We start from the raw sequence: 57,671 nt of genomic DNA, 5'->3' as shown, positions 1-57,671 counted from the left end.
AGCCGCATTGTTGATGAGGCAGTCGATGGGTCCGAATGTCTGGCGCACGGCACCGATCGCAGTCTTCAGTCCTGCGATATCCGTGACGTCGCAGGTCACGAAGAGGATCGCATCGCCGAGCTCAGCCCTGAGGCGCTCGCCCGCTACCGTATCGATGTCCAGAACACCGACGCGGGCGCCCTGACCTGCGAACGCGCGGACAATGGCTTCGCCGATGCCCCCAGCGCCGCCGGTAACGATCACCACCTTGCCGTTGAGATCTGGATAGACGGCCATACAAAGTCCTGACTGACGCAATCCACGGCGATTTCATTCGTGAAAGCGGTATCGTCAGCAAAATGCCGATGGCCGGACGCCGAGTCAACGACGATGGTCAGGATCAGGGTTGGGACACTGAAGCCATCTCGGCCGAAATCGCGCGTGCGGCCGAACGCAGGTGGGTCAGTGCTGTGTCGGCGTCGCAAACGGGCGGGGTGCGCTGGATGAAGGGGGTGATCAGGGTGGCGATGATTCCATCCGCCCCGATGATCGGAGCGACAAGGTCGGTCACACCTTTCACGAAATCGCTTTCACGCCGGACATATCCCTGGGCGCCCGCCGTCTCGGCGCGTGCGACGTAGTCCGCGACCCTTGCCTTTCCATGCAGAGCCAAAAGGCGTGTACGCAACCGGCTGCGGCCCTGCTCGGACGCGCAACCGTAGAACATCAGGCCGGAACTGGCGTCGATGATGTTGCGCCGATAGCCGAGCCGAACCGAGTATCCCAGATCGCCAGGCCCCTCGATCCGGGCCACCACCACAATCTGTTCGTCGGTCTGGACCACCAGATGGCAGGACTGGATCGTGACGGCCGAGAGGTCACGCATATAGGGCAGGGCGGCCTCGGTCAGTGACTTCACCGGCGCCTGGGCCATGCCCAGAACAAACAGCCGGTTCGACAGGCAGTAACCGGCTGGTGTCAGTTCGATGTAGCGGCGGAACTCCAGGACCTGGATCATCCTGAACAGCTCGCTCACCGACCGGTTCAGTTCGCTCGACATCTGCGACGGCGTCATGGCCCCGCCGTTCGCCGCCAGCAGTTCAAGGACGTCCAGTCCCTTTTCCAGGGCGGGCGCGCGGTACTTCCTGTCGTCTGCGGGGTCCTGGACCGTCATGCCTGCCTCCTGCGGGATCCGCGCCGTTTCAGTCCGTACCGACGAATCTGGGGAGTTTGTTACCATCTGTAAAATCAGACCTACATATGAAAATCAATAGACCGGCGGTTTCACATGATCTAGCTTGGCCGCAGAAGCCGGAACAGGCCATCGAGGAAACACGACCAGAGAGGCTCTCCCGCCATGTCCTTGTCCAGTATCGATCTCGCCATTCTGGCCGTGTACGGGATCGCCATCTTTGGTCTGGCGCAATGGGTGTCCCGAGACAGGGGCGGCGCCAGAACAACCTCCACTGACTATTTCCTGGCCTCCAGGAGCCTGCCGTGGTGGGCCATTGGCGCGTCGCTGATCGCAGCCAACATTTCCGCCGAACAGATCATCGGCATGTCAGGTTCCGGCTATGTCATCGGCCTTGGCATAGCGTCCTACGAATGGATGGCCGCGCTGACGCTGCTGATCGTGGGCAAGTACTTCCTGCCGATCTTCCTGCGAAACGACATCGCGACGATGCCGCAGTTTCTGCAGCAGCGATACGGCCCGACGATCCGCAACGTCATGGCGGTGTTCTGGCTGCTGCTCTACGTTTTCGTGAACGTGACCTCCATCCTGTGGCTTGGCTCCATCGCCGTGGCCACGGTGACGGGTCTCGACCAGAACTACGCCATCATCGCCATCGGTGCCTTTGCCTTGCTGTATCAGTTGCGGGGCGGGCTCAAGGCGGTCGCGCTGACCGATATCGTTCAGGTGACCCTTCTGGTGCTTGGGGGCCTGATCATCGGATTCATCGCCCTCGACAAGATCGGCGCCGGCTCCGGACCGATCGCGGGTTTCACCACCTTGATGGCCGAGTTCCCCGAGAAGTTCGACATGATCCTGTCGAAGGACAATCCCCACTACAAGGAACTGCCGGGCATCGCCGTCCTGCTCGGCGGGCTGTGGGTCATGAACATCAGCTACTGGGGCTTCAACCAGTACATCATCCAGCGGGCGCTTGCCGCCAGGTCGATCGGCGAGGCCCAGAGCGGCATCGCCTTTGCGGCCTACCTCAAACTGCTGATGCCGGTCATCATCGTCCTGCCGGGCCTGGCGGCCCTGGTGCTGGCTCCCGGTCTGGACAAGCCGGATCAGGCCTATCCGACGATGATGAATCTCTTGCCGGTCGGTCTGAAGGGACTGGTCTTCGCCGCGCTGATCGCCGCCATCATCGCCTCGCTGGCGTCCAAGGTGAACTCGATCTCGACCATCTTCACGCTGGATCTCTACGCCAAGGCCCGCAAGGGAATGAGCGAGCAGCATCTGGTCCTCGTCGGTCGCATCGCGGCCGTCGCCGCAATGGTGATCGGCATACTTGTGGCGCGGCCCTTGCTGGGCGGCTTTTCGCAGGCCTTCCAGTTCATCCAGGACTTCACCGGCTTCTTCACCCCCTCGATCGTGGTGATCTTCATTCTCGGCCTGTTCTGGAAGGGCGCCTCGGAGGCCGGAGCGCTGACGGCGGCCATCGGCGGAGTGGCCCTGTCCGGTATACTGTTCTGGCTCGACAAGGCCGGAGTGTTCACCCTGCCGTTTATGGACCGGGTCGGACTGGTGTTCGTGATCTCGTTGATCGCGGCTGTGATCGTTTCATTGCTGGTCCCGCCAAAGGCAGGGACAATGCAAATCCGTCTGGACGGCGTCAGCTACAAGACGACACTGGGCTTCAACATCGCGGGCGTGGGCGTCATCGCCTTTCTGATCGCGGTTTACGCCATCTGGTGGTGAGCCCGCACCGGGATCAGGTCAGCGGAGATGCCTTGCAGTGGGCGGCGATGAAGCCCTCATGCGTCGGCATCCGTTCAACCCCCTGGCGGATCGCAGCGCGAAGGTCGTGCAGCCGTTGTCGCGTGATCTCCAGCGGCAGCACCTCGGTGATCGGATCGGCGCGCTCGGGCCGGACGCCCTGGCCCATGAGGACGGCGACCCAGCTGGTTTCCTGAAACAGCTCGTCCTCGTAGCGGAAGACCCGGCCGCGCGTTCGGAACTGCTCCATTTTCCAGCGCAGGCTCTCGGGGATGTCCATCGCCGCCACATGCCGCCACAGGGGCGTGTCGTCGCGTTCGGTCGCGTGGTAGTGCAGGACCACGAAATCGCGCACCCGCTCGAACTCCGTCTGCATCAGCCGGTTGTAGTTGTCGATGTCCGGTTGGGCGAACGCGCTGTCCGGGAAGCTGAGCAGCAACTTGGTGATGCCCGACTGGATCAGATGAATGCTGGTGGATTCCAGCGGTTCAAGGAATCCGGCTGACAGGCCGATCGCGAGGCAGTTCCGGTTCCAGGCTTTCTTGCGCCGTCCGGTGGTGAAGCGGAGGAAGTTCGGGCTGGCCATCACCTCGCCATCCAGGCTGCCACGGACCCGGGCCTGGGCTTCGTCGTCGCTGATGTGTTCGCTGCAATAGACGTAGCCATTGCCGGTCCGGTGCTGCAGCGGGATGCGCCACTGCCATCCGGCCTCCAGTGCGGTCGACCGTGTATACGGCGTGGGATCGCTGACCCGGGCGCAGGGCATGGCCACGGCACGGTCACAGGGCAGCCAGTGAGTCCAGTCTTCGTAACCGGTCTTCAGCGCGCCCTCGATCAGCAGACCGCGGAAGCCCGAACAGTCGACGAAGAAGTCCGCCGCCAGCACACGCCCGTCGTCCAGAGAGACCGCGTCGATGAACCCGTCTTCGCGCAGGCGCACATCGGCGATGCGTCCCTCGTGCCGCACGACCCCTGCGGCCTCCGCCCTCCGCCGCAGGAAGCGTGCATAGAGAGAGGCGTCGAAATGGAAGGCGTGCGTCATATGCGAGAGGATTGAGCGAGGGTCGCGATCCGTTCGGGCGAAGCGACCCATCCGCGCCGCCACTGTGGTGACCGAATAATCGTCGAGGCTGGAATCGAGTCCCGCGTCGTGCAGGCGGAGCCAGTATTGATGGAAGGCGGCGGCGTCGATGCGCGTGCCGTACTGGCCGAACGGGTGAAAGTACTCGTGACCCTTCCTGAACCAGTCGCGGAACTGGATGCCCAGTTTGAACGTGGCCTGGGTCTCGCGGATGAACTCGTCTTCGTTGATGCCCAGCAGGGCATTGAACAGCAGGATCGGCGGGATCGTCGCCTCGCCCACGCCGACGGTGCCGATGGCTTCGGATTCGACCAGTTCGATCTTCACGGTTCCGCGCAGCACATGCGCCAGAGCCGCGGCGGTCATCCAGCCGGCGGTCCCGCCGCCGACGATCAGTATGCGCTGGATGGGGGCGGGCGTCATGCGGCGGGCTCCATTGATGCGGCGCTCCGGGCCGTCAGATAGTCACGATGGTCGGGCAGGGAGGCCACCGCCTTGCCGATCAGTTCCGCCAGCCTGCCGGCCTGGGCCTCGACCCGGGACAGCTCGAGGCGTTCGACCAGGGGTGACACCCGCTTCGGCCAGACGCCCAGGCCGGTCAGCACGGCGGCCCAGCTATCCTCGCGGAACGATTCGTCTTCCAGCAGCGCCACCTCGCCCCGCGCCCGGAACAGGTCCAGCTTGGCAGCGAGGGTGTCGGGCGGCGGCGTCTCACGGCAATGCCGCCACAACTCGCCCTCGGTCCGGCCCGCAAGATGATAGTGGGCGATGATGAAATCCCGAATGCGCTCGAACTCCTGCGCCGTGCGCCGATTGTACTCGGCGATCAGAACAGGATCGAAGTCGCGATCCGGGAACAGTTCCAGCAGGCGGCCGATCCCGGTCTGAATCAGGTTGATGCTAGTCGATTCCAGGGGTTCCAGAAAACCGGACGCCAGGCCCAGCGAGACGACATTGCCCATCCAGGCCGATCGCCGACGGCCGGTGACGAAGCGGAGGCGGTTGGGTTCGGCGGCCGGCGGCGCCTCGACGCCCTGAAGAAGCTCTTCGAGGGCGGTCTGGTCGTCGATGAAGGCGCTGGAATAGACATAGCCGTTGCCCACACGATGCTGCAGCGGAATGCGCCAGCGCCAGCCGGCCGTCATGGCCGTTGCGGTGGTGAATGGAACAGGCGGGGCTGCTGCAGCGCAGGGCAGGGCGATCGCACGGTCGCACGGCAGCCAGCGGGTCCAGTCTTCGTACCCCGCCTTCAAGGCTCCCTCGATGAGCAGGCCCCGAAAGCCCGAGCAGTCGATGAACAGGTCCGCATCCAGTCGACGGCCATCGTCCAGCCGGATCGCGTCGACCCGTCCATCTCCTGCTTCGACATCGACGATGCGCCCTTCGATCCGGACCACCCCTGCCGCTTCGGCCAGGCTCCGCAGCCGCTGCGCGAACAGGCCAGCGTCGAAATGGAATGCATATGAATAGGCCGAAAGGATTGAGCGAGGGTCCTGTACTGGCGGTGCGAACCGACCCTGGCGAGCCATCACGCCGGGTACGGACCAGGGTTCCAGGGTCTCGATCCGGCCTTCGTTCTTCAGGCGGAACAGATGCTGTCGATAGGGTTGGCCCCGTACGGCGGGTCCGTGATCGCCGAAGCCGTGAAAGTAGCGCGAGTTCGGCGCTGACCAGTTCTGAAAGGCGATGCCCAGCTTTATGGTCGCACCCGTCGCGGCCATGAAGTCCGACTCGTCCAGCCCGATGGTCTCGATGAATTTGCGGATGGGGGGGATGGTCGCCTCGCCCACGCCGACCGTGCCTATGGTTTCCGATTCCACAACGGTGATCTGCATCGGCTGATCGGACCCGGGCTCTGCAAAGGCCCTGGCGAGGGCGCTCGCGGCCATCCAGCCCGCTGTTCCCCCACCGACGATGACGACGCTGCGGACCATCCGCGAATGCTGGTTCATCGTTGGTTCCTCGAACGGATCTCGGCCAGCCTTGTGTAGCGGCGCCTGCGGCTCTCGGCAGTGACCATATAGCTACGGCCTCCGGTTTTGAATGATAGCGCTAACAAAATGCTTTTCAACGCATGAAATGTTGTGCATCCTTGAAATGCCGGACAGACCCACGAGGGTGTGGATGTGCGGATTGGGGAGGGCCGCGCTCAGATCGCTTAAGCGACGGGCGCAAGCAGGGAGGACAACGTTGTCCAAGTCCATCAGAATTCACCGTCTCGCTCTGTTGTGTAGCGTTTCCCTGGTCAGCCTGGCCGCCCTGACGCCTGTCGCGGCCCTGGCCCAGACCGCGCCTGCATCTGCGGACCCGGAGGCGACCGAGGTCGAAGAGGTCGTGGTCACGGGCATTCGCGCTCAGCTGCGGACCGCTCAGGCCATCAAGCAGGACTCCGAAGTCATCGTCGACTCGGTCACGGCCGTTGATATCGGCGCCCTGCCTGACCGCTCGGTGTCCGAGGCGCTCCAGCGTATTTCCGGCGTGACGCTTCAGCGCACCAATGCCGCCCGCGACCCCGCGCGCCTGGCCGCCGAGGGTGGCGGCGTGTTCGTTCGCGGCCTGTCCTGGGTCCGTTCTGAAACCAACGGTCGCGACATCTTCTCGGCGTCCAACGGCCGTGGCTTGAGCTTTGAAGACGTTTCGGCTGACCTGCTGGCCGGCGTGGACGTGTACAAGAACGTGGCCGCCAACATGATCGAGGGCGGGATCGCCGGCACGATCAACCTGCGCACCCGCGTTCCGTTCGACAACTCGGACCGTCTGCTGGCTGTCAACGCCGACTACAACTACGGCGACCTTTCCGAGCGCGGCTTCTGGTCAGGCAGCGCCATTGCCTCCGACCGTTGGGATACCGGCATCGGCGAGATCGGTCTGCTGGCCAACATCAGCGTCTCGAACGTCGGCAACCGCACGGATTCCATCTCGGTCGACCGCTACGACCCCGTCGTCCTCGATGCCGGCAACGCACCAACGGACCGATCGGCCTCCGTCGGCACCACGGTCTATGTTCCGAAATATCTCGGCTGGCGCACGATCGACTGGGAGCAGGAGCGTACCGCCGTCGCCCTGGCTGCTCAGTGGCGTCCCAACGATGATCTGTTGTTCACCCTGCAGGCCCTGGGCTCCCAGGCGGATGCCTACAATATCGAGCGCGCGCTCGGCACCGAGAGCGTCTCCTCGCCGAACAGCAGCTTCCGCTACAATGACGAGGACGTCTTCATCGGCGGCACCGTTCGGCAGGCGAACTACAACACCGACACGCGCGTCGGCGACGACACCAAGCGAACCGGCGAGGTCTCGCTGGGCTTCCGCTACGATCCGGACTCGGCCTGGTCCTTCAGCGGCGACCTGCAGTACGTGAAGTCCACGGCTGAAATCTATTCGATGACGGCCTTCACTCAATTGGCCAACCGTCCGGACCTCAGCATCACGATCGACGGCGACCTGCCGACCGTCACCTCGACCGGAGGCACCACCAGCCGGCAGTCCGCCTACTGGTGGGCGGCGGCGATGGACCATATCGAGGACAACGAAGCCGACGAGGTGGCTGCTCGCCTCGACGCCTCCTACGACTTCGAGGAAGGCAGCCTGTTCAAGTCGGTCTCCTTCGGCATTCGCGGGACCGAGAAGAACTACACCAATCGCCAGACGGGCTATAACTGGGGTCTGCTGTCCAACCAGTACTGGGGCAATGGCGGCGGCGCCACGGTCTTCCTCGATCAGACCGGCTTCCCGGGCGGCCGGCAGGATCCGCGTCTGCCGGGCGCGTCCGAACTCTACAGCTTCAACAATTTCTTCCGAGGCGACGCGCCGGTCCCTGGCGTGGCATGGTTCCCGACCGCCGATCTTGTCAGCAACGGCACGGCCTATGCCTATGACATCCTGCGCAACACCCAGTCCTCTGGCTGGGGCTGGTCGCCCCTTTCGGACGACTACGAGAGCTATCGTCTGGGTGGCGGCAACGGAGGTATCACCGAACTGACCGAGAAGACCGAGGCCGCCTTCGTCTATGCCCGGTTCGGCGCTGAAAACGCCCTGTTCGGCAAGACCTTCGACGGTAACCTGGGGCTGCGGGTCGTTGAGACCACGACGGAGACCAACACGGTCACCACCCTGCCTGTCATCGCCGGAGCCTGTCCGACGACCGCCAGCTGCACGGCCTTCAACCGGGCCGTCCAGTTCTCGAGAGGCGGGTCTCTCGACGGTCAGGACGTCAGCACCAGTTATACCAACTATCTGCCCAGCCTGAACCTGAGGGTCTTCCTGGACGACGACCTGCAGCTTCGTCTGGCCGCGTCGCAGGCCATGGTCCGGCCGGAGATGTATCAGCTCCAGCCCTTCACCAATCTGTCGATCAACTTCCAGCCGGATGGCTTCACGCTGAACCCGACCACGCCCTTTACCGGTGTCGGCGGAAATCCGACCCTGAAGCCGATCAAGTCCAACAACTTCGATCTCAGCCTCGAATGGTATTTCGCACCGACCGGCAGCGTGACCTTCGCGGCGTTCCACAAGGACATCAGCGACTACATCTTTACCGGCACCGAGACGGTCAGCATCACCAACGGCGGGGTCACATATCCCTTCGTGCTGACCCGCTACACCAATGGCGACGAAGGCACGGTCGACGGGTTCGAACTGGCGTACCAGCAGTTCTTCGACTTCCTGCCGGGCGTGTTCAGCGGCCTCGGTTTCCAGGGCAACTTTACCTACATCGACAGCAGCGGCGGCCGGAACACCAGCCAGAACATCCTGGATCCTCTCCAGAATTCGGCCTCGGCCGACCCGTTGCCGCTCGAGGGCATGTCGCGCACCAGCTACAATGCCGCCCTGCTCTACGAGCGCTTCGGCGTCTCTGCGCGGTTGGCTTACAACTGGCGTGAGGAGTATCTCCTGACCACTTCGGCCGCGAACGTAAACGCCCCGGTCTGGGCCAGCGACTACGGCCAGCTGGACGGTTCGATCTTCTACAACATCACTGATGATCTGAAGATCGGCATCCAGTCCACCAACATCCTGAATGAACGGACGGTGCTGAAGGTCGGCAACGAGACCCGCAAGCCGCCCTACAACTGGGTGGATACCGACCGTCGCGTCGCTGTGGTGTTGCGCGCCGCCTTCTGATCAAGCGTAACCGGGGACGATCCGAAAGGGTCGTCCCCCTTCTTTTGCCTGGCGTTGGAGGAAGACGATGGGCGTATCGCGCATCGGCAGATGGATTGCGTCCGCAACGGCGGGGTTGATCCTGTTGGCGGCCGGTCCCGGTGTCGCCGCCGCCCAGGCCCCAATTCCGCGTCTTGTCGAACAGGATGGTCGTCAGGCCCTGTTTGTTGATGGCGCTCCGTTCCTGATCCTTGGCGGTCAGGTCAACAACTCGTCCAACTATCCAGCACCGCTCGCGGAGGCCTGGCCGGCCCTTCGTCATATCGGCGCCAACACAGTCCAGATCCCGATCGCCTGGGAACAGGTCGAGCCGGAGGAGGGCCGCTTTGATTTTTCCTTCGTCGATCACGCTATCCAGCAGGCGCGCGAGAACGACATGCGCGTCGTCTTCCTGTGGTTCGCCACCTGGAAGAACACCGCGCCGAAATACGCCCCCGCCTGGGTCAAGCTGAACCCGGAACGGTTCCCGCTGTTGATCCGCTCCGACGGCAGTGAAAGCTATGCCCTGTCGCCCTATGGCGGAGAGACACTGGCGGCTGACGCCCGTGCCTTCGCCGCCCTGATGCGCCACATCCGGCAGGTGGATGAGCGCCAGCGGACCGTGATCATGGTCCAGCCCGAAAACGAGGTCGGCACCTATGGCTCGGTGCGTGACTATTCGCCCGCAGCACAGGCCGCCTTTGACGGCCCTGTGCCCCAACCTTTGCTGGATCGGGTCGGCAAGTCGGCCGGATCCTGGGCCCAGGTCTTCGGAGCGGAGGCCGACGAGTTCTTCCACGCCTGGTCGATCGCCTCCTACGTCAACACGGTCGCAGAGGCCGGCAAGCGTGAATATCCGCTGCCGATGTATGTGAACGCGGCCCTGCCGGACCCGATCAACCGGCCTGATCCGACCAGTTACGCCTCGGGCGGCCCGGTCTGGCCGGTGTTTGATGCCTGGCTGGCGGCCGCACCGGCGATCGATTTCCTCAGCCCCGACATCTACAACCGCGACAGCGTGACCTACGAGGGGCACCTGAACCGTTACGCCCGGCCCGACAACGCCCTGTTCGTGGCAGAGACGGGCAATGATCGCATGTATGCCCGCTATCTGTTCAGCGTGCTGGGACGCGGGGGCATCGGCTTTTCACCGTTCGGCATCGACTATACCGGCTATGCCAACTATCCGCTGGGCGCCGCCAAGGTCGATGAGGCGGCCCTGACGCCGTTCCGGGACCTGTATCGGCTGGTCGCGCCCTGGCAGCGGATCTGGGCCCGCGCCGCCTTCGAGGGCCGGGTACGGGGGGTGAGCGAGCCGGACGACCGGACATCCCAGACGATCGATTTCGCCGACTGGACCGTCACCGTCGGCTATCGCCGCTGGCAGTTCGGCCAGCCTGACTGGACCTGGCTGGGGCCTATCGCCGAGGTCCCCGGCCGGGAGACCCCGACCGGCGGGGCCATCGTCGCCGAGATCGCGCCCGGCGAATTCATCGTCACAGGTCACCATGCCCGCGTGGAATTCGCCGCCAAGCCCGCGACGGACGGCCGCCGCCGAATGGTCGTCCGGTACGAGGAAGGGCATTTCGACGCTCGGGGCCAGTGGGTCTTCGAGCGCATCTGGAACGGCGACCAGACCGACTACGGCCTCAACTTCACCGACCGAACGCAGTTGCTGCGCGTCGTCACCGCCACCTACTGATCCCGAATCCGCGAGCAGCCCCTATGACCTCCACCCTGGCCCGCCGTCTTTTCCTCGCCGTCATGGCGGTTGCGCCGCTCGGCGCCTGTGTCGGGCTGATGGACACTGCCTCCGCCGCCGCGGTTCAGGCCGCCGCCTTCGAGCGGATTCCGGCCGGGATCGTGGTCACCCCGACCGAGGGGGCCGCCCGCCGCGTCCGGGTGGAGGTCTATGGTCCCGAAACCATCCGCGTCACGGCCACCGAGGATGCCGATCTGGACCTGCCGGCCAGCCTGATGGTCACCGCCACGCCCTCAACGGACACCCGGTTTGACGTCCGCCAGCAGGGTGACCGGATCATCCTCAGCACCGCCGAGGCGACCGCCGAGGTCTCGACCGTCACCGGCACCGTGCGCTTTCTTGACGAGAACGGCGCGGAGGTTCTGGCCGAACGTCCGGGCAGCCGTGAACTGCGCCCCGTCACGGTTGAGGATCAGACAGGCGATCATCGCTTCCTCGCCACGCGCCAGGTTTGGGAAAGCCCCGCAGATGAGTCGTTCTACGGCCTGGGTCAGCACCAGCAGGGCGTGATGGACTACAAGGGTCAGGACGTGACCCTGGCCCAGCACAACATGGACGTCGGCATTCCGTTCGTGGTGTCCAGCCGCAACTACGGTCTACTGTGGGAAACCAATGCCATCACCCGCTTCGGCGACCCGCGCCCCTACGGCATGCTGGGTGAGCGGCTGATGCTTCGCGATGCGACTGGCCGGTTTGGTGGTCTCACGGCGAGCTACTACCAGGGCGACGAGCTCAAGGTTCAGCGCCAGGAATCCGAGGTCAACTACGAGTTCATCCGCGAATGGTCGCGCTGGCCCGAGGGCTTCAAGGCCCAGCCCGGCCAGCCGATCCAGACCGGAGACATGGGCAGGCCAGGCCAGGCCGGCGTCCGTGTCGTCTGGGAAGGCACGATCGAGGCCTCGACCGCCGGCGAGCACAAATTCCGTCTCTATTCCTCCGGCTACACCAAGGTCTGGATCAACGGCGTGCTGCGTGAAGATAACTGGCGCCAGAACTGGAACCCTTTCGATCACGACTTCCAGGTTGATCTGCCGGAGGGGCAGCAGATCTCGATAAGAATCGAATGGACGCCGGAGGACGGCTATATCGCCCTGCGCCATATGGACCCGCTGCCGCCCGCTGATCAGGGCGCCCTCAGCCTGGCGTCAGAGGCGGGGAATGCGATCGACTATTTCTATATCGGCGGCGACAACCTGGATGAGGTCATCTCCGGCTACCGCGGCCTGACGGGCAAGTCGGTGATGTTGCCACGCTGGGCCTATGGCTTCTGGCAGAGCCGCCAGCGCTACAGCACCCAGGACGAGGTCGTCGGGGTGGTGCGTCGCTATCGCGAGCTGGGCCTGCCGATTGATAACGTGGTCCAGGACTGGTTCTACTGGCCCGAGAACGCCTGGGGCTCGCACGACTTCGATCCGGCGCGCTATCCCGATCCGGCCCGAATGGTGGCCGACGTCCACGGCATGAACGCCAACATCATCATCTCGGTCTGGCCGAAATTCTATCCGACGACCGACCACTACAAGGAACTGGACGCCATCGGCGGCATGTATACCCGCAACGTCGAGGCGGGGGCCCGCGACTGGGTCGGGCCTGGCTATGCCAACAGCTTCTATGACCCTTATCTGCCGGCGGCCCGCGACCTGTACTGGCAGCAGATCTCCGACAGCTTCCGGGGCATGGATTTCGACGGCTGGTGGCTGGATTCGGTCGAACCGGACATGCACTCCAACCTCGATATCCCCGAGCGAACCCTGCGGATGGGGCCGACAGCGGTCGGGCCGGGAGCCTATGTATTCAACTCCTATCCGCTGGTGAACGCCGAGAACGTCTATCGCCGCTTCCGCGAGGAGAAAGACGACGAGCGGACCTACATCCTGACCCGTTCGGCCTGGGGCGGGTTGCAACGGACCGGTTCGACCCTGTGGTCGGGCGACGTCGTGGCGCGGTGGGACAATCTGCGCGACCAGATTTCAGCGGGCGTCAACACGGGCCTGTCCGGAATTGCGAACTGGACCCACGACATCGGCGGCTTTTCGGTCGAGGCGCGCTATTCCAATCCGGCGGGGATGAAGCCCGAGGACCAGGCCGAATGGGATGAGCTGAACCTGCGCTGGTTCCAGTTCGGCGCCTGGTCGCCGGTGTTCCGTTCGCACGGCGAGTTCCCGCTGCGCGAGGTCTACAACCTGGCCCGGCCGGGTACGCCCCTGTTCGACGCCTATGCCGGGCAGATGCGCACCCGCTACCGGCTGATGCCTTACATCTACAGCCTGGCCGGGGACGTCTATCAGCACGACGCCACCATCATGCGCGGCCTGATGATGGACTTCCCGAACGATCTGAAAGCGCGCGACATCAACGACCAGTATCTGTTCGGCAAGGCCCTGCTGGTGGCGCCGGTCACCGAATACCGGGCGCGCAACCGGTCGGTCTATTTCCCCGAAGGCGCCGACTGGTACGACATGCTGACGGGCCAGAAATACGCAGGCGGCCAGTCGGTGACGGTCCAGGCGGCCGTGGACAAGATCCCGGTCTTCGTCCGCGCCGGCTCCATCCTGCCCACCGGGCCGGCGATCCAGTACACGGCCGAGAAGCTGGACGGGCCGCTGACGCTGGTGATCTACACCGGCGCTGACGGGACATTCTCCCTGTATGAAGATCAGGGCACGACCTACGCCTATGAACGGGGCGAGTTCTCGAACATTCCCATGAGCTGGAACGATGCCACCGGCGTTCTGACCATCGGCGCGCGCACCGGATCCTATCCGACCATGCCTGCGAACCGCACGATCCATGTGCGCTTTGTCAGCGGGCCCGGTGCGGATGTCGGCGATTTCGACGCCGCCCCGGCCCGGACAATCCAGTACACGGGTCAGGCTGTCGAGATTCGGCGCTAGGCCCCGTATCCCCCGTCCCGGGCGATCGGGGCGGTCCAGAGAGCCACGGGTCCGGGTGCGGTTACATCCGAACCGGTGCTGCCTTGCCGATGATGAGGAGGCGCGGTTGCGCTTGATGAAGCTTTCTGTCGCCGCTGCGGCTGCCCTGATGATGACGTCGGTCTGGTCGGCTCACGCGCGAGCCCAGACGCCCGTTTCCGCGCCCCTGCTCGATGGCATGTTCCAGGACCACGCCGTCCTGCAGCGCGGTCAACCCGTTGCGGTCTGGGGACAGGCAACGCCGGGTGCCACTGTCTCTGTCACCCTGGGTCAGACCCAGGTCCAGACTGCCGCCGGCACCGACGGCCAATGGCGCGCGACCCTGCCGGCGATGGTCGCCGGCGGCCCCTATGTGTTGACGGCCGAGGTCGCGGGCGCGGGTCGTCAGACGGTTTCGGACGTGATGGTCGGCGATGTCTGGCTGTGCTCGGGTCAGTCGAACATGGAGTTCGCGGTCCGTCAGGCGACCAATGCCGAGTCTGAAATCGGCAATGCGAATGACGACAACCTCCGTCTGTTTCTGGTCGGCCGATCCAGCCGGCCTGCGCCGTCCACAATTCCGCAACAGGTCGGTCACTGGCGCACGACCAGCCCCGAAAGCGTGCGCGATTTTTCGGCCGCCTGCTATTTCATGGGCCGTGACCTGCGTCGGTCGGAGAATGTGCCGATCGGTCTGATCGCCGCCTCATGGGGTGGTTCGATCATCGAGGACTGGTTGAGCCGCGACGCCGTCGTCAGACTGGGCGGTCATGAGGAGGCGCTGGATGCGCTGGATGCCTATGCCCGTGATCCGTCCGAGGGCGATGCCATCTGGCGGCGGGTGACGCAGAGTTGGTGGAGCGCCAATGATCCCGGCACCGGTCAGGGATGGAACCTGCCCCAAACCCGGGACGACGACTGGGCGCCGATCGCCGCCGAAGGCTTCTGGGAAAGCACCGTGCCGGGGTTGGCGACGTTCGACGGGATCGTCTGGCTTCGCCGGGACATCCAACTGACCGCCGCCCAGGCGCGTCAGGCCGCGATCCTCGAACTGGGCCCTGTCGATGACGCCGACGTCACATGGATCAACGGTCAGTATGTCGGCGGCCAGCAGGGCTGGGACACCCCGCGAACCTATGCCGTTCCCGCCGGGACTCTGAAGGCGGGGCGCAACTTGATCGCGATCGGGGTGCTGGACACCAATGGCGGGGGCGGGGCCTGGGGACCGGCGGCGAACAAGCGGCTGGTCTTTGCGGACGGCAGCAGCGTGTCCCTGTCGTCAGGCTGGCGCCACCGCGTCGCTGCGCCTCTGGGCGACGTGCCCAACCCGCCGCGCACGCCCTGGATCGGCGGCAGCGGCACGACCACGCTCTACAACGGGATGATCGCGCCCCTCGGCGCCTACGGGCTCAAGGGCATGGCCTGGTACCAGGGCGAGTCGAACGTGGGCGACTATGTCGGCTATCGCCGCCTGCTGCCGGCCCTGTTCGCCGACTGGCGCGCGCGCTTCGAAAGCCCAGAGATGCGGATGCTGGTCGTTCAACTGGCCAATTTCGGTCCGATGTCCGGCCAGCCGACGAACTCCTACTGGGCCGCCCTGCGCGAGAGCCAGCGCACGGTCGTCAACGCCGATCCGCTGGCGGGTCTGGCCGTCGCCATCGACATCGGGGATCGCTACGACATCCACCCGACCAACAAGCTTGAAGTCGGGCGGCGGCTGGCGCTCGAAGCGCGGCGTCTGGATGGAACGGTCCAACCGGTGTCGCCCCAGCCGATTTCGGTCGAACGCGGAGCTGACGGTGTCCACGTCCGCTATGCGCCGGGGACGGCCCTGACCGCTCTCGGCTTCAACCGTCCGATCGGTTTCGAACTGTGCGGTGGCGACGACGCCTGCCGCTTTGTCGATGCGACCCTGGACGGTGACCAGGTGGTGCTGCCATCGGCCCTGCCGACCGACGTCAAGGTGCGCCTGTGCTGGGCCGACAGCTCGATCTGTAACCTGTATGGGCCCGCCGGCCTGCCTGCGGTCCCGTTCGAGGCCGTGATCCGATAAGGCCTCCGGACCCGGGGGACGACCACCCCGGTCCTGTTCAGCTCGGCGTTCAGTCTGTCGGGTTTTGCGGCAGCCGGGACCGGTCGTAGTCGGGGCCGAAGTTGAACACGAGAGCTGGACCGAGCTCCAGTGTGTGCCGCGCCTGCCCCATCTGGACAATGATGCTGGACTGTCCGGGCGCGAGGTCCGCCGTCGCCACGCCAGAGGCGTAGAGCATGGTCCACTGGTCGCCAACGACCATATTCGAAGCTTGGGCCAGGCCGATTTTAGGCTCTCCCTGGCCTTCCAGCAGGATCAGGGGAAGCCGGGTCTGTGTCTGCCCCTCCGGTAGGCGCGCGGCACGCATCCAGACGCCTAGAAGGACGATATCGCCCGTCTTGATGGCACCGCTGTTCGTCATGACCGCACCGACGGACCAGGGATCGCCGGCGCGCGGCACATCTATCGTAAGGGCTTGGCCGCCGGTCACGCCCTCAACAGCATGCGGCGACGGCGTCGGCGTTAATCCCCAGGTGTTCCAGTTCTGCACGAAGGGCGAGTTGATCAAACGGTCGATCATGCGGGCAGGCCTCGGAGCCGCCGCTGGATCGGTCTGGGCAAAGGCGGAGCCGCCCAGGGTCAGTGCCAGACCCAGGGCGATGGACAGGGTCTTCATGGCGTTTTCCTCCTGTGTATTTAGCCCGTTGATCTCACACCAAACCGACGCCCCGCAGGCGCACTGCGGGGGCGACCAGGACAGGTCTTTCTTCCGGAAGGTCCAGGACCAGTCCCTGATCTGTTTGATTGAAGGGCAGGGCAGGGCCACCCAGAAGTTCGACCGCCTCGACCCGGCCCGCCTGAGGCGTGAGCGCGGGAATGACCATCCGTCCGTCCTCGGGCCAGTCCAGGGCGAAGGCGTACAGGGTCTGGCCTTTGGTGGTGAAACGGATGTCCTGACCGGTCCAGGGGCGAGCCGCGCCCTCGCCATGCATGCCCGCGACGACCGTCGTCGGACCCTCGCCATAGATGCGCCAGGGGCGGGTGTCGAAGATGGCTTCGCCATTGACCTTCATCCAGGCGGCGATGTCGGTCAGGATCTGGCGCTCGTCGCTGTCAATGGAGCCATCGCCGCGCTGGGGGATGCTCAGCATCAGGTTGCCGTTCTTCGACACCACATCGACCAGGCGCTGGATCACGCTGTGCGCGGGGACATAGTAGTGGCTGGTGTAGCGGGCGCGGTTGTAGTGCCAGTCGCCGATACAGGTGTCGGTCTGCCAAGGTTCGGGTTTCAGACTGTCCGAGAAACCACGCTCGACCGTTTCGGTGATCCCCTTGCGCTGGCGTTCGTCCAGCCGCTTGCCGTTCACGACTGGCAGTTCACCGCGCCATTGCAGGGAGGCGTTGTAGTATTCTGCCGTCGCCTCCAGCCCGTATCGACCCAGCGGCAGGCCGTAGTTGTCGAAATAGACCATGTCGGGTCGGTATTTGGTGATCAGGTCGCGCTGCCGCAGAACCCATGAGCGGACGAAGGCCGGGTTGTTGGCCGGTGGGGTCTCGATCCACTGGCCGTCGCGGGCGTCGTGCCAGGCATTCATCTCGGCGATGGAGGCGATCCCCCCGGGCGGCGCGAAGGTCGGGCCGGTGTAGAGTTCCTGCGGGTCCAGCCCTTCCCACCATTTGCCGGCACCGTCCGCCCGGGTCAGGCGCGCGGCGTCGTAACGCAAACCCTGCATCGGTCCTTCGGCGTCATAGCCATAGGCCGTCTGCCACCAGTGCCAGGCATGGGCCGCATGGTTCGACACCGCGAACCGCAGGCCCCGCGCACGGACGGCCTTCTCCCAGGTCCCGACGATGTCGCGCTTTGGCCCGACCCGCATCACGTTCCAGTCGTGATGGGCGCTGTCGAACAGATCCAGATTGTCGTGGTGGTTGGCCATCGACATGATGTAGCGGGCGCCGGCCGCCTGATAGAGGTCCAGAAGCCCCTCGGGATCCCACTGGTCGCCTTTCCACTGGTCGATGAACTCCATGAAGCCGAACCGGCTGGGGTGGCCGTAGGTGGCGACGTGGTGGTCGTAGAAGGGGTTGCCCTGGATATACATCTGGCGGCCGTACCAGTCGCCGAACTCGGGCACGCACTGGGGCCCCCAGTGCGACCAGATGCCGAACTTGGCGTCGCGGAACCACTCAGGCGGCTTATAGCCTTCGATCAGGCTGTCCCAGGTCGGCTTGAACGGGCCGGGTGTCGTCTGGCCCGGCGTCGTGGCGCAGGCACCCAGCATTGACGCCGAGGCTCCGGCTCCCAGAAGTCCGCGTCGTGACAGGTTCATTCCGGTTCTCCATAGACGATACCGCGCCCATCTGTGGCCACATAGACGCGGCCGGGGATGCGCGGATCGCCGGCTATGGCCCGGAACCGTCGCCCGTATTCATGGCGGTCATCATTGATCCGCGACCATGACCGGCCCCGGTCGTCGGAGCGAAAGACGCCCGACACAGGGCCGCGCGCGCCGATCGCGAAGAGGGTCGGCCAGGCGACACCCGGCTGTGCCATACCGAAATCCAGCATCTCGACGGCCAGGTCACCGTCGATCCGCTGGAAATTCTGGCCCCCGTCACGGCTGGTGAACAGGCCCGCGCGCGAGACGAACCAAAGTTCGCCGTCAGAGCCGGGCGTCGCCTTCAGCGGAAAGGCCTGCTCGCGCCAGGTTGGTCGGTCACCCGACACATCGGGCAGGCCGCGCGACGACACAGGGGCGAAGCTTTCGGCCCCGTCCACGCTCACGAACCAGCCACCGCTCCGAAAATCCAGCGCATAGAAGAGCAGCGGGTCCTTTCGATCCGCGACCGGACGCAGGAGGGGCGGCAAACCGCGGCAAGCCCGCCAGCTCGCCCCCCGATCGCGGGAGTAGACGACTTCGGGCGTCGCCAGAACGAAGGTCGACCCGTCGGCGGAGACGATGATCGGGGCGTCCCGATAGAGATCCATCCGGGGATTGTCGGGAGCGGGCGCCGCCCCGCCCGAGGCCGGTCGCGGCCGGCCCAGCGGTGTCCAGCTCAGACCTGCATCCCCTGACCAGGCGAGGGTCGAGCCGTCATGTCCGCCGGAGCCGACGCCCTCATGCGGGGTGCCGCTACGCACGACGATATGCGGTGCGCCCCCGGCCCAGTCGATCTGGTTGGTGTTGCCGAAGACGGGGGTTGTGAACTGTCGAGTTGGCGACCGGTCCAGGTCCTGATGCGCGAAGCCGGAAATGTCGCCGAAGCCGCTAAGCAGCGGCGGACCGGCGGCCGGGCTGGTGATGGTGATCACCGCCGTCTGCTCGATGCCTTCGACCCAGGGCCTCCACAGCGTCGCCGCCGCCGTCACATCCTCCGTCGCGTAGACCGTTGCGCCGGTCGCGTAAACGACGCGGGCTCCGTCAAACGGATCGATGGCCAGGGCCGCAATCCACCAGCCGAAGTCGGACTCGGCATTGCCCCAGTTCAGGAAAGGGGTTGCTGTGACATCGCGGCGCGCCTGCTCCCGGATACTGGTCCAGCTTCGCCCGTCGTCGGTGGTGCGCCACAGGGTGTCGCCCGGGTTCCAGCGGTTCAGGGTCGAGACCAGCAGGGTCCCGGGTATCTGGCGGTCCAGCGCCAAGCCCATGAACCCACCGGCGCGTTCCCCGTCCGGGCGTGGCGGCGAGATGTCTGTCATCGGGCCATCGGTGCGCGTGTCCAGGCGGGTAACGGCGCCGCTGGTCACTCCGTTCGGGCCGACGCCTTCGCACCAGGTGACATAGAGAATTCCGCCGTCATCGATCGCCGCCTTGACGGGGGACAGACCCGCCGGCCCGCCGTCGATCAGTCGCCAGGAGCGACCCGCATCGTCGGACCGGTACAGTCCCTGTCCGTTCTCACCAGCGGCGCCGACGAAAAGGGCTCGCGTCGCCTGGCCCGGCGAACCGCTTGCGGGATCGAACACGACGAAGGACAGGCCCGGTTGGGTCGCCTGGTCGTCGACCAGGTCCTCGCCGGTGATCGGGAAGGTGCCGACCTTGCGCCAGGTCGCGCCCTCGTCGCCGGATCGCTGAAGGCCATCATGGCGCGAGCCGAAGAAAAGGATGCGGTTGTCGTTCGGATCGATGGCCAGGCGTTCGCCCAGCCCGCGACCGTCCTCATTGCCTCCCATCGCAAACGACACAGGGGTCACCGTCCAGGTGTCGCCCCGATCCCCGGATCGGAGGATCGCCGCCGGATCGCGGCGGCTCATGCCGACCGCTGCATAGACGACATCAGCGTCCACTGGGTCAGGTGCGATGCTTTCCACGCCCATGTAGCTGGAGATCGGCGATGAATCCTGCAGCGGACGCCAGTGTCCCGGGGCCTGGTCCCAACGGTATGCCCCGCCCATGTCGGAGCGCAGATAGGCAAGGCCACGCTCGACCGGACTGAACACGACGCCCGGTATGAAACCGCCGCCGCCGACGACGACGTTCTTCCAGCGATACGCCGGCGTATCGAGGGGCTGTGCGCGCCCGGCCCCCGTCAGCGCGGTGGATCCGACAATGGCCAATGCCGCTTTGGCAGTCGTCCGTCTTGTCAGGCCGGGCATCCCGGATACTCCCCCTCGAACGCTGGGCCCATCGTTGGTCCGCGCCAAGATTCAGGTTGACACTATTGCCGCCAGTGGATCAAGTTGCACAGGTAAAACGTTGTCCCCGGTTCGCTCTCTCCCGTCCGGCGACAGGTTTTTCGCCGAGCCTGAACGAACTGTCGGCGCGATCCTTCAAGTCGCGCCGAATTTTTCGCGCCCCGTCGCCCAGGAGTGAGCCCATGATCCAGCGCAACCGCAAGTCAGCCGCCGGCCTCGCTGTCTCGGTCGTCGCCTTGATGGGCGGAACTGCCTGCGCAAGCGGGCCCGACAGGCCGGCGCCGGTCAACTATGTCCTTCCGGCTGCTTCGGTCGTGACCGACGCCAGTCGCGCGATCCCCGATCGCTGGCCTCATGCCGCCTCGCCCGCAGCGATGTCGGATCCCGTGACGGAGGCGTTCGTCACGGCCTTGATGAGCCGGATGACGATCGAGGAAAAGGTCGGCCAGACGATTCAGGCGGACATCAGCGCCATCACGCCTGAGGACCTGCTGACCTACCCGCTGGGGTCGATCCTTGCAGGCGGCAACTCGTCGCCCGGTGGCAATGAACGTGCGTCCGCCCAGGACTGGGTGAAGCTGGCGCAGGATTTCAGAGCCGCAGTGGCGAGCCGGCCCGGGGCCAGGATCCCATTGATCTATGGCATCGATGCGGTGCACGGGCACAACAACGTCGTGGGAGCGACGATCTTTCCGCACAACATCGGCCTCGGTGCCGCGCGCGATCCCGACCTGATCCGCCGCATAGGCGAAGCGACAGCGCTGGAGGTTGCCGTCACCGGGGCCGACTGGACCTTCGGCCCAACCCTGGCTGTGCCGCAGGATGACCGCTGGGGCAGGGCCTATGAGGGCTATTCCGAGAACCCCGAGATCGCGCAAAGTTATGCCGGGCCCATGACCCTGGGTTTGCAGGGCCGGTTGCCTGTCGAAGGTCACATTGCTCCCGGCCACATCGCGGGATCGGCCAAGCATTTCCTGGCTGACGGCGGCACCTCCGGGGGCAAGGATCAGGGCGACTTCGCCGGGTCGGAACAGACGCTGATCGAGACCCATCTGTCGGGCTATACCCAGGCGATCGATGCCGGCGTCCTGTCCATCATGGCGAGCTTCTCCAGCTGGAACGGGGTCAAGCATTCCGGCAACGAGACCATCCTGACGGAGGTTCTGCGTGGACCGCTGGGCTTCGATGGCTTCGTCGTGTCCGATTGGAACGCGCACGGCCAGTTGCCGGGGTGTTCGAACGAAAGCTGCGCTCTCGCCTTCAATGCCGGGATCGACATGTTCATGGCGCCCGATAGCTGGAAGCCGCTGTACGAAAACACCCTCGCCCAGGTGCGCTCGGGTGAGATCCCGATGGCGCGCCTCGACGAGGCCGTTCGCCGCATCCTGAGGGCGAAGGTCAAGGGGGGCGTCTTCGAGACGGACCGTCCCTATGAAGGCCGTATCGAACTTCTCGGCTCCCCGGATCACCGTGCCCTGGCGCGCGAAGCCGTTCGCGAGTCGCTTGTGCTGTTGAAAAACTCGGGTTCGGTCTTGCCGATCAGGGCGGGGGCACGGGTGCTGGTCGCCGGCGCCGCGGACGACATCGGTCAGGCCTCCGGCGGCTGGACCATTACCTGGCAGGGGACCGGCAACAGCCGGGCCGATTTCCCCAACGGCGAATCCATCTGGGAAGGCATCAGGGCTGCGGTCGATAACGGCGGCGGCGCAGCCACCCTGAGCCCCGATGGAACCTTCACCCAGAAGCCCGATGTCGCCATCGTTGTCTTCGGCGAGACCCCTTACGCCGAATTCCAGGGCGATGTGGACACGCTCGACTTCCGCCCGCAGGAGCCGCTCGCGATCCTGCGCCGGCTCCAGGCGGCTGGGATCCCGACCGTGTCGGTCTTCCTGTCCGGTCGACCCCTCTGGACCAATCCCGAAATCAACGCATCGGACGCCTTCGTGGCGGCCTGGCTGCCAGGATCCGAGGGCGGCGGTCTGGCGGATGTTCTGATCGGCGATGCCGGGGGTCGGCCTCGCCACGACTTTTCGGGCAGGCTGTCATTCAGCTGGCCGAAGGATGCCCGGGGCGAGCCGCTGAACGTCGGCCAGCCGGGCTACGATCCGCAGTTCGCCTATGGCTACGGCCTGTCCTACGCCCACCCCGGCGTGGTCGGCTCCCTGTCGGAAGACAGCGGCGTCGGCGAGGCGGGCTCCAGCGTCGACCGCTACTTCGTCGATGGTCGATTTATTGCCCCCTGGTCGCTGATGTTGAGGGATGCCGGCGGCGAGTTCCGCCTTGGCCAGGAGCAACAGGGTCGATCCCCTCGCGGCGCTGTGACCGTAACGACCAGCGACGGCCGCGGTCAGGAATCGGCGCGAGTTCTGGCCTTCGACGTGCCCACGGGACAGACGGCCCAGGCCCTGATCGCTGCTGCGCCCGTCGACCTGACGCGTCAGTCGAACGGCGAGATGGCGATTGCCTTCCGCTATCGCGTCGACGCGGCCCCCCGGGGCAAGACCTTGGTGACGCTCGGTGCTGGATCGGTCGATGTGACTTCCATCTTTGCCGCTGCGCCCGTCGGGGAATGGCGGACGATCAAGATTCGGCTGTCCTGCCTGCGGGATGCCGGTGCCCTGGTCGCGGCCGTCGAGCAGCCCTGGGGGCTGCAATCCGATGGGGCGTTGACCGTCGCGGTCGAAGACATTCGTCTTGCCTCCAACGAAGGCGATACGGTTTGCCCGGCGCACTGACATCGATCCGGCGCGGTCATCTACGGCGTCTTTCGGGCAAGGGCAGTCGCCGGGTCGTGTTCGGCGTCCTTGGCGCTGTGTTTATCGCCGCCGGCAGCCCTGTGGCTGCGACGCAAGTGCAGACTGTCGCCGAAACGGAACCCCGGTTCGCATGGCAGTCGTCCGGCCCATTGATCTCTCCGGCGCCTGCCGGCGATCACGCGGACTTCGGCCTGAAAGATCCGTCGGTCGTCTACTTCAACGGAGCCTACCACGTCTTCATAACGACGGCCGGGCCCGACGGCTGGCATATGGCCTACACCCGCTTCACTGACTGGTCCGAAGCGGCGGCCGCACCCCTTTTTCGCCTGGATCAGTCTGGCATCGGACCGGGCTACCGCGCTGCGCCCCAGGTCTTCTATTTCGAGCCTCAGAAGCTCTGGTACATGGTGTTCCAGAGCGGCCCGCCGTTCTATTCGACGACTGCGGATATTGAAGATCCATCATCCTGGAGCGTGCCCAGGCCGTTCTTCCCCGAAACGCCGGCCATCATCAAGGCGACAACCGGCGAAGAGGCCTGGCTGGACTTCTGGGTCATCTGCGACCCGACGACCTGCCATCTGTTCAACACCGACGATCACGGAAACCTGTTCCGCTCGCAGACGCCGATCGGGCAGTTTCCTGACGGGTTTTCGGATACCCGGATCGTCCTCACCGGGTCTCGAGACGATGTCTTCGAAGCCAGCATGCATTACAGGATCGCCGGAACGGGCACCTATCTGACGCTGATCGAGGCGATCGGCCCGGCAGGCCGATATTTCCGGTCCTGGACCAGCGACCGACTGGACGGCGAATGGACGCCGTTGGCCTCTGACGGTTCGAACAGGTTCGCCGGATCCGACAACGTCGCCTTCGACGGCGCGGCCTGGGCCAACGGCGTTTCCCACGGCGAACTGGTGCGCCGCGGCTACGATCAGACCCTGACCATCGATCCCTGCAAGCCAATCCTGTTTCTGTATCAGGGCCTCGCACCGCATGACCCCGACACGCCGTACATTCAGCTCCCCTATCGCCTCGGTGTTCTCGAAGCCTCTGGCCTGAACCCCGTCAGTCAGATGTGCCCGGTCCGGGCCGGGTGATCTGCAGGGGCCGATCAGACCGTCTGGCCGCCGACCACCCCAGAGCACCAGTCACCCTCCGACACGGGGGGAGGGGCGACGGGTGTCAGTGCAAACCGATCGTCATGCCGCAGAGAAAAATCTCCCCATGAATGGAGTTGGAAGGAAGCGATGCGAAAGAGCCATCTGACCGGCCTCGGCTTGGCGTTCACCGTCGCTCTGCTGGGAGGGTCATGCGTTGCGATGGCTCAGGACTCACCTGTCGCCCGACCTTTGGTGATCGACACCCAGGCGCCTTCTCGACAGCGGGACCGGATGGCGGCCTTTTCGGTCGGTGCGGACTATCCGGGCACGACCATCCGTGACGATGCCCTGGCGCAGCTCAGGACTGCCCGCGACGAGCTGGGTTTCCGCTACATTCGCTTTCACGACATCTTCCACGACGACATGGGCGTCTATCGCGAGGTGGACGGCCGTCCGGTCTATGACTGGACCAGGATCGACCATCTCTACGACAGCTTCCTTGCGATGGGGATCAAGCCCTTCATCGAACTGGGCTTCACGCCCGATGCGATGAAGACGTCGGACCAGACGATCTTCTACTGGAAGGGCAACACGTCCCACCCGCAGCCCGAGAAATGGACCGGTCTGATCGATGCCTTCGTCCGCCATCTGATCGACCGATACGGTGCCGAGGAGGTACGGAGCTGGTATTTCGAGTTCTGGAACGAGCCGAACCTGGACGGCTTCTGGGAGCGGGCGGATCAGGCGGCCTATTTCGACTACTATGTTCGGACGGCGCGGACGATCAAGGCGGTCGATCCGATGCTGCGCGTCGGTGGGCCGTCCACCGCCGGAGCGGCCTGGGTTCCCGAGTTTCTGGCCTATGCGGACCAGCATGACGCGGCGGTCGATTTCGTGACGACCCATACCTATGGCGTAGAGGGCGGCTTCCTCGACGAGCGCGGCGAGGGCGACAACAGGCTGTCGCGTAGTCCCGACGCCATTGTCTCTGACGTGCGCAGGGTTCGAGCCGAGATTGAGGCGTCGTCCACGCCGGGCCTGCCGCTGTTCTTCACGGAATGGAGCACCAGCTACAATCCCCGCGACCCGATCCACGACGACTATTTCAGCGCTGCCTACGTCCTGGACAAACTCCGCCAGAGCGAGGGTCTGGTGCAGGGCATGAGCTACTGGGCCTACAGCGATCTGTTCGAGGAGCCAGGGCCGCAGACCAGGCCGTTCGAGGGCGGGTTCGGCCTGATGACGCCACAGGGCGTGCGAAAGCCGACGTGGTTCGCCTACAAATATCTGAACAGTCTGGGCGACCGTGAACTGCCGACCAGCGACGACCAGAGTATCGCCGCCCTGGACGGCGAGACGGTTCAAGTGCTGGCCTGGCGTTACGAGCTGCCGGATCAACCGGTCAGCAACCGTCCATTTTTCCGCCAGATACGCGAGCCGGCTGCGGCTGCACCCTTGCGGATCGAACTGCGCGGTCTCCGCTCCGGCGTTTACACTGCCAGGGTCCGCCGTGTCGGATTCAGATCCAACGACGCCTATACGGCCTATCTGGAGATGGGATCGCCTGCGGCTCTCAGCGAAGCGCAATTGAGCCAGTTGCAGGCGCTGACACAGGACCGACCCGAACTGACCCAGATGACGGTCGGTGCTGACGGACGCGGCCGGCTCGATCTGCCGATGCTTGTCCAAGACGTCGTGATGGTGGAGATCGATCCGGCGACAGGCGCAGTGCAATGAAGATGACCCGTCGTATCCGGTTCACGGCCGTTGCGGTCGGCGCCCTGACAGAGCCGATTTCTGAGCATCGCTGCCGATGAAGCGCTCCGGGAGCCGCCGCATTGGCGCGGCGGCTCCCGGTCGTTCCTAGGCGGCCAGGGAAGTCGTCCAGTCGTTGCTCTGGCCCTGGGCGGCATAGGCGGACAACTTGCTGCTGATCATGGCCTCGATCGCAGAGGTCAGCTCCTCGGAGTTCAGGGCCTCGTCGCCGTCGGCGTCATAGGTTTTGAAGGTGTCGGCGATCCCGCCATCGTCCTCGTCTCCGAGGGCGGAGAGGATCTCGTCCAGACTCAGCGAGCCGCCGCTGTCAGCGTCGGCCGCTCCCAATAAGCTGGACGCGATATCCGCCCCGGACGGCGGAGGGGGCGGACCGTTCTTCTCGAACAGGGCCTTCAGGCTGGTGTCGAGTTCGGCACCGGTGATCTGGCCGTCGCCATCGGCATCGACCTCACCGAAGGTCTCCGTCAGACTGGAAGCCTCGGTCTGCAACGAGGCGGCGAGCTCCTCGATGCTGATCGTGCCGTCGCCATCGGTATCCGCGTCATCGACGATCTGGGAGCCTGGCGTGGCGCCGGCTTCCTGTGAGCCCAGAAGTGAACCCATTGTGGCGGGATTGAAACCTCCGCCGTTCATGCCGGCGGGTGGCGGGCCCGACGGCCTCTGGCGTGAGGCGCCCCCGGTCTCGGAGGTCGGCAGGGATTGCCCGGTCCTGGTCTCCGTCGCGGGCTGGAAGAGATCGCGAAGAGCCTGAAGGGCCATCCCCGATCCGGATGATTGGGCCGATGATATCTGCATGACGATGTCCTTTGCGCAGAGCGTCGAAGTCCCGCAGCCGTCTCTGACCACGTCCCGACGTGCTGGCGACCTGCAAGTCATGGTCCGGACGGGCGCAAAAAGACGAATGAATACAGATGTTTCAAGGCTGCAACATTCACGGTCGAGCCAGCCATGAAACCGCCTTGCCATCTCCACACAAACGCGATCGCCGATGCGGGCCGGGGGGCTTTGCGGGGCACGACATGACGCACGACCTGATCCTGGACAACGCGCCCAACATCCTCGTGGTCGACGACGATCCTGGTGTGCGCCGAGATCTGGGCGCCTACATCGCGGAGAACGGCTTTCAGGTCTTCTGCGCTTCCTGCGCGACCGAGATGGATCAGGTTCTGGAGGACCATGACATCCACATCGTCCTCCTGGACATCATGATGCCGGGTGAGGACGGGCTGTCGATCTGCTTGCGGCTCGCAACAAATCCGCGGTTGCAGGTGATCATGCTCAGCGCCAAGGGGACCGATGTGGATCGCATCATCGGGCTGGAACTGGGGGCCGACGACTACCTGCCCAAACCCTTCAATCCGCGCGAACTCCTTGCCCATATCCGGGCGCTCATGCGGCGCCGCAGCCACCCTCTGGATGACCCGGACAAGCCGCGTGATCATTGTTTTCTGGGCTGGCGCGTCCGTCGGGCGAGGCATCAACTGTTCACGCCCGATGGCGTGCTGGTGCCCTTGTCGGTCGGTGAGTTCCAGATGCTGATGACTTTCATGGATCGCCCGCGGGAGGTCCTGACCCGCGCCACCTTGCGCGAGGCGCTGGAGCTTGACGACAAGGAGTATTCCAGCCGCGTGGTGGACACGCTCGTCTGTCGCCTGCGCCGCAAGCTGGAGCTCGGAGAGAACGGACAGAACGTCATTCTGACCCTCAGGTCGGAGGGCTATATGTTCAACGCCCCGGTTGTGCGGCAGTGATCGATCGGGTGGGGCCCCGGATGCCGAGCACACTGTTCGCGCGGCTGGTGGCGCTATTGGTGGTCACCCTTCTGGCGACCCAGTTCATCGGCGGGGTCCTGTTCTTCCTGGTTACACCGCCACCGGGGCCGCCCGGGCCGCCGACCGTCCATGTCAGCGAGGTTGCTGACGGTCTTGCCCGTGCGCGTGCCGCAACGGATGGCGGGTCCGCAGAACCTGAGCCGACCCGGAATCAGAGTCGTCAAACCTGGCTTGAACCCCTGCTGGCTGCGCGGCTTGGCGTTGCGCCCGACGATGTCCGCCTTTGGCAGGACCGGTTTCCCGGCATGCCGCCGGGGGGCTTCGATCAGACCCGGATCGACCCGGTGATCATTGCCGGATATCGCGCGGCGGTCCGCACGGAAGCCGGGTGGTTCGAGGTGAGCGAAACACTCCACGATCCCTTTGATCTGCTGAGGCGGATGGGAACCTGGCTGATCGTTAGCCTGGCCTGTATCGCGCCGGTCGCCGTTCTGCTCGGCGCGCGGTTGACCTCGCCGATCACCGCCTTCGCCCAGGCCGCCGAACGGCTGGGTCATGATCCGTACGCGCCCGGGATGCGCCAGTCCGGCCCGGCCGAAGTCCAGCTCGCGATCACCGCATTCAACGACATGCAGGGACGACTTCGCGCCTATGTCGACGATCGGGTGCGGATGGTCGGAGCCATCGCTCACGATCTGCGCACGCCGTTGACCCGTCTGCGCTTGCAGCTGCAGGTCCTGTCTCCGGCAGCGCGCGCGAGGGCAGAGAACGAGATCGAACGGATGGACAGGATGGTCGAAGGCGCCTTGGCCTTCGTCAAGGATGCCGGGGTCGCGCCCGAGCGCACCCGCTTGCACCTCCTGTCCCTTGTCGAGGCAGTATCCGACGACTTTCAAAGCGTCGACTCCGGCGCCAGCGTCGAGGTGGAGCCCGGGGCCGATCCGGTTGTTCTGGCCGACGAGTCCGGGCTTCGACGCGTCGTCGGCAATCTTGTCAGCAATGCCGTGCGATACGGCGGCGCCGTCCGGTGCCGGGTGCAGGTCGATCCCGGCTGGGCCGTTCTGCAGGTCGACGACAATGGGCCTGGTCTCGACGAGTCCGACCTCCAGCGGGTGTTCGACCCCTATGTGCGACTGGGTGACGACGGTGAGGGGGTCGGTCTTGGCCTCGCGATCGTCCGCAGCATCGTGCATTCGCATGGAGGCGAGGTGACACTGGAAAACCTCGCCTCCGGTGGATTGAGAGCGCAGGTGCGACTGCCGGCAGGCGTCTCCGTCCGCGCGATGCGTGGGTCCACGGCCGCTTTCTGACGCTGTCCTGCGCCGGAGTGTTCCGGAGCCGCAACAAACCCAACCTAGAAACGCCACCCGACGTCGCGATGCGTGATCCCAGTGCAGCGCGGCGCGCGGGGACGGTTCGAATGACGATGGCAAGATACGCAGCGGCCGTTGCCCTGGCTCCATTGCTGGTGGCGACCGGGGTCCAGGCCCAGGTCGTGATCTCCACCACCCGGACCACGCCGATCGTGACCTCGGTCGCAAGCGGAACGGGCACGGCCGACATCAGTATCACGGAGGACGGCGCCGTCGAGGTGACATCCGGCGTGGCGATCACCGGCGACTCCGATAGCCAGATCACGCTCGACGAAGGCTCCTACATTCAGATGGAAGAGGCCGCCGACGGGGCGACCGGCATCCTGTTGCGTGGCGGCTTTCGGGGCTCCCTTGACCTCGGCGGGGCGATTTCGATCACCGACGACCAGGATGAGTCTGAGGACGAGGATGAGGACGGCGACGCCGACGGCCCGTTCGCGACCGGCCGCGGTCGCTATGGCGTGCGGATCACCGGCGAGGGCGCCCGGACAGGGGACCTCGTGATCGCGGATACGGGCAGCATCTATGTGGAAGGCGAGGAGTCTTTCGGTCTCTCGCTTGAGTCCGACCTGGACGGACGGATTGACCTGTACGGCTCCATTTCTGTCGTCGGCGACGACACATGGGGGGTTCGATTGACGGGCGATGTGTCCGGCGGCGTGTTGCTCAGCGGGGCCTCGGTGTCGGCGAATGGCGAGAACGCCGTGGGCGTCTCGGTCGAAGGCGACATCGGCGGTCGACTGCAGATCCAGTCAGGGATCACCAGCTATGGATATCGCTACACGTCCCGTCCGACTTCATTGACCGAGTTTGAGGAGGAGGATCGTGCCGATATCGAACTGTCCGACGACACTCTTTATCTTGAGGATCTGGACGCCGACGATCTCCTTCAGGGCGGATCGGCCCTGGTCGTTTCTGCGAATGTGGCCGGAGGCGTGCTGCTGGGCGCCGCCCCGGTCTATGAGGCCGGTGGCGGCGATGAGGACGACGCCGACAACGACGGCGTCGAGGATGGCGAGGAGGACGATGACGGCGACGGCATAAAGAACGAGGACGATGACGACTTCGACGGCGATTCCATTCTCGACGAGAATGAGGGAAGCGCCTCGATCACGACCTACGGCGGGTCACCGGCCATGGTCATCGGCTCGGCCACGGCTGATGTGACGCTCGGCGCGGTCGGGACCGGCGACCACGCCTTTGGCCTGATCAACGAGGGGTCGATCTCGGCCGCCGGCATCTATGATGACATCGCCGCGACGGCCCTGCGGATCGGGGGGCTCGGCGACCGGACCGTGACCCTGGCGGGAGGGCTCCGCAACGACAACACCATCGCGGCGTCGGCCCGGGAGGCGTCCGCGACTGCAGTGGCGATCGGTTCCGGTGCGACAGTCCGGACGCTGCGCAACGACGGGACGCTCCAGGCCAGCGCAACCACTGAGGGTCTCGACAGCGCGGTAGCCCTCCTGATCGGCTCCGGCGCATCGGTCACGACACTCACCAACAGCGGCGCAATCGCTGGGGTCATCAGCGGCGAAGCGGGAGAGGCGGTGGCGGTCCGCGATCTCTCGGGAAGTCTGACGCGGATAGAAAACACCGGAACGATCTACGGCACGATCGTCGAGACGGATGATCTCAACGACGTCGATGACGACAACGAAGACGCTGGCGATGAGGTCCAGACCGGGCGGGAGATCGCACTCGACCTCGCCGCCAATACGACCGGCGTCACCATCATTCAGAGCGCGGCCTCGGACCAGACCAACACCGACTACGATGGCGACGACCTCTATGACGACGAGGACCCCGACGACGATGGCGACGGCACGCCGGATGGGGAGGATGACGAGGACAACGACGACGATAATGACGGCGTCTACGACTACGACGAATCGGTGATCTCCGGCGAAATCCTGCTCGGGTCCGGCGCTGATACGCTGGATATCCGCAACGGCACGGTCCAGGGCGACGTGTCGTTCGGCGCCGGAGAAGACCGGCTTTCGATCACCGGTAGCGCGATCTATCGCGGAGCCCTGACCGACTCGGACGGGCGACTGGACATCGCGGTGGAGAACGGCACGCTGGACGTCCGTCAGGCACAGGCGCTCGCCGTCTCCTCGCTGTCGCTGGGAAGCGGGTCGGAGCTCATCGTCTCGATCGATCCCCGCGCCGGGACTGCGGGCGGGTTCGCCGTAGCGGGCACGGCCGCCTTCGCCGACACGTCGGCCCTCGGGGTACGACTGACGTCCCTGGTGCGCGAGGACGCCCGCTATACGATCGTGACGGCAGGAAGCCTCGTTTACGGATCGGCGGCCGGGCGGCTGGCGCAAGAGACAGCGCCCTATCTGGTCGTTGCGGAATTCTCGGTCGATCAAGCACTGAACGCCATCAACGTCGATGTGCGCCGTCGCACGACCGCGGAGATTGGCTTCTCAGGCGTAGAGACGGCAGGCTTTGCAGCCTTCTACGACGCGCTCGACCGGGATGAGGATGTGCGCGACGCCTTCCTTGCGCTCGAATCGCGCGAGGACTTCATCAATCTGTATGAACAGACCCTGCCCGACCATTCGGGCGGAACCCTCACGTCGTTGGCCAGCGGCGTCGATGCTGTCACGCGCGCCCTGGCGGGCCGCAACGCCAGCCTGGCCCCGGGCGAGGTCAGCGGCTGGGCACAGGAGATCAACTTCTACGCCGACAAGGACCGGACCGAGACCTATGGCTTCCGCTCCGAAGGATTCGGGGTCGCGGGTGGCTATGAAAAGGGGACGGCGTCCGGCGTGATCGGCACCTCCTTCGCCGTGACCTCGTCGGACCTCCAGGATCCGGAATCCGAGGCGGAGGAGGTCCTGTCGGCCAGCCTGATCGAGATGGGACTTTACTGGCGGGCCCAGGGCGGTGGCTGGAACACCTGGGCGCGCGCCGCCGCAGGCTACGCGACCTTCAAGTCGGTGCGGACCCTGGTCGACGAGACGATCAGGATCGAGAACGAGGCGGAGTGGAACGGTTTCACCCTCTCGTTGGCCGCGGGCGGTTCATATGAGCGCAAATTCGGCCGGTTGACCGTGCGACCGGAGGCCTATGCCGAGCTGTTCTCTCTGCGGGAGGGCTCGCGATCCGAATCCGGAGGCGGCGACAGTTTCGATCTTGAGATCAGCGGCCGTGACGGCTCACTCGCCAACGCGGTAGCGGTGCTGAACCTCGGCTATGGGTTTGGCGAGAACGAATGGCTGCGACCGGAGGTGCGCCTCGGCTGGAAACAGACCCTGTCCTACGACGCCGGCGAGACCATAGCGCGATACGTCAGCGGCGGATCCGAATTCAGCCTTCAAAGCGATGTCATCAGCGGCGGCGGGCCGCTGCTGGGCTTTGGTCTGTCAGTCGGGAATGCGATGGGGCTGTTAACGCTGTCGGCCGATGCTCAACTCCTGGAAGACTATGTGCGCTACAGCATGCTTTTGCGCGCCAGCTTCCGCTTCTGACGCTGGATAGGCCGGACCGTGAGACACGGGAACGCGTCGTGCCGTTTTCGCAGACTGGGGCCTGGATGGGCATCGGCCTCTCGAAAGAAGCACAAGTCTCTGTCGAAACGAGAGACGATCAGTCGGTTCGGACTGACGGGGCCGGCTGGACCGGTTCAATGGCCCGCTCTATCTCGTCGAGCGCGATGGCCAGACGCGGAGCGGCAAAATCCAGGAATGCGCGCCGCTTCAGGGGTTGAACGCGTTGTGGCTGATGGACGAGGCTGACCGGGATCAGATCAGCGACGCAGTCGCGAAGTACGGTCCGGACGCGTCCATTCCTGATCGCGTCCGCCGCCTGATAGGAAAGCACGCGTGCGATGCCGAGCCCTGCCGCAGCGCCCTCGACCACGGCCGCAGCGGTATTGACCGAGAAGCGCGGTCGGATCTGGACCGTGCGCGCAGACGATCCGCTACCGACCGACCAGTTGCGGTAGGTCTGCAGCCCTTCAAAGGCAATGCAATCATGGCCGGAGAGGTCTTCGGGCTTTGCCGGCTCACCCCGTTGGGCAAGATAGTCAGGACTTGCGCAAAGCACCCAGCGGATATGGCCCGAGGTCCGTGCGACCAGATCACTATTGGGCAACCGGCCGATACGCACGGCGACATCCACATGCGCCTCGACCATGTCGATAACCGAGTCGGACAGCACCAGCCGGACGCTGACCTGCGGATAGACGGCGAGAAAGTCGTGCACGATCGGAGCGATGTGGAGGCGGCCGAACAGGATCGGCGCCGTTACGATCAGTTCGCCCCGCGGTTCGCGATACTCGCCGGACGCGGACCGTTCGGCTTCGCCGAGCTCGTCGATGATGCGCCGCGCGCTCGCGACAAAGACTTCCCCAGCTTCAGTCAGGATCAGCTTGCGACTGGTGCGCACCAGGAGCTGCGCACCGAGATGGGCCTCCAGGTCGGAAACGCGGCGGCTGACCGTCGGCAGCGGCGTATTGAGCGCGCGCGATGCCGCCGACAGGCTGCCGCCGTCGACCGCTGCGAGCAGGGTCCGCATGGCTTCAAAGCGGTCCATTGAATCTTTCGAATTCTGGAAGTCTGCTTCTCGATTTTAGCGACTACTGGTAAAAAACGAAACAAGCCATTTGTCCCTTCGCCGGACCGACCCCCAACCCCCGGGTCCGGCCGAAGGAACCCGATCAATGACCCGTATCTCCATTCCCGCTACTGTCGGCGACGCTCCTGAAGCCTCGCGTCCGCTCCTCGATGCCGTCGCCAGTCAGCTCGGCTCGGTCCCCAACCTGTTCCGCGCGGTTGCCGTAAGCCCGCAGGCCCTCGAAGGCTATCTCGGCCTGTCGGGTGCGCTCGGCAAGGGTGACCTGCCCGCCGCCACTCGCGAGCGGATCGCGCTTGCCGTCGCAGAGGTCAATGGCTGCGACTACTGCCTCTCGGCGCACACCTACCTCGGCCGCAACCTCGCCAGGCTCGACGATGCCGAGATCACGGCCAACCGGAGCGGTGGCTCGAACGACCCCAAGGCCGACGCCGCTGTCCGCTTTGCCGCCAAGGTGGTGCGCGAGCGCGGGCGCCTGGCCGATGCCGATTTCACCGCGGTCAAGGTCGCCGGTTACACCGACGCGCAGATCATCGAGATTGTCCAGCACGTCGCGCTCAATGTCTGGACCAACTACTTCAACAACGTCTTCCAGACCGACATCGACTTCCCGATCGTGACCGCCCGCAAGGCCGCCTGATCGGCCTTGCCCGCAGCCAGGGTTGACGACTTCGGCGGGTACCGGCCCCGGATCCTTCCCCAGCGCCCGCCACCTCGCTCCAGCCCCCCGCCAAAACAATGGACCCTCGTCATGACTCTCCACAAATTCGTCACCATCAATGATCGCCAGGTCTTCTATCGCGAAGCGGGCGACCCGGCCCTGCCGACCCTCATCCTGCTGCACGGCTTTCCCACCAGCAGCTTCATGTTCCGCAACCTGATCCCGCTGCTGGCGGACAGCTTCCACGTGATCGCTCCCGACTATATCGGTTTCGGCCAGTCAGATGCGCCGTCCGCTGATGAGTTCGACTACAGCTTCGACACCCTGACCGATCATGTCGCCGGTCTGATCAGTCATCTGGGGCTGACCTCCTACATCCTCTACATGCAGGATTTCGGCGGCCCGGTCGGCTTCCGGTTGTTCACGCGCAATCCGCAGGCCGTAACCGGCTTCGTGATCCAGAACACGAACGCCTACATGGCCGGCGTGGGTGAAATGCCGGCCCAGATCTTCCTGCCCCTGTGGGAAAAGCGCGACGCCGCGAGCGAAGCGGGCGCCCGTGCGTTCCTCGCTGCCGAAACGACGAAGTTCCAGTATCAAGTCGGTGCACAGAATGTTGAGGCGATCAGCCCGGACAACTGGACGCACGATCAGGCGCTACTTGACCGGCCCGGTCACGATGCCGCGCATCTGAACCTGCTGGAAAACTACAAAACGAACGTCGCGCTGTATGACAGCTGGCACGAGGCGTTCCGGGCGCACAGGCCGAAGACGCTAATCGTATGGGGCAGGCGTGATCCCTTCTTCGTGCCTGCCGGCGCTGAAGCGTTCCTCGCCGATCTCCCGCAGGCCAGGCTGGTCTGGCTCGATGCCGGCCACTTCGTCCTCGACGAGAACGCCGTGACCGTCGCTGCCGAGATAAGGGCCAGCTTTGCTGCCTGAGCCCCGCTTCGTTTGCCCGGGCTCCGATAAGCGTGTCCGGGCAATCCACTGCAGTCGTCATGCGCTCAGGGGCAGTCGGTGATGGTCACCGATGCCGGCAGTCTGACGCTAACCCGTCTCCAGAGAGGACAGCCAAGCCCCTTACGGGGGTCATGTTTCGTGAAGCTGATTTCGTTCAGACACCGCCGGTTCCCGGCAGCTGTGATCCGCCGTGCCGTCTGACCCTACGTCCGCTTCAGCCTCGGTCTTTGTGACATTGAGGAGCTGCTGGCGTAACGCGGGATCGACGTCAGCCAAGAGGCGATCCCCTGGTGGACGATCAAGTTCGGTCCGTTGATCGCGAGGCGGCTGAAGCGTCGACGTCCCGCGCCCTCGCCCCGCTGGAATCTTGACGAAATGGTCTGCTGGATCGGCGGAAAGCGGATGTATCTGTGGCGCGTAGTGGACGATGAAGGCGAGGTCCTGGACATCCTGGTCCAGGGCCGGCGGGATACGGAGGCCGCATTGAGGCTTCTCCGACGTCTGCTAAACAACCCGCCGATCGAGCCTCAGGCGATCACGACGGACGGCTTGGCCTCCTAGGGCGCGGCTCTGGATCAGCTGGATCTGAGGCATCTGCACGGGCCGGGTCGGATTCGGGAGACCAATCGGGCGGAGAACTCCCGCCTGCCGATCCGACGACGAGAGCGACAGCATCAGCGGTTCAAATCACAAGCGTCAGCCCAGAGAGTTCTCACCAACCAGGCGGCGATCCGCTAAACTTTCAACGTCCAGCGCAATCTGATCACCAGACCAACCCTTCGGCTTTTCCGGGACGAAACCGATTCCGCTTGGCGGCTGCGGTTGTCAGATCGAGCCCAGGTAGGGCGCATCGCGCCTTGGGCAAGGTAGCCTGACAGCGCCCTGGACTCTTAGGGCGGCGCCGAACAATCACGCGGGGTACGACAGGTGACTATGCAATCGATTGCATCTACGCTCGCGACGGTGCTAACGTCGGCTTCCGTCTGAACGTCGAACCCCGCCCCATGACGATTGAAGCCCAGGCCCCTGATGATCGCGAGGCGACAAGGATCGCTTGGGGGAAACCGTGGGAGATTCTCCAAGCCAGGCTGACCGGCCTTTATGGCGATCACCCGGGATTCGAGGACCTACAGGCCGGCATCGAGGCGAGCCTGCTTCGGCACCTGATGTCGCGTCGGCCCGGTTTGTCGGCTCCGGATGAGACATGCGAAGCAGGGCCGGACCGGCGGGAAGCGTCCGGGCAGGTCGTCTATACCTTCTACGTCGATCGCTTCGACGGCACGCTCGCAGGCATCGCCGATCACGCGGAGTACCTGAAGTCGCTCGGCGTGCGGTGGCTGCATCCCCTTCCGATCCTGCAGCCGCGGCCCGGCGACAGCGACGGCGGTTTTGCGGTCCAGGACTACCGTCAGATCGATCCTCGTCTGGGTGACATGGACGGATTGGAGGCTTTGGCGAGGGACCTTCAGGGCTCCGGGATCGGGGTGATCCTTGACGTCGTCTGCAATCACACGGCACGCGAACACGCTTGGGCCGAGGCGGCGCGCGCAGGAGATCCGAAGTACCGCGACTACTATATCACCCTTGAGGACCCAGCTGACGTCGCGGCCTGGGAGAGTGATCTGATCGACGTCTTTCCTGACACGGCGCCAGGCAGCTTCACGCCAGACGCCGAGATGGGCGGCCATGTCTGGACCACCTTCTACCCGTTTCAGTGGGATCTGAATTACGCCAACCCGGCTGTGTTCGCAGAGATGCTGGAAGTGCTTCTCCACCTCGCTGGCAAGGGGGTCCAGGGGTTCCGACTGGACAGCGCGCCCTTCCTCTGGAAGCGACGTGGCACGACCTGCCGCAATCAGCCCGAGGTCTATTGGATTGTCGAGGCATGGCGTGCGGCTCTGTCCATCGTCGACCCTTCCGTCATCCTGATTGCCGAGGCGATCGAGGGCCTCGACGATGTGCTTCCATTTTTTGGCCGTCAGGCGCCGGGATGCGATCTCGCCTACAGCAATGGCGTCATGACCGCGCTCTGGGGCGCCCTGGCCGACGGCGACGCGGGGATCGCCACCAAGCTGATTGCGGCGGCTTCAGCCCGGCCGGACGGCGCCAACTGGCTGAATTACGTCCGTTGTCACGACGACCTGATCTGGAACGCGCTGGCTGACTATGCGTCCCCGCAGGACCTCGACCGGTGGTCACGCTTCTATGACGGCGAGGGCGAGAGCTTCGCGAACGGCCGGGCGTTTCAGACGGCCGCAGGGGGAGTGCCCTCGACCAATGGCATGGCAGCCTCGCTCGCCGGCCTGGAGGATGACGCCTGTCCCACCGGACTGCCGGCACGGCGTTTGATCCTGCTGTACGCCATTGTCCACGGCCTGGACGGTTGGCCTCTGATCTACATGGGCGATGAGATCGGCCTGACGAACGACGAGGCGTTTGCCGAAGACCCTCTCCGGGCGGTGGACGGACGATGGCTTCATCGCCCCTTGATGGACTGGGCCAGGGCGAAACGGCGGGAGCAGGAAGGGTCGGTCGAACAGGTGCTGTTCGCCGCCATGGTCCGGCTGGGTGAGGCTGTCCGAGCGTTGAATAGTCTGGGCGTGTCGGGTCGTGCCATGCCTTGCGTCGTGGGCGACCCGGCCGTGCTGGCATTCGTGCGTGAGGATGGAGCCCGGCGGCTCCTGGTCGTCGCGAACATGAGCGACCGCACCGTCTCCCTGTCCCTGCCGCAAGGCTTTGCCGACGCACGGGACGTTCTGGCCCTTTCCGGCGGCGACTGCGATTCCAATCGGTTGCCACCTTACGGCTTTCGCTGGCTGGTCGCGTCATGAGCGTTTTCGCGGGCGTGGAGCTGGGCGGCACCAAGGTGGTGGTCGCCTTCGGCAGCGGCCCGGATGACCTGACCGACCCGGTACGCATTCCGACCACGACGCCGGACGAAACCCTGCAGAAGGTGGAACGTCTGATCGCGCAGGTCGCTACGACAGGGGCGCTTCAGGCGATCGGTGTGGCGACCTTCGGACCGGCCCGACTGCACCGTTCGTCGCCGGACTGGGGTTGTATCCTGCCGACTCCGAAGCCCGGCTGGAGCGGCGCCGTCATCGGACCTCGACTGGCCCGCACCTTCGGAGTTCCTGTCGCCTTCGAGACCGATGTCGCGGGCGCTGCGATGGGCGAGGGGCGGTGGGGCGCCGCCCGTGGTCTGACGGACTTCGCTTATGTCACGGTCGGAACCGGTGTCGGTGTCGGTCTGATCGTCAACGGGGCTCCGTTGCACGGGGCGCTTCACCCGGAGGCTGGCCACATCAAGGTCTGCCGCGACCCGGCGCGAGATCCGTTCAAGGGATGCTGTCCGTTTCACGGTGATTGCCTGGAAGGTCTCATCAGCGGTCCCGCGCTTGCCGCCCGCACCGGTTGCCCGGGCGAAGCCCTCACTGACAAACACCCGGTCTGGGACCTTGTGATCGACTATCTGGCCCAGGCCATGGCGACCCTCGCGCTGGTCGCATCGCCTCAGCGGATCATCATCGGCGGAGGCGTAGGAAGTCACGCGACGGTGCTGGCAGGGACACGATTGCGCCTGGCCCGGACGTTGAACGGATACCTGCCACACCTGGCCTCGCCCGAGGCCGTCAGCGCCTTTCTGGTCCCGCCCACACTTGGTGACCGATCCGGCGTCCTCGGTGCCATTGCCCTGGCCCAGGCCCTTTCAACATCAAGTCAAACGACCGAGGCCCCGGATCATCCGGCGAGCCAAGGCAGCCCGGAGGAAGATCACGATGACGTCCGCCAGCGCGATGAATAGGTCCGGCAACACCGGGGTCATCAAGGTCCTGACCTACCTGATGTTCATGATGTTCGCGATGACGACCGACTCCGTCGGCGTGATCATTCCGCGTGTGATTCAGGAGTTCGACCTGGGCATGACGGCGGCCGGCTCGTTCCACTACTCAACCATGAGCGGCATTGCCCTGGCGGGCCTGATGCTGGGCTTCCTGGCGGACAGTCTGGGCCGCAAGCGCGCCATCATTCTGGGTCTGGCGCTGTTCGCCTTGACGGCATTCCTCTTCGCCGTCGGCCAGAGTTTCGGCTTCTTCGTCATGCTCCTGTTCCTGTCGGGCGTGGCGATCGGGTTGTTCAAGACCGCCGCCCTGGCCTTGATCGGCGACATTTCGACGTCGACCAAATCCCACACCGCGACAATGAATACCGTCGAGGGCTTCTTTGGAGTGGGCGCCATAATCGGCCCGGCGGTGGTGGCCGCGCTCCTGGCGTCCGGCGCATCCTGGAAGTGGCTCTACGTCATCGCGGGGGTGCTGGCCGTTGTGTTGATCGCAACCGCCAGCGCGGTCCGTTATCCGCGGCCCGTCATCGGCCAGCAGAAGCCTGCGGATCTCAAGGCCACCCTGGCCATGATGGGCAATCCGTACGCCCTGGCCTTCAGTCTCGGCACAATGCTCTACGTCGGGGTCGAGACGGCCATCTATGTCTGGATGCCCACCCTTCTGGCCGACTATCGCGGGCCGGCGATCCTGATCGCGACCTATGCGCTGTCGATCTTCTTCGTGCTGCGCGCCGCAGGTCGATTCCTTGGTGCGTGGCTGCTCGGACGGTTCGCCTGGACGACGGTCATGGTGGTGTCCAGCCTGGCCATCCTGATCTGTTTCGCCGGGGCACTCGTCGGGGGGCGGGGCGCGGCCGTCTGGCTGTTGCCGTTGTCCGGCCTGTTCATGTCGGTGATCTATCCGACCCTTAACTCCAAGGGGATCAGTTGTTTCCCCAAGGTCCAGCATGGAGCGGTGGCGGGCGTGATCCTGTTCTTCACCTGCATCAGCGCGGTGGTGTCGCCATTGGCGATGGGGGCCGTCAGCGACCTGTTCGGAGGCCCGCAGTATGGCTTCGTCCTCGCAACCGGCTTCGCCCTGGTGTTGTTCGTGGCGCTTTTGCTGAACCGGATCTTCGACCCGTCGGCGGCTCGCCTGGCCCGGAACGATGACGAGGACTATGTGGCGGTTAAGGCCGAATAGCCGTCACGGGGCAGAGTCGCGCACGATCAGTTCCGGCCGGAGCACCATAGACGGCGAAACCTCGCCGGACAGTCGGCGCATCAGCAGGTCCACCATTGCCTCGGCTCCCGCGTGCAGGTCCTGGCGGATCGTTGTCAACGCGGGCGATGCATGGATGGCGATCTCCAAGTCATCATAGCCGACCACTGCGACATCGTCGGGCACGGACACGCCTCGCTCGGTCAGAGCCCTGATGGCGCTCATCGCGATGATGTCCGTCGCCGCGACGACGCCGTCGATGGCGGCCCCGTCATCCAGAAACTCGCCGATCGTCTCGTAAGCGGTCTGTGGCGTCAGATGAACGGGAAGGACGTGGGCGGGCGGCGAAATCCCGAGTTGTCGGTGAGCGGCCAGAAACCCCTCGTAGCGTTCGCCCAGTTCTGGAAAGTCCGGATTGCCAAAAAAGGCCAGGTGCCGTCGCCCGGCGTCCAGCAGGTGACGGGTGGCCAGCTCGCCACCCGCCCGATTGTCCGTGCCGACGGTGCACTGGAGCCGACCCGGAAACGCTGCTCCCCAGACGACCAGTGGCTGATAGCGGGCGGCGACAGCTTCGATGGTGTCGATCTGGTTCGACTGACCGATGACAAACACGCCGTCGACGCGACCGGAATCGGTCATCCGGGCCAACCAGTCTCCGTCCGACGGTATCACGCGCGACAGCAGCAGGTCATAGCCGCGCTGGGACAGGGCGTCAGCCAGATAACCCAGAAGGGTAATGAAGAAGGGGTCCGATACGGGCTGTCCGACCTCGTGGCCGAGCGGCAGGATGACCGCGATCGCCTGGGTCCTGCCTGTCCTCAGATTGCGCCCGACCACGTTGGGACGATAGCCGTGCTCGCGCGCCAGGGCGGCGATCCGTTCGCGCGTTTCCAGACGGATCAGGGGGCTACCGGCCAGAGCTCGCGAGACTGTCGACGTCGAGAGCCCTGCGAGTTTGGCCAAGTCCGCCAGACTTCCAATCTTGGCCGCCTTGTCGTTCATGACCCCGCTTTGGGGTGTTGCGCGGCTTGGGTCAAACCATAGCGACAAAGAAAAGCGCGCGATCCAGTCAGGGCCGGATCGCGCGCTGAGTTGACCGCCTGCATCAGCGGCGTTCAGGAGGTCTAGAAGCGGTAGCGCAGGCTCACGCTTGCGGTCCGACCGTTCAGGGTGCGGGCACGCAGAATGTTCGTGGTATTGGCCACGATGGAACCTTCCTCACTTTCCGTGACGGCAAACTCGTCGAAGACGTTGTTAACGTTCAGCGTGAGCGCGAGGTCGTCGGTGAGGTCGTAGCTGGCGAACGGATTGACGATAACATAGCCCGGCAGGACCAGCTTGTTGTCGAACTGGGCGAACGAGTCGGTGGTGCCGACGACATTGGCCCCCACCCTGATGGCCCCGAAGGTATAGCTGCCGGTGCCCTGGAACACCCAGTCGGCCTGACGGCGTGGCGTGTTGCCGACGTTTGCCGGGTTCAGGCGGTCGGCGGTGATCTCGGCCTTGGTATAGGTCACCCCTCCCGAGAAATCGAAGCCGCCGGAGCGATAGAAGGCCTCGACCTCGATACCCTTGGCCTCGTATTCGGCGTCGGTGAAGGTCTGGCTGGTGGCCTCGAAGTTGGTCTCTTCAGTCTTGGCGAGGAAGGCCGTGGCGAACAACTGGACCGCACCGTTGCGATAACGGACGCCGGCTTCGTACTGATCAACCATGTCCACGGCCGCATCACTATTGCGGATGTTGCCGGACGCCAGGATGGCGGGACCGAACAGAAGCCGGTCCGCGTTGGCGCGACCGCCGCGGCTGGCGCGTCCGAACGCGGCAGTGTCTGCATTCAGCTGATAGTTGGCCCCGACGGAATAGGACACATAGTTCCAGTCGTAGTCGACCGGCTTGGTGTTGGCGAAGTCGATCTGTGTGACCTGGGTTTCCGGACGCTGGATGATCCCGTCGCCCGAGATGTCTCGGGTTGTGACGATCCCGTCAGCGAAGCTGCCGGTGGCCTTGCCGTTGTCGAAACGGATCGAGCCATCGACGATCAGGTCGCCGCTTTCCCAGCTCAGGGCCGCGTAGGGCGCATCGATCGTGTAGTCTGTGTCGTAGGAGCGGCGGCAGCAGTTTCCGAAGAAGGTCGCCCCGTAACCGACAAGGCCGTTCTGGGTCTGCTTGACCCCGCCGGCGTTGAACACGTCGACCAGGGCGGCGTTGTCGCCCTTCACTTCGAGCAGGAATGAATTCCAGAGCCAGTCCATGTCTATGCTCTGGCTCGACCGGTAGTAGCCAAAGGTGGTCGTCAGCGTACCGCCGCCCGCCTGGAACTCTCGTTCCAGTTTCAGATCATTGGCCATGTTGCCGAAATCGTTGATCTCGGTGTCGAACAGCACGATCTGAGCGAGGAGGCCGTTGCCGTTGGCATTGGCCGGAACCAGCTGGCCTGCGTTGGCTCCGTTCGCATAGCGGGCTGTCGATCCTGCGCCGCCGATGCCCGCCGCGATGGCCGAGGGCGAGCCCGTTCCGGCGGTGAAGGGTGATACGAACCGGCCTGACGCTGAGGCGATGCGGAAACGGTCGGTCAGGGTCCAGCCCGAGCCGAGATCGAAGCTGGCCTCGATCCCCGCCGACAGCACCTCGGGATGCATCCCGTCCTTGATGTCGGAGACGCGTGGTCCGTTGTCGCCGTTCAGGCCCGGGCTGACCTGGAACAGAGCTGAATGGAGCGTCTGTGACGACGCGTCGTAGCCAGGCAGCGGGCCCCAGTTAGGATCGCTGTTGGTCCCCGTCACCTGGATCGGTGACGGCAGATATCCAATGGCGCGGTCGTTGAGATACTTGGCGCTGACCCGCAGATAGCCGTTGGCGAACTCCTTTGTCAGCGAGGCGCGGATCTGACCCCCGCTCTCGCCGGTGTAGCCCGCGTCGCGCGCGCCTTCACCCGATCGGTAGAAGCCGCCGACCGAACCGTAGAGGCTGTCGGTGATGGGGCCACCATACTGGAAATCACCGCGGGTCGTGTCGAAGTCGATGCCGCGGGTCAGGGTCAGCGAGCCTCCGTCCTGGGCTCCTGTCGCCGTTATCAGGTTGATGACCCCGCCCGGCGAGTTGGATGCGAAGGTCGAGGCCGAACCGCCCCGGACCGCCTGCACGCGGGCGATGGTCGCGTCATAGCGGGTGAAGATGTCAGCGTTTCCGAAGGCGATGTCGCCGAACTCCAGGATCGGCAGACCGTCCTCCTGGATCTGCAGGAACTTGGCGCCGCCGGTCGAGATCGGCAGACCGCGTACGGCGATGTTGGCATTGCCTTCGCCGCCCGATGACTCCGAGCGGATGCCCGGGATGCTGCGGAAAATCTCGGCGGTCGAACGCGGGGCGAGGTCCTCGACGGCCTCGGCGTTCAGCGTCGTGACCGATACGCTGGAGCGAAGCGTCGTGCTGCTGCCGCTGACCGCTGTCACCACGATCTCATCGACCATCGTGGCTTCCTGGTCCGGTGTCTGTGTCGACGCGCTTTGAGCGTAGGCGTTCGTACTGAGCGCGGCGAGCAACGCGGCTGCGCAAACGGTTCCTGTCCGGTTCATCGTGTCTTCCCCATGTCCCCGGACCTCTTCAATCGGATCCGTACACAAAGGGCTAAGCGGAAATGCAATCGATTGCAACAATCGATTGCGGGTCCCTTGCCCGGTGTCGGTTCGCAGCAGGCGGTCAATGAATTCCCGGACCCGTTTCAAGGATTGCCGCTTAGGCGCAAACGGACGGCGGCGTCCCTAGTTTGACGCTGGACTTCCAAAGAAAGCGGAGCGTCAGTGTCTCTGCGCCCGGCCTCTCCCGGGCTTGCCTCAGTGGGGCGTCAATACGGTGCTGTCAATATAACGCTAAATTGTCTCCACTGAGGGCGGCGTAAGCCTCTGATAGGGATGATATTTCGTGAAGCCGATCTCGTTCAAGCGCCACCGTTTTCCGGCCGATGTTATCCGCCACACCGTCTGGCTGTGCTTTCGTTTCAGCCTCAGTTTTCGTGACGTCGAGGAACTGTTGGCTGCCCGCGGTGTGGACGTCAGCTACGAGACAATCCGGTGCTGGGCCATCAAGTTCGGCTCGTCGATCGCCCGGCGGCTGAAGAAGCGGCGAGGGGCCCCGCCGCCGCGCTGGCACCTGGACGAGATGGTCTGTTGGATCGGCGGCAAGCGTGTGTATCTCAGGCGCGCAGTGGACGATGAAGGCGAGGTCCTGGACCTCGTCTTCCAGCGCCGGCGGGACACAGAGGCGGCGTTGAGGCTTCTCCGACGCCTGCTACACAACCAGCCGATCGAGCCTCAGACGATGACGACGGACGGCTTGGCCTCCTACGGCGCGGCGCTCGATATCCTGGATCTGAGGCTTCTGCATCGACCCGGCCGCCTTCGGGAGAATAATCGGGCAGAGAACTCCCACCTGCCGATCCGACGACGAGAGCGGCAGCAGCGGTTCAAATCCCAGGCCTCAGCCCAGAGATTCCTCACCACGCACGCGGCGATTTACAACACCTTCAACGTCCAACGCCATTTGATCAGCAGACCCACACTTCGCCGCTTCCGGGCTGATGCTGATGGCGCATGGGCGGCTGCGGTTGCCTGATGGTCGGCGGGGCAGGGGGCTTTCGACTTGGCGAAGTTACCCTGACGGTGCCGGAGTTAACCTGTCAGGCCCAAACTGTCAGGCCCCCGACAACGCCTCCAACGGATTGTTCAGAAACTCCCACACCTTCGACACGACCACCGAACCTTCACCAACGGCCGACGCGACGCGTTTGACCGACCCCGCGCGAATGTCGCCCACCGCGAAGATGCCCGGCCGCGACGTGGCGAAGGGCGAGGCGGCTCCGACGCCGGCCCCTGTCTTGACGAAGCCTTTGTCGTCCAGTGCGATCAGACCGGAAAGCCAATCCGTGTTGGGCGCGGCCCCCACCATCACGAACAATGCGCGGGTGGCGATATCATGCGTCGCGCCAGTGGCGATCTCCCGCAGCGTGACGGCCTCCAGATGCTCGTCGCCGTGGAGCGCGACGACCTCGGTGCCGTAATCGATCTCGATCCCGGGGTCGGCATCCAGTCGGCTGGACAGGTAGCTAGACATCGATGCCGCCAGCGACGATCCGCGCACCAGTACCCGAACGCACTTGGCCGATCGGCTCAGATACATGGCGGCCTGACCGGCGGAGTTACCGCCGCCGATGATCACGGCCTGAGTCCCCTTGCAGTATCGCGCCTCGATCTCCGTGGCGGCGTAGTAGACGCCATTGCCCTCGAACTCGCCCAGTCGAGGGATCGGCAGCCGCCGGTACTGGACCCCGGCAGCGACGATCACCGCTCGACCCCGCACACGCTCGTCATTGTCGAAAGTCGCGCAGTAGTCGCCGCCGTCCAGTTGCTCCAGCGAGGCGACGCGGCGCGGCATGGCAAAGCGCGTGCCGAACTTCATCGCCTGAACCTCTCCACGCCAGACCAGGTCACCGCCCGAGATCCCCGTGGGGAACCCCATGTAGTTTTCGATCCGACTGGATGTGCCGGCCTGGCCGCCGATCGCCACGTCCTCGATCACCAGGGCGCGCAGGCCTTCTGACCCGGCATAGACTCCGGCCGCGACGCCGGCCGGGCCGCCGCCGACGATCAGGACATCGAAAGCCTCGTCGTTCTTGAGATCGCGGTTCAGGCCGAGCAGCTGGGCCACCCGTTCGGGCGTCGCATCGGTGATGACGACATCGCGGCCAAAGATCACCGCCGGTTCGGACACTGCGATGGAACAGGTCCGGGCGGTCGCTTCGGCCTCGGGGCTGTGCAGGGGCAGAGAGGTATAGGGAATGCGGTTGCGGGCAGCGAACTCGGCGATGCGGCGAACGTTCCTGTCGTCGTCCTCACCGATCAGCGTCAGGGTACTGTCGCGGTCATCGAGCTGCCGCCGCCGGCGCGCGGCGAAGACGGTGATGATGATGTCGGACATCTCAGGGATCTGCGCCATCAAGGCCAGCATCGCCTCGCGCGGCACCTCGATCACCCGGGTCTCCCGGGCGGCCCGCATCGCCATCGACCAGCCGCCGCCGTTCAGAAGGGCGATTTCGCCCATGAACTGGGTCGGACCCAGGGTCGAGTTAAGATGCCGCTGATCGGTATAGGCGTTGACGACCTCGATCTCGCCGTCCTCGACATATCGGAAAACATCGGCCGGTTCGCCCGGACGCGCCAGAAAGGCACCTGCTGGATAGGTGGCGAGCTTTCCCGCCGCGCGAAGCGCCGCGACGTGAGAGTCAGCCAGCGGCGTACGCTGCATGTGGCGCAGATCAGCACCGATCGTTTCCATGGTGGGGATCCTCCGCCCTTCATCGACTCGATCAGTCGTAGCGCGGAATCGGCCCGCGTTGCGGGGTCTGATCTGGAAGATCGACGAATGTCTCGTCGACGAAACACCAGCCCCAACCCTCGGGCGGGTCATAGCCCTCGATAATCGGATGGGCGGTGGCAGCAAAGTGCGCGGTGCTGTGACGATGGGGAGATTGGTCGCAGCACCCGACGTGGCCGCAGGTGCGGCACAGGCGCAGATGCAGCCATCGCGAACCGATCTTCAGGCATTCCTCGCAACCGCGAGCGCTGGGCGTGACGGGGGCAACGACGTTGAGGTGGGTGCAGAAATCAGACATGAGGGTCGTCCTGGTGGCGGGGGGCAGTCATCGCAACTCCCGTTGACTGTCGTCCCGCGCGCAACGCCCGGCGTGATCCAGTCGATAAAGTCGCATTGTGGCTAGTATCGATAGGCCAACTGGCCATAGGCAAAGTCGAACGTTTTCCCACCGGCTTCTTCAATAACGGCTCCGGGCGCTCCGTGCACGTAGGACGTCGTGAGCGTCAGGTTGGCCGTCGGAGTCCAGGCAGCCTTTACGCTGAACAGGGAGCCCAGAAAGGAGCCCTCTTGCCCTGTTCCAAGCAATCGAGGCACCCCTGACTGATAAACCGCGTCGTGCCTGGAGAGTCGCGATGTAAGATCGACGCCAACTTGGACGTCTAGGGTCGACGTGGCTTGAATGCTGACTTGAGGCTCAATATCCCAGACGTTGGCAGGGTAGGAAACGGCGGCATCGGTATAGTAGCCGAGATTTGGGTATAGGGGGTCGAAGGTACCGACGGTCCCGTCATCGCTACGTCGGTCGCCGCTCGCGATGCCAAAGGTTGCGCCGATGCTGGCCGGAAATTGGCCCAGACGCGTCTTGTAGAAGGCTTCGCCGCTCAATCCATGGGCGGAGATTTCCGATGCACCAACAGTCCCGATTTGAAGACCGCCAGCCAGCGCAAAGCGATAGGATGGAGCATCGCCGGAAAGACGAAGACCCAGGGTATCGCGTCGCTCTGCCCCGCGCGCGTCTTGAAAGATCGCCTGCGGCCTCTTCCGCTCAATCGCGAAACCGCCAAACGTTCCGTGATACGTGCCCATCGTCCAGCCATGTCGTACGATCACGCCGAGCAGTGTCTCCCCACTAACGGGGTGGTCGTCGAACACCCCGGGGTGATTGCCGACTGGACTGCCGTAAAAGATCGAGAGCCGATCCTGACCCGGACGGAGATCGAGTTGTACCATATCGAACGCGCGGCGCAGGTTTGCCGAATCGCGCGAAGAGATCAGTCGCAAACCGTCGCCGTCGAATTCTTGGCGACCGATGCGCAGGATCGATTGTGGTGAACCAAGCGGAATGTCGATGAACCCCTGCTGCAGATCCACCTCGCTACGATCTACGCTGCGGACCGGGAAACGTCCCGCACTCGACACTGCTGAAAGCTGCACGAAACCGCGCAGTCCGGACACCTCACGTGCATCAGCATGCAGCAAGAACCGATGGTCGGCCGTCGAATAGCCGGGTGCCGGCGTCAGGCCGTAAGTCGGCCGATCAATACTCTCGATGCGGACACGAAACTCTCCGCCGAGCGTCAGCCACGACGACGCGTCCCCTGCGAGCGGCAGATAGCGAAAACGCGACCTAGCCTCACCGTCAATCGGTCGACAATCCTCCTGCCAGCGAAACGCTTTCGGTGCGCATGGAACGCTATGGGTCTGGGCGTGCACGCCGGTTCCAACCGCAAGAGTGTTCAGGAGGACAGTAATCCCGAACGCTCTGCCAAGACGCGTCATGGACGTCGCCTTCAGCGCATGTCGGGAAGTGCAATTGAAAGCACGCGCGCCGGTGTCGTCTCACCGGGCTCTCCCCAATTTCCCGTGGTGAGCACGATCAACCGTTCCGCGCCGCCATGTCCTCGGAAGGCCACACTGGTGCAGCCGTCGCAGTCGGCCGGCAGCACCGTCTCGACAGCGCCTGCCGTTGAGACGCGTGTGATACTGTTCTGGTGCGTCGCCACATAAATGGAACCATCGCGCGCGAAGCTGAAATCGTCGATCCCACCCGTTTCAGCGAACACTTCAAGCGGACCTTCCGGCGTTCCCGACGGGCTCAGGCGAACGCGGTAGAGCGCCTGGCGCGAAGTGTTGGAGACATAGACAAATCCATCGTGGATTTTCACGCCATTGGCACCGAGCGCGAAGCCGGTGGCCGCCGGGTTCGGGGCCAGCAACGGATCACGCAACCACTCCGTCAACGCGCCTGTGGGCGGATCAAACCGCCATATGGCGCCTGCAAGCGAGTCCGCGATCAGAAGAGCACCGCTGGATGTCACGGCAGCGCCATTGAGGAACCGCGCGTCAGGCGCGGCATACCGAGCTTGCTCCTGGCCTGCATTGCTCAGCACCAGAATGACGTTCGTCGCGGTGAATTCAGGTCCTTCGGTGAAGGCCTTGCCGTGAGCGGTGACGAAGAAGCCTTGCGCGCCCTGCACGATGCCGACGGGGTGCACATCCAGCTGGGAGAACAGCACCCCGCCGGATGCGCCTGCGATGCGTTGCAGCGAGCGATCGAAATAGCTCGTGATGGTGAGCGCGTCGTCGCGTCCGACCGTGACATTCTCAAGGAAGGTGCCGTGCGGATAGCTGGCGATCGTCTCAACGACCGGCGTGCTGCCGGTCGACATCAAACCCTGAATCGTGGCGCAGCCCGTCAACAGGAGCGCCGCGCCGGTCGACGCGATTGTTTTCATGGACATGACAGATGGCTTTCCAGACGAACGTCGGTTGGAGGATCAGGTTTCGGTCGTGACGGGCCACCACGCTGGGAGTGGCGTTCCGTCCTGCTCATGGACCTGCGAGACGGCGGGCATGCCGATCAGCGGCGTGAATTCAAACGCGATGAGACCGGCCTGCACCTGAGGATAGGTGTCGAACTGGGCCCGGGCCGCCTCGATGCTCGGCGCCTCAAGGATCATGAACGTGCGCTCGTAGGTCGGATCCATATAGGCCTCGACGATCAGGCCGCTGCGATAGAACGCGCGCCCCTTGGCCACTTCGTCCTCCATCCCGTCATAAAGGGTTTCAGGGGTGGCCTTGTCGGTGGCTCGGCTAGAGGCGAAAATGCGCATCGTGAATGTCTTTCCCTCAGCCTATCCGGTGAACACGATTTCGGCGGTCCATTCGGCCTTCGGCTCCTGGACGAGGTCCCAGTAGCGGTCCGCGATACGGTCGGGATCGAAGGCGGTATCGGATGCGACGACTCCGGCGATCGTCACCATGCCCACATGTATACCATCCGGCTTCAGGGCATCGTGGAGCGCCAGACCCAAGCCGCGCAGCCCGGACTTGCCAGCGACGAGCGACAAGACATTGACGCCATACGCCGGATGAAGCGCCAGCCCGCCGCCGGTGAAGAGGATGACGCCGCCGCTCCGCGCCCGCATGTCGCCCGCTACGGCTTGGGCGCAGGCGTACGCACCGACGATGCACAGCGCGAGATCGCGATGGAAATCCTCGGACCTCATGGCCAGGGGCGGACCTTCGTTCCACGCGCCACCGTTGTAGACCAGCACGTCCGCCGGTCCGTGATCTGTCCGGACGCTCGCCATCACGTCGCCGATAGTTTCCACGCGGGACAAGTCGGTCGGATAGGCCGTAACCCGACCGCCGAACCGCTCAAGGGCCTCGATCAAGGCCGGATCAGGGTGACGCGCGAGGAGAACCAGGTCAAAGCCCTCGCGCGCGAATCGCTTCGCGATCGCGAACCCCATGCCCGGCCCGAAGCCTGCGATGATGCAAAGCTTGCGGTTCATGACGCCAGTCCAAGCGCGGCGCGCACGCCTGCCGCCGTCATGGACTTGGCGTAGATGGCGCTGCCGGGATCGAGGGCTCCCGATTCGTCGAGCCCGCCGACGATCACCGGGTCGAAGCCCGCATCGTCGGCCAGAACACCGACCAACGAAAGCGCATCCGCGTCGTCGCCGGCGATCGGCATGGCAAGGCGTTCTCCGGGTCGGCCGGCCTCGTCGCGAAGGTCGACCCAATAGACGGTATTGAACGCCTTCACCAGGCGCGCCCCAGGAACCAGGCTCGCCGTATAGGCACCCGATCCGCGGCCCATGGCGGCGACCGCCTCGGCGATCGATCCGTCCCGCGCCGGATAGGGGTTGGCGGCATCGACGACGACCTTACCACTGAGGGCCGCCAGGTTTTCCCGCGCGACGTCCGGCCATGCGCCATAGGGTCCGGCAAACACGACCGCGTCACCGAACGCCGCGGCGTCGAGCCCGGACCCGCCGTGGGCGCGCGCGCCGAACTCCTGCAGCAGAGGCTGAAGAGCCTGGGGGCTGCGCACGCCGAACATGACCTCGTGCCCGGCCTTGACCCAATGCCGACCCAGGGTGCCACCGATATTGCCGGCTCCGATGATTCCAAGTCGCATGATCGCGCCCCCGCCCAGCCGCTAGCGGAGGATCATGGGCGACAGCACCGGTGCCATCAGCATCTCGAACTCCAGATTGGTCGCCGACACCACATTCTCGATGATGCGACCGTGGGCGATCCGGGCCACATGCGTCTCATCGAACAGGATTTCGCGTCCGGTCGGCTCCACACCGAAGAAGGCCTTGGCGTGGCGTTGGCGGGACTGGAACCGGGTAACTACTCGTGACCCGTCGGCCGAGGCGAACTGGTCAATGATTTCGAGGGGCGAAACAGCCGGGAATGCATCCACGAAAGCCGCGACGATGCCCTTGTACTCCTCGCGGCCGTCGATGGGCCCTTGCGGCTTCAAGCCGGTCACGCCCTGGATATGCTCGTGAGCCGTCGCGTCAGCGGCAGCCATATCGCCATGTCCAAGAAAGTCGATCGTAAAGCGACGAACGAGGGAGATAGTGTTGATCATGATAAGGCTCGTGGGGAAGGACAGCCGTGATCGCCTGACGTCCTCGCCAGGGCGATGATGCGGCTGCGGTGCCAAGGTGACGGGAAGAGAGAGGTCATGCGAGGTTCGCCCAGATGGTCTTGTACTGGGTGTAGCTTTCAAGCGCTTCCGCGCCCTGTTCACGTCCGTAGCCTGACATCTTGTATCCGCCGAACGGCGCGTTCGGATGATACTTGTGCCAAGTATTGAGCCAGACCGTCCCGGCCTTGATCCGGTCGGCGACGCGCAGGGCCCGCCCGATGTCGCCGGTCTGGATGCCCGACGCGAGACCGAAGCTGGTGTCATTGGCGAGACGAATGGCGTTGTCCTCACCCTCGAACGGAATGATGGGAATGACCGGCCCGAAAATCTCTTCGCGGGAGATTTTCATGTCGTTGGTGGCGTCGGCGAACACAGTGGCTTCGATGAAGAGACCCTTGCCGTTGATCTGGCGCGTGCCACCGCCGGCGGTCAGCAGTGCCTCGGACTCCCTGCCGGCCTGTACGTAGCGCAGCACCTTGTCGTACTCTGCCTTCGATGCGATCGGCCCGATCTGGGTCGCGGGATCCAACGGATCGCCCAGCACGGCCGCCTTTGCCATGGCCGAGAAGCGTTCGACGAATTCGTCGTAGATCGCGCGCTCTACGATTAGGCGGCTGCCGGCGACGCAGACTTCGCCCTTGTTCCAGAAGATCCCCCAGAACGCGGCCTGCAGCGCGGCCTCCATGTTGGCGTCGGCGAAGATGATGTTGGGGCTCTTGCCGCCCAACTCCATCGTCAGGTGCTTCATGGTGTCGGCACCGTTGCGCATGATGCCCTGGCCGACGGGCGTCGAGCCGGTGAAGGCGATCTTGTCGACTTTCGGGTTCTTCACCAAGGCGTCGCCGAGCAAGCCGCCCGGTCCGGTGATGAGGTTGTAGACGCCCTCCGGCACGCCGGCGTCGAGCGCGACCTGCGCGAGCGCGAGCGCCGTCAACGGCGTATCGGAAGCCGGTTTGTGTACGATGCAGTTGCCCGCAGCCAAGGCCGGCGCGATCTTCGACGCCGACAGCGCCAGCGGGAAGTTGAACGGCGTGATCGCCGCGACGACACCCAACGGTTCACGGCGCGTAAGGATACGGATGTCGTGCTCGTAGCTGGAGCGATAACCGCCGTTCATCGCGCTCATCGCCAAGCCGCCGAAGAACCGGAAAAGGCCCGAGCAGTGCGGCATGATGATCTCGCGGAAGTCGCGATACGGCATGCCCATGTCCATCGCTTCGCGGATGGCGAAATCCTCGGCGCGCTCGTCCATCAGATCGGCCATGCGGAAGAGGATCTTGGCGCGCTCCTCGTGATGCATGCGCCCCCACGGTCCGTTTTCGAACGCTTCGAACGCCGCGTCGACGGCTTCGTTCGTTTCCTCCACGCTGGCTTTCGCGACGACCGTCGTCGTCTCTTCCGTCGTCGGATCGATGGTGGGCATCGTTTCGCCGGAAGCGCTGTCGCGCCATCGTCCGCCGATCAGCAACTGACCCCGGGGAATGGCTTTTCGTTCGATCTTGCCGTCAGAGGTCATTTGGGGGGCCCTTCTGGGTAGGACGACATTCGGGGCGCGGCCTCACAGCCGCAGCAGATTCAGCCCGATGCGGCTACCGAAGCCTTCGGAATAGCCGAGCGGGATCAGGAGAAAGGCGGCGGGCTCGATGAATCGCGCGCGCTCCAGGCCGCCGGCGTCGACAACGTCCGTCGGCAGCGCTTCGAGCAAGGGCCGAACGACGGCTTTCGCCTCCCCGTCGTCGCCGCACATGAACACGCCGACGGGTTTGCCACCGACGGTCGGGTCGGCGCTGTGCATGAGTTCGGCGAAGGGCGGAATGGCTTTGACGATCCGAGCGCCCGACGCTTTCGCCGCGATCTGTTCGGCACCTGAGGTCGTCGTCCCGATCGCCAGACCGCTGAGGTCCGGTTTCAAGGCATTGGTGCAGTCCCAGACGATCTTGCCCGCGAGCGATCCGCACGCGTTCAATGCCTCATCGATGCCGACCCAGGGGACCGTGAGCGCAACCACATCCGCGAACTCGACCGCCTCTAACGGCGTCCCTGCTTTGGCGCGATAGCGCGTCGCGGCCTGCTTCAGTTTCTCGACATCTCGCGCGTAGCTGAGCATGACCTCATGGCCAGCCGGCACCAGCCGCTTTGCCAATGCGGTGCCGACGCTTCCCGCTCCGATCACACCAACCTTCACGATGGGCTCCTCTGATCCCCAATCCCGGAGTGGCGGCGTGAGGACCCTGGATTGCTACGCCTCGTTAGGATGTCCTGGTCTTTGGGGATTGCCGGGATTCTCGCCGTCTTGCTCTACAGAGGCGGCCCAAGCCCCTGGTCCCGCCGCCACCGGCTGGGCGTCACGCCCATGGCGCGCTTGAAGGCCTGACCGAATGATGTCTGGCTCTGATAACCCACGCACAGGGCGATTTCGACCAGGCCCATTTTCGGGTGTGCCGACATGAGCTGGAGGGCGTGTTCAAGTCGCTGGCGGGTCAGCCAGGCATGAGGCGGCAGGCCGGTCGATTGCTTGAAGGCTCGGCAGAAATGGTGGGGTGACAGGTCGGCGATCGCCGCGACCTCGGCGAGGGCCACATCTTCGGAAAGATGGGCCATCAGATAGTCCATGGCGCGCTTCAGCCGCCATCGCGCGAGCCCGCCGCCATCGGTCATTCGGTGAGCGGGAGGCTTTTGCAGATTGAACAAGCGCAGCGCCAGCGCCGCCGCATAGGTGTCCCAGGCCAGCCGCGACGGCGGCGTTTCCTTTGCGAGTTCATCGAACACCATCCGCGCGAGGGCGCTCATGCCGGCGTCGGTCACGACCAGGGGCCGGTTCGTTGGACTGGGCAAGGGACCGTCGTCGATAAAGTCAGCGACCACGGAACGGTCGAGATGCAGGTGGAACATGCCGTCCACGACCCTCGGAGGCGAGGCCCACCAGCTATCCGCGCCGGGCGGCAGGTAGATACAGTCCCACCTTTGCGTCCGAATGCGCTCAGGCCGGCCAGCGACGCGACAATCGATATGAACGGGTGCGAGAGTACGAAAGATCAGAACATGCCGATCAATGGGTGGGACGTCCGTTTCGGTGATGCCCGCGGCCCCGTCCGGGACGCGTTGCAGCAGGCTTTGCATCCGCCCAGCCAGGTGAACCCGCTCAACGCCCGGCGTCCAGTTCGTCCAGCGCGCGGCGTCATACGAACTGATGCCTGTTGGATCCGCAAGTCGCTGACTAGGCATTCCGCCACGACCGGATCTGGATCGCGAATGCCATGGGCTCCGCAAGCGCAAGGATCGTCTGCGTGAAGGGTGCCACAGTCGCGCTCCCTTTTTTGATGATCGAATAGACGCCTTACCCTATCCGGAACCACCCGCGTGGACTATCTTCCAATGTCTATACTGAATATAGGTCATTAGAGATGTCATTGGCCGGACTGGACCTCGGCCTTCTGGCCGCCTTCGAGGCCGTCTACCTGGAGCGCAGTGTATCCCAGGCGGCGCTGCGTCTGGGGGTCCGTCAACCCACCATTAGTGCGGCCTTGGCCCGGTTGCGTGACTTCTTCGCGGACGAACTCTTCCTGCGATCGGGCGGGGCGATGCAGCCGACGCCCAAGGCAGTTCGCCTCGCGCCCAGGATCAACCACGTCCTGAGCGAACTGCGAAAGGCCGTCGATGACGAAGCGCCGTTCTCACCCGACACGGAAACAAGAGTCTTCACGATCGTCAGCAATGACTATGCGACGTTCGTTCTCGGGCCACCGATCGTAGAGATCATGGCCCGCGAAGCGCCGCATGTGGATCTGCGGATGATCGCGGCGGACAAGGCCGAAGTCCCGGGGCTGCTTGAAAAGGGCCTGGCCGACGTCGCCATCGGCGTGTTTCCAAGTCCGCCAGATCGGTTCGTCGTGCAGACCCTCTTCACCGAGCATTTTGTCGGAGTGGCCCGTGAGAACCATCCGATCCTTGAGCGACCCATCACACCGGAAGCCTTCGCGGCAGCGGATCATGCCTTGTTCACGACGCGACGCGATGCCTCCGGAGAGGTGGACAAAGCCTTCCTTCAGCGGGGTCTCCGTCGCCGGATCAGCCTGACTTTGCCACATTTTCTAGCCTTGCCCGAAATTCTGGCGCGATCCGACATGGTTGCGTCCATTCCCAGCCGAGCGGCCAGATTCTTCGTGCAATCCGGACTGTCCGTGTTTGACCTGCCGCTGAGCATTCCACGCTGGACGCTCAGCATGGTCTGGAGTCCGACGACACGGCACGACCCTGCCGCGACCTGGCTCCGTTCCCGGATCCTGGGGGCAGCGCAACGCCTTTGACGATGAGGCTCGGGCGGTGATTTCTCGTTCCTGGCGCCCTGGAATTGGAGCGGTTCAACGCCGTTCACTGCTCTTGCCGCCTGTTCACGGCCCCATTCCTCGTATCGACCTTCGCCTGCTGCGCCAGTTTGTCGCCGTAGCCGAAGAGCTGCATTTCCGGCGCGACACTGAGCGCCTCGCAAAGTCGCAGCCGCCATTGACGGCGGCATTGCGGTGCCTCGAGAAGGAGGGGCCAGTCATCCAACCCGCAGTTCCGTTTCACGGAATGGGGCTTTGGCGCAAACCGGGGAGGGAAGGTACGTTCCTGACTCATTGCGGCGGTTGGGAGTGTCGGCTTTTGGGGCAACGTCCGAGGGCTGGGCTGTGGAGGCGTTATGGATCGTGGGTGGCGCATCCAGCTCACGCATGAGCCCGCAAGAACTCATCAGCAGCGGCTTCGATATGGTCCTTCAACCGCGCTGGCTCCACTGGGGGTAGACCAAAGGACGCGCGCATGTGCGCCTCCACCTTCACGCCGCCCAGATAGCGCCAGGCTGCTCCATCGGGGTCGCGTACATTCAGTCGACCTCGGACAGTCTCAGCCCTTAGCCACGCGGCGAAGCGGTTCTTCAGTGTCAGCACCGCCGTCTCGTAGAATAGCTCGGCCATACGCGGCGCACGCGCGGTCTCGGCGACGATGACACGGTTCATTTGCATCGCCTTGTCTCCGGTCACCAAGTCCAGGAAGCGAGTGGCCAGCACGATCAGCGTGTCGCGCACAGACTGGTTGGGATCCGGCGAGAAGCTGTCGAGCGACACGGCCCGCTCGCACTCTTGGCGCAGAACGGCGGCGAACAGGGCGTCCTTGTCGGCGTAGCGGGCATAGATCGTGGCCTTGGACACGCCCGCCCTCTGGGCCACGGCGTCCAGGCTGACGGCCTCATAGCCGTGCTCCATGAACAGGTCGCCAGCGGCCTGCAGGATGGCCTCGTCCTTGGCCGTGTCGCGCGGTCGGCCGCGGCGGATCGTGGGTTCGGAGAGCGTCATCGCACCGTCACTTGACATACTGAACCGATCAGTATTGTTATTCGAACAGTACCCCAGCTTGCCCCCACGCGCCAGTCCTGGCGCAACCCCAACCACGGATCACAGGATTCCGAGGATGCGATCTGTCGCGCTCAAAATGCTGCTCGGCGACAGCGCCAAGTATCTGGCGCTGGTGTTCGGCGTGGCCTTCGCCACCCTGCTGATGAGCCAGCAGGTCTCGATCTTCATCGGCCTGATGACCCGCACCGCCAATCAGGTGCTGGACGTGCGAGAGGCCGACATCTGGGTCATGGACACCCGGGTCCGCTACGTCGACGAAGTCGAACCCCTGCCCGACTCCGCGCTCGTCCGGGTACGCTCGGTCGAGGGCGTGGAGTGGGCTGCCCCTCTCTACAAGGGTCTGGCAATCTTCCGTACGCAGGACGGTCTGATCAATCAGGTCAGCCTGGTCGGCGTCGACGACGAGACCCTGGTCGGCGCGCCGCGCGACTGGCTGGCGG

Annotated in this window: 42 protein-coding genes and 2 pseudogenes (1 of these 44 running past the window's edge); 20 read left to right on the top strand and 24 right to left on the bottom strand. The window is 64.7% G+C overall.

Features of this window, described 5'->3' with window-relative positions; all coding sequences use genetic code 11:
• Together Q0044_RS04360 and Q0044_RS04355 are read right to left on the bottom strand one after the other, a co-directional pair.
• On the bottom strand, positions 1-276 hold the 5' end (the start) of the coding sequence (locus tag Q0044_RS04360) for an SDR family NAD(P)-dependent oxidoreductase (RefSeq protein ID WP_298160075.1). The gene continues 471 nt to the left of window position 1, outside the view; the window shows 276 of its 747 coding nt (coding positions 1-276); the start codon lies at positions 274-276; its stop codon lies off the left edge, out of view.
• A gap of 103 nt (positions 277-379) precedes the next feature.
• Entirely contained in the window at positions 380-1,153 is a 774-nt protein-coding gene (locus Q0044_RS04355) for an IclR family transcriptional regulator (protein WP_298160073.1), read from the bottom strand.
• A 183-nt stretch (positions 1,154-1,336) separates the two neighbouring features.
• On the opposite strand from Q0044_RS04355, the gene Q0044_RS04350 reads away from it, so the two are divergent.
• The gene (locus tag Q0044_RS04350) at positions 1,337-2,911 is read left to right on the top strand and encodes a sodium/sugar symporter (RefSeq protein WP_298160071.1); all 1,575 of its coding nucleotides are present in this window, start codon (positions 1,337-1,339) and stop codon (positions 2,909-2,911) included.
• 13 nt (positions 2,912-2,924) lie between these two features.
• Here Q0044_RS04350 and Q0044_RS04345 read toward each other — a convergent pair whose 3' ends face one another.
• Together Q0044_RS04345 and Q0044_RS04340 are read right to left on the bottom strand one after the other, a co-directional pair.
• Positions 2,925-4,433 (bottom strand): tryptophan halogenase family protein, encoded by a 1,509-nt coding sequence (locus Q0044_RS04345; RefSeq protein WP_298160069.1) that lies wholly within the window; start codon positions 4,431-4,433, stop codon positions 2,925-2,927.
• Positions 4,430-5,962 carry a tryptophan halogenase family protein gene (locus Q0044_RS04340; RefSeq protein WP_298160066.1) on the bottom strand — a complete coding sequence of 511 codons (1,533 nt, stop codon included), beginning with the start codon at positions 5,960-5,962 and terminating at the stop codon, positions 4,430-4,432. The genes Q0044_RS04345 and Q0044_RS04340 overlap by 4 nt, the downstream gene beginning before the upstream one ends.
• Before the next feature lie 238 nt (positions 5,963-6,200).
• Here Q0044_RS04340 and Q0044_RS04335 point away from each other — a divergent pair, with 238 nt between their 5' ends.
• The 4 genes from Q0044_RS04335 (at position 6,201) to Q0044_RS04320 (ending at position 15,876) form a co-directional block, all read left to right on the top strand.
• Positions 6,201-9,131, top strand: coding sequence for a TonB-dependent receptor (locus Q0044_RS04335; RefSeq protein ID WP_298160064.1), 2,931 nt, complete (start codon positions 6,201-6,203; stop codon positions 9,129-9,131).
• A 67-nt stretch (positions 9,132-9,198) separates the two neighbouring features.
• A complete protein-coding gene (locus Q0044_RS04330) occupies positions 9,199-10,851 on the top strand; it encodes a DUF5597 domain-containing protein (protein WP_298160062.1) in 1,653 nt (550 codons plus the stop codon).
• 23 nt (positions 10,852-10,874) lie between these two features.
• Positions 10,875-13,805: a glycoside hydrolase family 31 protein gene (locus Q0044_RS04325; protein WP_298160060.1), complete on the top strand. Its 2,931-nt coding sequence runs from the start codon at positions 10,875-10,877 to the stop codon at positions 13,803-13,805.
• A gap of 115 nt (positions 13,806-13,920) precedes the next feature.
• Positions 13,921-15,876 (top strand): sialate O-acetylesterase, encoded by a 1,956-nt coding sequence (locus Q0044_RS04320; protein WP_298160057.1) that lies wholly within the window; start codon positions 13,921-13,923, stop codon positions 15,874-15,876.
• Positions 15,877-15,925: 49 nt separating this feature from the next.
• Here Q0044_RS04320 and Q0044_RS04315 read toward each other — a convergent pair whose 3' ends face one another.
• From Q0044_RS04315 to Q0044_RS04305, 3 genes are read right to left on the bottom strand one after another with little or no spacing between them, the layout of a single operon-like run.
• Positions 15,926-16,531, bottom strand: a complete 606-nt coding sequence (locus tag Q0044_RS04315; RefSeq protein WP_298160055.1) for a hypothetical protein — start codon at positions 16,529-16,531, stop codon at positions 15,926-15,928.
• A 34-nt stretch (positions 16,532-16,565) separates the two neighbouring features.
• Entirely contained in the window at positions 16,566-18,185 is a 1,620-nt protein-coding gene (locus tag Q0044_RS04310) for an alpha-L-fucosidase (RefSeq protein ID WP_298160053.1), read from the bottom strand.
• Positions 18,182-20,452 carry a WD40/YVTN/BNR-like repeat-containing protein gene (locus Q0044_RS04305; RefSeq protein ID WP_298160051.1) on the bottom strand — a complete coding sequence of 757 codons (2,271 nt, stop codon included), beginning with the start codon at positions 20,450-20,452 and terminating at the stop codon, positions 18,182-18,184. Before Q0044_RS04305 ends, Q0044_RS04310 begins: the two co-directional genes overlap by 4 nt.
• A 221-nt stretch (positions 20,453-20,673) precedes the next feature.
• Between Q0044_RS04305 and Q0044_RS04300 the strand changes: the two genes are divergently transcribed.
• From Q0044_RS04300 to Q0044_RS04290, 3 genes are all read left to right on the top strand, one after another.
• Positions 20,674-23,226, top strand: a complete 2,553-nt coding sequence (locus Q0044_RS04300) for a glycoside hydrolase family 3 protein (RefSeq protein WP_298160049.1) — start codon at positions 20,674-20,676, stop codon at positions 23,224-23,226.
• A gap of 116 nt (positions 23,227-23,342) precedes the next feature.
• Positions 23,343-24,344, top strand: a complete 1,002-nt coding sequence (locus Q0044_RS04295) for a glycoside hydrolase family 62 protein (protein WP_298160046.1) — start codon at positions 23,343-23,345, stop codon at positions 24,342-24,344.
• Positions 24,345-24,494: 150 nt separating this feature from the next.
• Positions 24,495-26,084, top strand: coding sequence for a GH39 family glycosyl hydrolase (locus Q0044_RS04290; RefSeq protein ID WP_524536147.1), 1,590 nt, complete (start codon positions 24,495-24,497; stop codon positions 26,082-26,084).
• A gap of 126 nt (positions 26,085-26,210) precedes the next feature.
• Here Q0044_RS04290 and Q0044_RS04285 read toward each other — a convergent pair whose 3' ends face one another.
• The gene (locus Q0044_RS04285) at positions 26,211-26,918 is read right to left on the bottom strand and encodes an EF-hand domain-containing protein (RefSeq protein ID WP_298160041.1); all 708 of its coding nucleotides are present in this window, start codon (positions 26,916-26,918) and stop codon (positions 26,211-26,213) included.
• 224 nt (positions 26,919-27,142) lie between these two features.
• Between Q0044_RS04285 and Q0044_RS04280 the strand changes: the two genes are divergently transcribed.
• The 3 genes from Q0044_RS04280 to Q0044_RS04270 all read left to right on the top strand — a co-directional run bounded on the left by Q0044_RS04280 (position 27,143) and on the right by Q0044_RS04270 (position 32,747).
• Entirely contained in the window at positions 27,143-27,874 is a 732-nt protein-coding gene (locus tag Q0044_RS04280) for a response regulator (protein ID WP_298160038.1), read from the top strand.
• Between the two features lie 20 nt (positions 27,875-27,894).
• Positions 27,895-29,205, top strand: coding sequence for a sensor histidine kinase (locus Q0044_RS04275; RefSeq protein ID WP_298160036.1), 1,311 nt, complete (start codon positions 27,895-27,897; stop codon positions 29,203-29,205).
• Between the two features lie 110 nt (positions 29,206-29,315).
• Positions 29,316-32,747, top strand: coding sequence for an autotransporter outer membrane beta-barrel domain-containing protein (locus Q0044_RS04270; RefSeq protein ID WP_298160033.1), 3,432 nt, complete (start codon positions 29,316-29,318; stop codon positions 32,745-32,747).
• A gap of 118 nt (positions 32,748-32,865) precedes the next feature.
• Here the strand turns inward: Q0044_RS04270 and Q0044_RS04265 are convergent, their stop codons facing one another.
• Entirely contained in the window at positions 32,866-33,813 is a 948-nt protein-coding gene (locus tag Q0044_RS04265) for a LysR family transcriptional regulator (RefSeq protein ID WP_298160030.1), read from the bottom strand.
• Positions 33,814-33,940: 127 nt separating this feature from the next.
• Here Q0044_RS04265 and Q0044_RS04260 point away from each other — a divergent pair, with 127 nt between their 5' ends.
• The 6 genes and pseudogenes from Q0044_RS04260 to Q0044_RS04235 all read left to right on the top strand — a co-directional run bounded on the left by Q0044_RS04260 (position 33,941) and on the right by Q0044_RS04235 (position 40,503).
• Entirely contained in the window at positions 33,941-34,492 is a 552-nt protein-coding gene (locus Q0044_RS04260) for a carboxymuconolactone decarboxylase family protein (RefSeq protein ID WP_298160027.1), read from the top strand.
• 111 nt (positions 34,493-34,603) lie between these two features.
• Complete coding sequence (locus tag Q0044_RS04255) at positions 34,604-35,455, top strand: alpha/beta fold hydrolase (RefSeq protein WP_298160024.1); 852 nt, start codon at positions 34,604-34,606, stop codon at positions 35,453-35,455.
• A gap of 159 nt (positions 35,456-35,614) precedes the next feature.
• Positions 35,615-36,346: pseudogene (locus Q0044_RS04250) on the top strand (IS6 family transposase).
• A gap of 134 nt (positions 36,347-36,480) precedes the next feature.
• Entirely contained in the window at positions 36,481-38,307 is a 1,827-nt protein-coding gene (locus Q0044_RS04245; RefSeq protein ID WP_298160021.1) for an alpha-amylase family glycosyl hydrolase, read from the top strand.
• A complete protein-coding gene (locus Q0044_RS04240; RefSeq protein ID WP_298160020.1) occupies positions 38,304-39,281 on the top strand; it encodes an ROK family protein in 978 nt (325 codons plus the stop codon). Before Q0044_RS04245 ends, Q0044_RS04240 begins: the two co-directional genes overlap by 4 nt.
• Positions 39,256-40,503, top strand: a complete 1,248-nt coding sequence (locus tag Q0044_RS04235) for an MFS transporter (RefSeq protein WP_298160018.1) — start codon at positions 39,256-39,258, stop codon at positions 40,501-40,503. The genes Q0044_RS04240 and Q0044_RS04235 overlap by 26 nt, the downstream gene beginning before the upstream one ends.
• Before the next feature lie 3 nt (positions 40,504-40,506).
• Here the strand turns inward: Q0044_RS04235 and Q0044_RS04230 are convergent, their stop codons facing one another.
• Positions 40,507-41,523 (bottom strand): LacI family DNA-binding transcriptional regulator, encoded by a 1,017-nt coding sequence (locus Q0044_RS04230; protein ID WP_298160016.1) that lies wholly within the window; start codon positions 41,521-41,523, stop codon positions 40,507-40,509.
• 122 nt (positions 41,524-41,645) lie between these two features.
• Complete coding sequence (locus tag Q0044_RS04225) at positions 41,646-43,991, bottom strand: TonB-dependent receptor domain-containing protein (protein WP_298160013.1); 2,346 nt, start codon at positions 43,989-43,991, stop codon at positions 41,646-41,648.
• 451 nt (positions 43,992-44,442) lie between these two features.
• Here Q0044_RS04225 and Q0044_RS04220 point away from each other — a divergent pair, with 451 nt between their 5' ends.
• Positions 44,443-45,132, top strand: a complete 690-nt coding sequence (locus Q0044_RS04220; RefSeq protein ID WP_298160011.1) for an IS6 family transposase — start codon at positions 44,443-44,445, stop codon at positions 45,130-45,132.
• 78 nt (positions 45,133-45,210) lie between these two features.
• Here Q0044_RS04220 and Q0044_RS04215 read toward each other — a convergent pair whose 3' ends face one another.
• The 11 genes from Q0044_RS04215 to Q0044_RS04165 all read right to left on the bottom strand — a co-directional run bounded on the left by Q0044_RS04215 (position 45,211) and on the right by Q0044_RS04165 (position 54,643).
• A complete protein-coding gene (locus Q0044_RS04215; RefSeq protein WP_298160008.1) occupies positions 45,211-46,851 on the bottom strand; it encodes an FAD-dependent oxidoreductase in 1,641 nt (546 codons plus the stop codon).
• A 31-nt stretch (positions 46,852-46,882) separates the two neighbouring features.
• Positions 46,883-47,188, bottom strand: a complete 306-nt coding sequence (locus Q0044_RS04210; protein ID WP_298160005.1) for a UBP-type zinc finger domain-containing protein — start codon at positions 47,186-47,188, stop codon at positions 46,883-46,885.
• A gap of 101 nt (positions 47,189-47,289) precedes the next feature.
• On the bottom strand, positions 47,290-48,669 hold the full coding sequence (locus tag Q0044_RS04205) for an alginate export family protein (RefSeq protein ID WP_298160002.1): 1,380 nt from the start codon (positions 48,667-48,669) through the stop codon (positions 47,290-47,292).
• Positions 48,670-48,680: 11 nt separating this feature from the next.
• Complete coding sequence (locus tag Q0044_RS04200; RefSeq protein ID WP_298159999.1) at positions 48,681-49,631, bottom strand: SMP-30/gluconolactonase/LRE family protein; 951 nt, start codon at positions 49,629-49,631, stop codon at positions 48,681-48,683.
• 36 nt (positions 49,632-49,667) lie between these two features.
• Entirely contained in the window at positions 49,668-50,003 is a 336-nt protein-coding gene (locus tag Q0044_RS04195; RefSeq protein WP_298159996.1) for a hypothetical protein, read from the bottom strand.
• 21 nt (positions 50,004-50,024) lie between these two features.
• Positions 50,025-50,687: an SDR family NAD(P)-dependent oxidoreductase gene (locus tag Q0044_RS04190; protein WP_298159993.1), complete on the bottom strand. Its 663-nt coding sequence runs from the start codon at positions 50,685-50,687 to the stop codon at positions 50,025-50,027.
• A complete protein-coding gene (locus Q0044_RS04185) occupies positions 50,684-51,316 on the bottom strand; it encodes an NADPH-dependent F420 reductase (protein ID WP_298159992.1) in 633 nt (210 codons plus the stop codon). The genes Q0044_RS04190 and Q0044_RS04185 overlap by 4 nt, the downstream gene beginning before the upstream one ends.
• Positions 51,317-51,337: 21 nt before the next feature.
• On the bottom strand, positions 51,338-51,778 hold the full coding sequence (locus Q0044_RS04180) for an ester cyclase (protein ID WP_298159990.1): 441 nt from the start codon (positions 51,776-51,778) through the stop codon (positions 51,338-51,340).
• A gap of 94 nt (positions 51,779-51,872) precedes the next feature.
• Positions 51,873-53,354 (bottom strand): aldehyde dehydrogenase family protein, encoded by a 1,482-nt coding sequence (locus Q0044_RS04175; RefSeq protein ID WP_298159987.1) that lies wholly within the window; start codon positions 53,352-53,354, stop codon positions 51,873-51,875.
• Positions 53,355-53,396: 42 nt separating this feature from the next.
• Entirely contained in the window at positions 53,397-54,023 is a 627-nt protein-coding gene (locus Q0044_RS04170; RefSeq protein ID WP_298159986.1) for an NADPH-dependent F420 reductase, read from the bottom strand.
• Positions 54,024-54,136: 113 nt separating this feature from the next.
• On the bottom strand, positions 54,137-54,643 hold the full coding sequence (locus tag Q0044_RS04165) for a helix-turn-helix domain-containing protein (RefSeq protein WP_298159984.1): 507 nt from the start codon (positions 54,641-54,643) through the stop codon (positions 54,137-54,139).
• A 605-nt stretch (positions 54,644-55,248) separates the two neighbouring features.
• Between Q0044_RS04165 and Q0044_RS04160 the strand changes: the two genes are divergently transcribed.
• Positions 55,249-56,145: a LysR family transcriptional regulator gene (locus Q0044_RS04160; protein WP_298159982.1), complete on the top strand. Its 897-nt coding sequence runs from the start codon at positions 55,249-55,251 to the stop codon at positions 56,143-56,145.
• 64 nt (positions 56,146-56,209) lie between these two features.
• On the opposite strand, the gene Q0044_RS04155 is transcribed toward Q0044_RS04160, so the two are convergent.
• Together Q0044_RS04155 and Q0044_RS04150 are read right to left on the bottom strand one after the other, a co-directional pair.
• Positions 56,210-56,389, bottom strand: a complete 180-nt coding sequence (locus Q0044_RS04155) for a hypothetical protein (RefSeq protein WP_298159979.1) — start codon at positions 56,387-56,389, stop codon at positions 56,210-56,212.
• A gap of 155 nt (positions 56,390-56,544) precedes the next feature.
• A complete protein-coding gene (locus tag Q0044_RS04150) occupies positions 56,545-57,171 on the bottom strand; it encodes a TetR/AcrR family transcriptional regulator (protein WP_298159976.1) in 627 nt (208 codons plus the stop codon).
• Positions 57,172-57,286: 115 nt separating this feature from the next.
• On the opposite strand from Q0044_RS04150, the pseudogene Q0044_RS04145 reads away from it, so the two are divergent.
• Positions 57,287-57,671, top strand: a pseudogene (locus tag Q0044_RS04145) (ABC transporter permease); the annotation flags it as partial.

It is taken from the genome of Brevundimonas sp., from assembly GCF_027484365.1.
Classification (GTDB): domain Bacteria; phylum Pseudomonadota; class Alphaproteobacteria; order Caulobacterales; family Caulobacteraceae; genus Brevundimonas.
Note: the sequence above shows the minus strand (reverse complement) of the source record. Positions and strands in the feature narration are given on the sequence as shown.

What these genes read in the sequence shown, in the direction of transcription:
- Q0044_RS04355 (WP_298160073.1), bottom strand. Translation starts at nt 1,153, where the DNA reads ATGACGGTCCAGGACCCCGCAGACGACAGGAAGTACCGCGCGCCCGCC.
- Q0044_RS04350 (WP_298160071.1), top strand. Translation starts at nt 1,337, where the DNA reads ATGTCCTTGTCCAGTATCGATCTCGCCATTCTGGCCGTGTACGGGATC.
- Q0044_RS04345 (WP_298160069.1), bottom strand. Translation starts at nt 4,433, where the DNA reads ATGACGCCCGCCCCCATCCAGCGCATACTGATCGTCGGCGGCGGGACC.
- Q0044_RS04340 (WP_298160066.1), bottom strand. Translation starts at nt 5,962, where the DNA reads ATGAACCAGCATTCGCGGATGGTCCGCAGCGTCGTCATCGTCGGTGGG.
- Q0044_RS04330 (WP_298160062.1), top strand. Translation starts at nt 9,199, where the DNA reads ATGGGCGTATCGCGCATCGGCAGATGGATTGCGTCCGCAACGGCGGGG.
- Q0044_RS04325 (WP_298160060.1), top strand. Translation starts at nt 10,875, where the DNA reads ATGACCTCCACCCTGGCCCGCCGTCTTTTCCTCGCCGTCATGGCGGTT.
- Q0044_RS04320 (WP_298160057.1), top strand. Translation starts at nt 13,921, where the DNA reads ATGAAGCTTTCTGTCGCCGCTGCGGCTGCCCTGATGATGACGTCGGTC.
- Q0044_RS04315 (WP_298160055.1), bottom strand. Translation starts at nt 16,531, where the DNA reads ATGAAGACCCTGTCCATCGCCCTGGGTCTGGCACTGACCCTGGGCGGC.
- Q0044_RS04310 (WP_298160053.1), bottom strand. Translation starts at nt 18,185, where the DNA reads ATGAACCTGTCACGACGCGGACTTCTGGGAGCCGGAGCCTCGGCGTCA.
- Q0044_RS04305 (WP_298160051.1), bottom strand. Translation starts at nt 20,452, where the DNA reads ATGCCCGGCCTGACAAGACGGACGACTGCCAAAGCGGCATTGGCCATT.
- Q0044_RS04300 (WP_298160049.1), top strand. Translation starts at nt 20,674, where the DNA reads ATGATCCAGCGCAACCGCAAGTCAGCCGCCGGCCTCGCTGTCTCGGTC.
- Q0044_RS04290 (WP_524536147.1), top strand. Translation starts at nt 24,495, where the DNA reads ATGCGAAAGAGCCATCTGACCGGCCTCGGCTTGGCGTTCACCGTCGCT.
- Q0044_RS04285 (WP_298160041.1), bottom strand. Translation starts at nt 26,918, where the DNA reads ATGCAGATATCATCGGCCCAATCATCCGGATCGGGGATGGCCCTTCAG.
- Q0044_RS04280 (WP_298160038.1), top strand. Translation starts at nt 27,143, where the DNA reads ATGACGCACGACCTGATCCTGGACAACGCGCCCAACATCCTCGTGGTC.
- Q0044_RS04275 (WP_298160036.1), top strand. Translation starts at nt 27,895, where the DNA reads ATGCCGAGCACACTGTTCGCGCGGCTGGTGGCGCTATTGGTGGTCACC.
- Q0044_RS04270 (WP_298160033.1), top strand. Translation starts at nt 29,316, where the DNA reads ATGACGATGGCAAGATACGCAGCGGCCGTTGCCCTGGCTCCATTGCTG.
- Q0044_RS04265 (WP_298160030.1), bottom strand. Translation starts at nt 33,813, where the DNA reads ATGGACCGCTTTGAAGCCATGCGGACCCTGCTCGCAGCGGTCGACGGC.
- Q0044_RS04260 (WP_298160027.1), top strand. Translation starts at nt 33,941, where the DNA reads ATGACCCGTATCTCCATTCCCGCTACTGTCGGCGACGCTCCTGAAGCC.
- Q0044_RS04255 (WP_298160024.1), top strand. Translation starts at nt 34,604, where the DNA reads ATGACTCTCCACAAATTCGTCACCATCAATGATCGCCAGGTCTTCTAT.
- Q0044_RS04245 (WP_298160021.1), top strand. Translation starts at nt 36,481, where the DNA reads ATGACGATTGAAGCCCAGGCCCCTGATGATCGCGAGGCGACAAGGATC.
- Q0044_RS04240 (WP_298160020.1), top strand. Translation starts at nt 38,304, where the DNA reads ATGAGCGTTTTCGCGGGCGTGGAGCTGGGCGGCACCAAGGTGGTGGTC.
- Q0044_RS04235 (WP_298160018.1), top strand. Translation starts at nt 39,256, where the DNA reads ATGACGTCCGCCAGCGCGATGAATAGGTCCGGCAACACCGGGGTCATC.
- Q0044_RS04230 (WP_298160016.1), bottom strand. Translation starts at nt 41,523, where the DNA reads ATGAACGACAAGGCGGCCAAGATTGGAAGTCTGGCGGACTTGGCCAAA.
- Q0044_RS04225 (WP_298160013.1), bottom strand. Translation starts at nt 43,991, where the DNA reads ATGGTCGATGAGATCGTGGTGACAGCGGTCAGCGGCAGCAGCACGACG.
- Q0044_RS04215 (WP_298160008.1), bottom strand. Translation starts at nt 46,851, where the DNA reads ATGGAAACGATCGGTGCTGATCTGCGCCACATGCAGCGTACGCCGCTG.
- Q0044_RS04210 (WP_298160005.1), bottom strand. Translation starts at nt 47,188, where the DNA reads ATGTCTGATTTCTGCACCCACCTCAACGTCGTTGCCCCCGTCACGCCC.
- Q0044_RS04205 (WP_298160002.1), bottom strand. Translation starts at nt 48,669, where the DNA reads ATGACGCGTCTTGGCAGAGCGTTCGGGATTACTGTCCTCCTGAACACT.
- Q0044_RS04200 (WP_298159999.1), bottom strand. Translation starts at nt 49,631, where the DNA reads ATGTCCATGAAAACAATCGCGTCGACCGGCGCGGCGCTCCTGTTGACG.
- Q0044_RS04195 (WP_298159996.1), bottom strand. Translation starts at nt 50,003, where the DNA reads ATGCGCATTTTCGCCTCTAGCCGAGCCACCGACAAGGCCACCCCTGAA.
- Q0044_RS04190 (WP_298159993.1), bottom strand. Translation starts at nt 50,687, where the DNA reads ATGAACCGCAAGCTTTGCATCATCGCAGGCTTCGGGCCGGGCATGGGG.
- Q0044_RS04185 (WP_298159992.1), bottom strand. Translation starts at nt 51,316, where the DNA reads ATGCGACTTGGAATCATCGGAGCCGGCAATATCGGTGGCACCCTGGGT.
- Q0044_RS04180 (WP_298159990.1), bottom strand. Translation starts at nt 51,778, where the DNA reads ATGATCAACACTATCTCCCTCGTTCGTCGCTTTACGATCGACTTTCTT.
- Q0044_RS04175 (WP_298159987.1), bottom strand. Translation starts at nt 53,354, where the DNA reads ATGACCTCTGACGGCAAGATCGAACGAAAAGCCATTCCCCGGGGTCAG.
- Q0044_RS04150 (WP_298159976.1), bottom strand. Translation starts at nt 57,171, where the DNA reads ATGACGCTCTCCGAACCCACGATCCGCCGCGGCCGACCGCGCGACACG.